Raw genomic sequence first — 57,671 nt, 5'->3', positions numbered from 1 at the left:
TTTGTTCCATGATTTCTTCAATGGTGATACCTTTTGAACCGCTTTTGCTTACTGCTGTTAAAATGCCCATATCGCGCAGTGCCCGTGTAGCCTGGAATGCAATTGGAGCAAATGCGAGCCATAAAGCGGCTTCTTTAGCCTGTAATGCTGTTTTTGTTTCTTTATTAAACACGACAATGATAAATATGTGCTGAAGACCGGGATAATAGGCGGCAGCAATCAGCTGATTAAACTAAAAACCATGGCAGCGTTGCAGCCGCCGAATCCTGATACTGTTTTCAGGAGGTGGCGTGCCTGCGTAGGTGCGATGGCGTTACTTATTTTTACCGGCATGGTAACACCGGAATTTTCATAATTTTTTGTTGGCAGGATCACGCCTTCCTTCAGTGCTTTCATGCTGATGATGGCTTCTATCAGTCCTGCGGCACCAAGGGTATGACCGTAATATCCTTTCAGGCTGTTGACCGGTACATTGGCCAGCCCGGCGTGGTGCAGGGCTTTGGCTTCCATCTCGTCGTTGTAAAGGGTGGCAGTACCGTGTGCGGATACAAATCCTATGTCTTCCGGGGAGATGTCAGAGCCGCTGATGGCCAGTTTCATGGCCGTTGCCAGTTCTTCTCCTGTGCGGGAAGGGCCTGATATATGATTGGCATCGTTACTCACAGCACCATTTCCGAGTACAAAATCTTTTGCCAGGGCGGGGTTGCCGGAAAGTATGACTGTAGCGGCACCTTCTCCTAATGTAACGCCGTTACGATCGGCATCAAAAGGGCGGCAGGGTGCGGCGCTTACCGCCTGGAACGACTGGAACCCTGACAATACAAAGCGGGTAAGCACATCTGCACCGGTTACAATTACCTGGTCGTATATACCTGCGGTAATCAATCGCTTTGCGGTGAGGATGGCAACCAGTCCGGAGATGCAGGCACTGCTTACTACTACTGGTTCGGTGGTAATGCCAAAAAATCCGGCCACCTTACGGGCCGAATGTCCAAGCTGCATTTCCTCCAGTGGCAGTGTAGTACCGGCGGCATCATGCTGTTCCAGCAGTTCGATATTTCCTTTGGTGGTGGATACAACGAGGCCGGTACGGGCACTTTGCAGCGGAATTGTTGTTTGTTGTATGGCTGCCGAAACAGAGGTGATCAGCAGTTGTTCAAACTTCGTATAATCGTTGCCGTTATAATCATCAGCATAGGATGCGAGCTGGCCCGGGGCCATCATGGCAGCATAAAACGGAGCAGCGGCATAGGCTGCATTTTCCTGTAGGCTGATACCACTGTTGCCCTGCAACACCTGTTCAAAATTCTGAAGGGTAGTATTGCCCAGTGGGCTCACAATGTTATCAGCAACAACAAATACCTTTTGCATATTACCCTTTTAAAGCAGTCCCTGTGCCTTTTTCCAGTTGCTGAAAAACGGCGGCAGGGTAAGTTGCAGCAGAGAGGATTCTTTATCCAGGAACACCTGAACGGAGGATCCTTTTGCCACTACTTCCCCGGTAACTGCATGTGTAAGTACGTATTCAAATTTGAGCTTCGCGGCCAGGTCGTCGATGTAGGTGGTATGTACTACTACTTTGTCGCCATAGCGCAGCGGGCGCTTATAATCACACTGGATATTGACCAGCGGCACGGTAAACCCTTCCGCGGCAATATCCAGGTAGCGTAATCCGTATTTTTCACCGAAAGCTTCTCTTCCGTCCTCAAAATACTGCACATAGTTTCCATGCCATACGATCCCTAAAGGATCACAGTCATTGAATCTAATCGTTATGGTAGTGCTTTCGGTTAATTGCATGCTTAGCTTTTCTTTTTTGCTGGCTGAGCTTTTGTATTTGCCACGCCTGTTTTACCTGACTTTTTAGGTGCCGGAGCTGGTGCTGGTGCTGGTGCCGGTGCTGGCTCTACAGGGTCAGTGGCGTTGGCATATTTCTCTTTCAGCTTATTGTAATCATCGTGAAAATTATCCAGTATATATTTAACCGGCAGTGCCCAATAGTTACGATTACCGAAAGCCATGCCAGTTTTTCCTTCTATTCTTTCTGTCATCAGTACACGGCGGCTTCCCATATCCACCAGCGTTACAAATGCAGATGCTTTTTTATCGGTTTTGCTCATGCCGTCCATAACGAGGAGCGCACCGATACCTTTCTTACCACCGAAGTCGAAACCTTTCACCAGTTTGTTCACATCCTCTTCAGTGAGGCGGTGCAGGTCCGCACTGTTATCTGATTTGAAGTTATCAGGATTGATAGCGGCGTTACGTTTGTTTACCAGGCTGATATCATACGTCACGTTTTCGTGGCGCATATTTCCCGGCACATCGTATTTTTTAGGTTCGTTTACCACCACCTGGTTGATGCCGGCGAAGTGACTATCCACAAAATCGATTGGTTTAGCTCCTGCATCGCCAATCAGTCGTGCCTGTGTAAAATCAATACCCAGCCAGGTAAAAGAGGAATCTTTATTATCCAGGAAGTTTTTTAACTTTTGTGCTTTTGCAGTAAGTACAGTACCCAGCATAAGTGCTGCTACCAGAAATAAGGAACTGGTTCTCATGATGCTTAAGTTTTATGATTGGGGGTTGATGAATATTTTCAGTTCACACTGGGCCATCACCTTATCCTGATACATCACTTTAGCGTTTACCATGGTGGCGTTAAAAACTTCTGCACCAATAACGGTGGTAGTTTCAACGGTGGCTCCGGCGGGAGGTAATTCAAAAATTTCAAAATCTTTTACGGCGCCAATAAATCCCAGCGGTACAGGTACGTTTTGCTGGCGGGAGATATAACCAATCCTGGCGGCTGCGGTCTGCGCCATGTTTTCCATGAGGCCGGGGGCCGTGAAAAAGCCCTCCTCCACGAAAATATTATCCGCGGCTATGCTCAGGGCAGTACGGGTTACAGGGCCTTCTACTTCGAGAATGCCACTGATCATCACTATAGGTGCGCGCTGCGGTATATATGCAGTAATATCGTCTGTATGAATAAACATCTCCACAATTTATTGTAAAAAAAGAAATACGAAGTAAATAGAATTATATGAAATTATGAACAGTATAATCCCGGAAATTATTTCTACCTGGAACCAGGTAGTTATTAAGGATAGTTGTTATGACACGCTGTTTCCGGGGGCTGTTGTTGCTTCGTCTTCCCAGAAATCGTAGTAGTTAAACCATTGCGTGGGATATTTCCGGATCTTCACTTCCATCTCCCCTACAAAATCCTTTAATGCCTGCTCCTGCTGCCTGCGGCCATTATAGACCCGCGGTTCAGTGGCATAAAAATGATAGTGGGTAGCCGATTCCTTAAAGGCGAAAACCGCTGAAACGGGCACCCGGAAAGTGGATGCCAGCAGGAACGGGCCTAAAGGAAACTGCGCCGGCGATCCCAGCAGATCCGTGGTCATGGTTTTATTCCCGGGTAAAAAGCGGTCGGCGTGCATGCATACCAGTTCCTGGTTGCTCAACGCGTCGTTGATGGCATAGATGTGCGACAGATCGTCTTTCAGCACGATGATATTCACATTACGCCCCCCCGTAACAGAGGAGAGGTATTCCTTAATTCTTTCATGCTCACCGTCGAACATCACGATGTTGATACGTGCCTGCAGCCGTTTAAACAGGTGGCCAGCCACTTCCCAGTTGCCCAGGTGTGCACTGAGCAGGATGCCGCCTTTGCCGCCGCTCACTATATCGCGCAGGTGCTGCTCTCCATCGAAATCAAACGTGAATTTGTTGGCCATATCGGCCATCACCACTATCTTATCAATAATGGTTTGCCCAAAGACATAGTAATTCCTATACAGGTTAATCAACGATTTAAACCTGCTGAAACCAGCCTTAGTATGGAAATATTTGTAAATAGGTCTGGAAGAACTCCAGGAGAACAAAAAATAATACGCGGCTACAAACCTTAACAGGAAATAAGCAGGATACACACCCCCATAGCGCAGTATGGCAATAAAAATACTGTAGCCCAGCTTATTTCCTTTCGACTTTCCCTGCCAGGACGGCATTATACGAGTTCTTTTTGCTGAATACGAGCAGTTACGTAATTGTAAAAATCCTGGAAGGTGACGATGTTTTGAAAATCTTCCGGTTTTACTTTAAAACCAAAGTTATCTTCAATTACTACCACCATATCGATATAGTCCAGACTATCCAGGTCCAGCGTAGCTTTCAAATTAGCTTCCGGCGTGATGTCTGCCAGATTAGCTTCAAACTCCTCTACCAGAAATTTGTTTGTGACAGTTATTACTTCTTTAAGTTCCATATAACGTATAACAGATATAGGTTGATTATAAAATAATTACGGTTACCAACCAAGCCTGTAAAATCTTCAAATTAGTCCGAGCGCCAAAGTTAAGAATATATTGGGAGTTACACACACCGGGGATATATGAGTTTATTACTCATAGATGTAAGGCAACTAGCGTTCACTCTAAACTGGCAATAGTCCTACTTTCCGTCCCACGCTTTCACGATCAGGGAGGAGTTGGTGCCTCCGAATCCGAAAGAGTTGGACAAAAATATATTAAAATTTTTATTAATTGTACTACTAATTATATTCAGCTTGGCGGCGTCATCATCCGGATTTTCCAGGTTGATGTTTGGGGCGATAAATCCGTTTTGCTGCATCAGCATGGAATAAACGATTTCGCTGGCACCTGCCATCCAGCATTCGTGGCCGGTCATGGACTTGGTGGAGCTCACCGGTACGTTGCCACCGAATACTTCGTAGATCGCTTTTGCCTCGCTGGCATCACCTGCCGGTGTGGAGGTAGCGTGGGCGTTGATGTATTCCACATCTTTAGCCAGCAGGCCAGAGTCGCTGAGGGCAATTTGCAGGCTGCGCACGGGTCCATCTACGGTTGGATTGGAGATATGTGCACCGTTAGAGGAGAAGCCGTAGCCCAGGACTTCGCCCAGGATAGTGGCGCCTCTTTTTTGTGCGGACTCCAAACTTTCAAGTATAACTGTGGCTGCGCCGCCGCTTGGCACGAGGCCGTCCCTGTCACGGTCAAACGGGCGGGAAGCCCGTTCCGGCTCACTTTCCCTGGTAGAAAATGCGGCGATGGCATCGAAGTTACCCATGGCGTAAATATTTACTTCCTGGGCGCCGCCGCAGATCACTGCATCCTGCATGCCGTTTTTGATAAACATATAGCCGAGGCCGATAGCATGGGAGCCGCTGGCACAAGCCGCGCTCACTGTGAAATTGACACCCTTCAGTTTAAAGATGGTGGCCAGGTTCATGTTTACGGTGGAGTTCATGGTCTGAAATACAGAGCCGGAGCCCACCAGCATGGTATCTTTCTTTTCCCGCATGATGTCGTTGGCTTCTACAGTCGGTTTTGCACAGCTGTCGTTGCCATAGAGTATGCCTACGGGAGTTTTTTCGATGTAATCAGGGTCCATTTTAGCCATGGCTAAGGCCTCCCTGGTAGCCATAAAAGCGAATTCGGCCTGTTCAGGCATCATCAGGCGGGCGCGGCGGTCCAGCAAGCCTTTCAGCTCAGGACGTTCGATTTTGCCGGTGAGGCCGGAGCGGTATCCGAATGCTTTTCTTTCGGGGTCCAGTACAATGCCTGATTTTCCCTTGTATAATGAATCTCGCACCTCCTCCAGGTTTTTACCTATGCAGGAGTAGATTCCCAATCCTGTGATCACAACTCTGTTCATAATAGGAGCGGTTAACGTTTTGGACTATTATCAGGTATACAGGCCGCCGTTGATGCTCAGTACTTCGCCGGTGATGTACCCTGCACCTTTGGAGGCAAAAAATGCCACGGCTTCAGCTACTTCTTCTGCGGTACCGAAGCGGTTCATCGGCACTTGTGCGGCCAGTTCTTTTTCGTTCAGTTCAGCCGTCATATCGGTTTTGATGAAGCCTGGAGCCACTGCGTTCACGGTTACACCACGTTTGGCGATTTCCTGTGCCAGTGCTTTCGTAGCGCCGATTACGCCTGCTTTGGCGGCGGAATAGTTGGTTTGTCCTGCCAGGCCTTTAATGCCGGATAAGGATACCATGTTGATGATGCGGCCATAGCGTTTCATCAGCATACTGCTGAGTACCTGCTTGGTAACGTAATAGAAACCATTCAGGCTGATATTGAGGACATTATTCCATTGTGCCTCACTCATCATAAACATCAGCCCATCCTCGCGTACGCCGGCATTATTGACCAGCACTTCAATCTGGTCTTCTTTATGCGCTTCCATCCAGGCGCCGAGCACACTGGATACTTCTTCGGCGCTTCCTACGTTGAACTGCAGCAGTTCGCCCGTGCTGCCGGCTGCCTTTACGGCTTCCAGTGTTTCGAGTGCTGCTGCCTCATTGCCTTTATAGTTGATCAGAACATGGTAGCCTAGTTCTGCCATTTTAATACATACTGCCCGTCCTATGCCTCTTGAGCCGCCGGTGATTAGCGCACATTTCATTGTTGAAGTTTTTTGCTGTTACAACTGTACCGGCTGATTTGCCATCAGGTATTCCCTGATTTTCTGAAGATCCTTGTATTTAGGACTGTCCTCAATAAATTTAGGGAAAATAGCTCTCACCTCTTCGTAAATTTTGTGTGAGAACCCAGCCAGCCTGTCCTGACAACCGAGGTAATCCACCGCCTGCAGCATGGTCATCACCTGGATGGCCAGTACCTCGAAAGTGTTGCCGATTACCCTGCCTGCCATCAGCGCAGCGTTGCAGCCCATACTCACAATATCCTGGTTATCATTGTTATTAGGAATACTGTGCACGTACATCGGGAAGGAAAGCGTCTGGTTTTCTGCTACAGTGGAAGTAGCGGTAAACTGTACGCCCTGCATACCGAAGTTGAAGCCCAGTTTGCCCAGGTTCATGAACGGCGGGAACTTATGGTTCAGCTTTTCATTCATGAGGTAGTTCAGCTGGCGCTCAGAGAGCATCGACAGCTTGGTGATGGCGATTTTGATCTTGTCCATTTCCAGGGAAACATAGTCGCCATGGAAGTTACCGCCATGGAACACATTTTCCTTATGGTGATCCACCACCGGGTTATCACTTACGGAGTTCAGCTCCTGCACCACCAGTTGTTCTGCCTGTTTCAGGGTATCGAACACTGGTCCCAGGATTTGTGGTACGCAACGGAGGGAATAGTATTCCTGTACTTTATCTTTAAAAATCTCTTCTTCCAGTTCTTTATAGAGGTGATCCGGGCGGTGGCGCACCATTTTGCTGCCCACGAGGATCTCCCGCATGATGCCGGCCACTTTGTTCTGGCCTTCATGCATTTTAACCGCATTGAGCTCTGCCGACAAATGGTCATCAAAAGCTTCCACGATTTCGTTGATCATGGCGGAAATGGTGACAGACCAGGCCAGCAGGCGTTTTGCCTCTATGAGGTTTACCAGGCCCACGCCGGTCATCGCAGATGTTCCGTTGATGATGGCCAGTCCCTCGCGCACATGGATGCCGATAGGCTTAAGACCCAGCCTGGCAAATACTTCAGCCGTTGGCTGTACCTTCTCTTCATATACTACTTCTCCTTCACCAATCAGCACCAGGGCCAGGTGAGCGAGCTGTACGAGGTCGCCGCTGGCGCCCACGCCTCCATGCTCAAACACACACGGATATACGTTTTTATTGATCAGGTCTTTGAGCAGGTGTACTACTTCAGGATGAATGCCGGAATGCGCCTGCATAAAGCTGCTGAGGCGGGCGATCATGAGTCCTTTGGTGTGTATCGGGGATAACAGTTTGCCGGAGCCGGAGCTGTGGCTGCGGATCAGGTTGTATTGCAGCTGGAAGGTATCCTCATCGCTGATGCGGTACTGTGCCATCGGCCCAAAGCCGGTGTTTATGCCGTAGATCAGTTTTTTTGCGGAAAACTTCTTCAGAAACTCAAAACTGGCTTCCACCTGTTGTAAAGCCGCTGCGTCCAATACCAGCTCTTCACCGCTGTAAAGAACCCTGTAAGCTTCTTCCAGGGACAGCACCTTACTTCCTATTGCAACCATGGTTACTATTAAATTAAATTTATTGTTTATGTAAAAAAGTGCTCAAATTTAGTATAAACCTGGGTTTATCCAAATAATTAAGGCACTCCGATCATCAAAATACGGATAACTACGTTGGCGGTTTCTACGTGTGCAGGGAAGAAAATCAGTCCTCTTCGTCTGTTGATTGCATAGGCGGAACTACCATGACTTTATCGATACGGTGTGCATCCATGTCCACTATCTCAAATGTAAACCCTTTCCAGCTGAACTTTTCACCGGTGCTGGGGATATGCTCCAGGTGGTGAAGGATAAAGCCTGCGAGGGTATCGAAATCCTGCTCAAATTCGTTCATCCAGTCTTCCTTATCGAATTCGGCCAGGAAGTCGTAAAACGGTATTTGTGCATCCACCAGATAGCTGCCATCATCGCGGAGGTGCATCTCGTAACTGTCATATTCTTCGGTTTCCGGCATATCCCCTACGATCGCCTCCAAAATATCATTGAGGGTGATCATACCAAGAAACGTACCGTACTCATCAACGATGAATGCGGCATGTATATGTGTTTCCTTAAACTTTTCCAGTACCTGGTAGGCGGTATTGTTTTCAGGAACGAATAGTGGTTTTTTCATCACCTGTGCCAGCGGCAGGGCTTTTCCGGCTACTGCGTACAGGTCTTTTATAGACACAACACCTTTCAGCGCGTCCACTTCTCCATCGCATACGGGGTATACGGAGTGGAGACTTTCGCGGATTTTGGACTGATAGGTATCGATCGTTTCATTGATATCAAGCCAGGTAATATCGGTACGGTGGGTCATGAGCGAGGTGATGTTCCTGTCGCCCAGGTGAAATACCCTTTCGATAATTTCCTGTTCAGTTTCTTCAATGGCGCCGGAGGACGTGCCTTCGTTGATCATGGCCTTAATTTCTTCTTCCGTAACATGGGTATCATTAGGGCGAAGGTTAAAGAGTTTGACGAGAACGTTGGTAGAGGCGCTCAGCAACCAGATAAAGGGAAAGGTAAGCCAGGAGATGAATGTCATTGGCCTGGCCACATTTTTGGCAATGGCCTCTGGTTTGGCCATGGCCAGCCGTTTAGGCACGAGTTCTCCCAGTACAAGGGAAAAATAGGTGATGGTAACTACGATGATGGTAGTTGCCAGGGGGCCACTGTATGGTTGTACGGATGGATAAGTATTGAGCCAGGCTACGATATCAGTTTTGATATTTTCACCAGAGTAAATACCGGTCAGGATACCGATAAGGGTGATGCCGATCTGGACGGTGGAAAGAAACCTGTCCGGGTTGTTGGCCAGCTTCAGCGCGGCCTTTGCTTTTTCATCCCCTTTATTGGCGAGGTGTTCCAGCCTGATTTTCCGGGCGGACACCAATGCTATCTCCGACATCGAGAATAGGCCATTGAGTAAAATGAGGATGAGGATAATGACGACTTCCATGATATAAAGTCTAAAAATAATAATTATTCAAATATCAGTGTAATAAATGCCAGTACCAGTCCCAGTGCGATCGCCATCACTTTTTTACGGCTTAATTCATGGTGTTTGGTACCACTTTCATAGAAAATAGTAGTAGAAATGTGCAGAAACGCTCCAATTACAAGAGCTACCAGGTATACCAGGTAGTGGGAAACAACTTCGAAGCGGTTGCCCAGCCATCCTGCCAGTATAGCCGCCACCGGTGTAACCAGTGCAAAGATGATCAGAATCTGCCATAGCTGCTGTTTAGACTTATGTGCATGGATCATCACCGTGATCAGCGTAAGGGCTTCCGGAATTTTGTGCGCCGCCACACCCAGCATTAAGGAAGGCAGGGCCGACTGATCTTCATACTGAAAACCTAAAGGAATACCTTCCATGAAGGCATGGATAGACAAGCCCAGTAACAACGGGGTTACGGCGATATGGTGATGATGATTTTCGTTTGGCAGGTGTGAATGGCCATGTTCCATGCCATGCGACAGCTGCTGCAGGAATACCTGCAGGAAAAAGCCCAGTACGATATAGGCACCTGCGGCGTGGCCCAGCTCATGGTATACTTCAGGCAGCAGGTGCATGATAGTAACGCCAAACAAAAAAGCCCCTGTAAATGCCAGCAGGTAGATAGTGAAGTTAGCACTGATATGCCTTACCGTCATAGGGATGATTCCCCCGGCAATAGTTGCAACCAGTACAAGTATCAGATAATTCCAGTTCATGTTTTCAATTCAGGTTCCAGTCTTAAACGCCGGCTGAAAAAGCTGCCGCTCAGCAACCCGATTAAGGAGCCCAACACAGCGCCACCGGTTACATCCAGCGGATAGTGTACACCCACGTATATCTGCGCGTAGGCAATTGCTGCTGCCCACAGGTAAAATAAGAGGGTAAATCGGCCAAAGAATGATTTTAAAGTTAAGAAACAAAATGTAGCCAGCGCAAAATGGTTGGCTGCGTGGTTGGAGGTAAAGCTGCCGCTCATAGGGCAATACACTACCAATACCCTTGTATAATGTGATACGATGGGGTCCCTGCAGGGCCTGATCCTTCCGAAGTAGTCCTTCAGAAAAAGGCTGGCCTGATCCGAGATCCCAAATGTTACCAGGAAAAAAACGATCCAGAAAAATCCTCTCCAGCCAAAGTTAATGGTCACGAACAACGCCAGAAACAGATACAGCGGGGCCCAGATAAAAGGTTCCCGGAGTATCGGCATCAGCACATCCAGCAGTGCGTTGTGCCACTGCCCGTTGATATGGAAAAACAACCTGAGATCGCCACGAAGTAAACTTTCTAGCATGGCTTTGATTTTGTGGCTATGATAATCAGTCGGGGCGACTGCTGTGCATCATAGTTATTAAAATGATAGTCTCCGAATATTTCCGTGATTTCCACCCCCTGCCGGGCAAACATTTCCTCGAAGTCCTCTTTCGTAAACGCATTCACGCTCTCAGTATACTTTAATCTCCTCATTTTCTCCTTATCCAGTATACTGATTTCCTTGAAGAACTTATTGTCCTGCAGCTCCCGGTGGATATCAAATACGACATTGTCTTTCTCTTTCACTTCAGCTTTAACAAGATGTGCGGCCACATAGTTGCTGTTAAGATAGTCCAGCACCAGTTTACCACCCGGTTTGAGGGCGTTGGTAAGGGTACGCAGGGCATTATCGTTGTCCCGCTGGGTATCGAAATAGCCAAAGCTGGTGAAGAAGTTAAATACCACGTCGAAGTAATTAACGCGGAAGGGTAAACGCATATCATGCTGAAAAAAGCTCAGGTGATCGTTTTCCAGCTTTTTGGCGACGTTGATGCTTTCGGTGGAAAGGTCGATGCCGGTGACATAGTATCCTTTATCCGCGAGGTATTTAGCGTGGCGGCCTTTGCCACAGGCTACATCCAGCATTTCGGCGTCTGGAGCCGGGCGGAGGTAGGCCAGCAGTTTGTCAATAAAAGCAGCGGCTTCCTTGTCATCCCTGTTGCTGTATAACAGGTGATAATAAGGAGAATTGAACCAATCTTTGAACCATGATTTTTCTGCTTCCACTGCGTATTATTATTTTTTATTATTAAAGAGTAAATATCGTGTGCTTTCGTAATAGCCACGTGTTAAATTATCCAGATATTTTGCGGTATCCGGCTGCTGTGCGATGATATTCTTCTGCGGGTCCGCCTGAAGGTCATACATTGCCGGCACACCGGTTTTACTATTTATTTCATAGAGATATTGATCTCCGATCATAGCGTAGTAGCCTTCCTGATTACGAACGTACTGAATGAACGCGTATTTACCACTGGCGCGGGTACTGTCAAACAGGTTCATGCCCATGGTATAGTTATTATACGGCATACCTACCATATCTGCCACGGTAGGATAAATATCCAGCAGGCTACCCGGCGTGGTGATCACCTGGCCAGGGGTGATATGTTTAGGACTGTACATGAATGCGGTTACGTGTACGCTGCCTGTGGCCATTTCATATTCCGGCAGCGGCATAAAGCTGTATGGGTTGAGGATACAGTTATGATCGCCAAAGAAAACGAAGATAGTATTATCGAGGTAGCCACCTTTGGCTGCGAGGTCAATGAGGTGGCCTACGTTATAGTCTTCGTACCGGAGGGCGTTAAACTGATCTATGCTCACAAAACCTGACTTTTTGAATTGCTCCATGTTCAGGTCTTTTTCCTTCAGGTCTTTAAAATCGCCATTTCCTTTAGTGGTGGTATAAGGCGGGTGGTTATCGGCCAGCTGCAGGAAGGCGACAAAAGGTTTCTTTTTATCGTTGTTTTCCTTGAAGATGGCACTGGCTTCGGTGATGAGGTCGAAGTCGGAAACACCCCATACGTCGGCCTTTGGTGATTTCCAGTCGCCTTCTTCGAAGATTTTGAGCCCTTCCACATTGTTGGTGAATACTGCGCGGATATTGGCCCAGTTGGTATTACCACCGAGCATATAGTATTTATCGTAGCCGGTAAACTGGTCCATAACTACCCGCTGGTCCAGCATCTGGGGATGGCGGCTGGCGGTGCGTACCCGGGTGATATCCGGCAGGCCGGTGGTAACGGCAAATACCGTTCTGGCGGTGCTTACGGCAGGTACATAAAAGTTTTTGAACAGGATACCTTCATTAGCCAGGCGCTGCATGTTAGGCGTTGGCTGCATGGGGTTACCGTACATGCTGGTAGGTGCTGCACCGGTGGATTCCAGCATCACCAGCACGATGTTCAATTTGGGCCTGGTGCTGTCGCCCGGGAAATGACGTTTATAGTTCAGCGTTGCTGCATCCGGCTTATCTACACGGAGATAGGTGGCCGCTGGCAGGTAATATTTGCGGGTGAGTTCCGGGTCAAAGGAGTCGCCTTTTACGTTCAGGTTGGAAACGAAATACAGGATGGGGTTGAGTCCCAGGCTGGTTACCCCGTTATCGCGCGTAAACATGGCCTGGCTCCAGCGCAGCGGGAAATAGGCTACATTGGCGTAGATACCGGCGGCGGTGAGGAGGATGAGGGCGCTGGTCCATCCGACGAACACGCCTTTGCGGAGGTATATTTCCGGTTGGGCGGCAAAATGCTTCCAGGTACGCTTTTGAATTACCAGCAGGAAGAACATAAATAACGCTAAAGCCAGTACGCCGCGTACCACGGGATAGCTCTGCCATACCATGTGGGCGTTATCGGCACGTTCGCCTTTGGCCAGGAAGCGAAGCACGGATGGATCGAGGCGGATACCGAGATAATCGTAGTGCCCGAGGTCCAGTATATATAATAAGGTAAGCCCCAGGTATAATATAAAAAGGTAAGCAAAGTTAAATTTACGTATAGGCTTACGCGTGAAATAGCTGTTTCTGAAAATTAATGTGACAATCAACAACGGCACGATGAGGATCAATGTAAGACGCATGTCAAATTTAAGCCCCAGGTACCATGCTTTAGCGATGACGGCGGCATCAGTGATGGTGGTCTTGAAGAAGAACAGGTAAAATATCAGCCTGAACATGACCATCAGCAGGAATAGGTAAAGCGTTTGAACAAACACATATCGAATATACCGGGGTATATTCTTCCAGAAGTTTTGCATGTAACGTATAGCCGTTTTTTTAAAAGCGTAGCTGCAAATATAGTTATTAGTTATTAGATAAGGCGCGTTTGAGGGCTTATAATGCCCCTGTTGAACCCCGGTTCATCACAATTTACTAATTAGGAAATCTGGCACGGATTTTTTTATATTTGCCTTCCTTTAAAAAACGAAACTTGTGGCACTGATCAAATCGATATCCGGCATACGCGGAACCATAGGCGGCAGGCCCGGCGAGGGACTTTCTCCATTAGACGTAGTAAAGTTCACAGCGGCTTACGGCACCTGGCTTAGCAGGAACACTGAAAATCGTAAGGTAGTAATTGGCCGTGACGGCCGAATTTCAGGAGAAATGGTGAAAAACCTGGTAGTATCTACGCTCAATGGCTTAGGCATTGACGTGGTAGACCTTGGTTTATCCACCACTCCTACGGTTGAAGTAGCCGTTAAGATGGAAAACGCTGCAGGTGGTATTATTCTCACTGCCAGCCACAATCCCAAAGAGTGGAACGCCCTGAAATTATTGAATAGCGAAGGGGAGTTTATTTCCGGCGAAGATGGCGCACAGCTGTTGGAAATCGCTGCCAGCGAAGACTTCAACTTCGCAGATGTGAACAAACTGGGTACTTATACACAGGATGATTCCTATCTGCAAAAGCACATCGACCTGATATTAAATTATCCACTGGTAGATGTGGAAGCTATCAGAAAGCGCAACTTCAAAGTGGTAGTGGATGCGGTGAATTCCACCGGTGCCATATTTGTTCCTGCCCTCCTCAAAGCGCTGGGTGTAGAGCAGGTAGAGGTATTGTTTGGAGAAGTTACCGGTAAGTTCAGCCACAATCCGGAGCCCCTGCCAGAAAACCTGGTGGCACTTTCCAACGAAGTCAATAAATCCAAAGCTGACCTGGGCATCGCAGTAGATCCGGACGTAGACCGCCTCTGCTTCGTATGTGAAGATGGCAGCATGTTTGGTGAAGAATATACACTCGTAGCCGTATCTGACTACGTGCTCAGCAAACGGAAAGGCAACACTGTTTCCAACCTCTCTTCCACCCGTGCATTGAAAGATGTTACTTTGAAACATGGCGGTACGTACACACCATCTGCCGTAGGCGAAGTAAATGTGGTAAGGAAAATGAAGGAAACTAACGCAGTGATTGGCGGTGAAGGAAACGGTGGTATCATTGTTCCGGATCTGCACTACGGTCGTGATGCGCTCATTGGCATCGGCCTGTTCCTCAGCCATCTGGCGCACAGTGGCAAAGGCATCAAGGCGCTGCGCAACAGCTATCCTGATTATTTCATCTCTAAAAATAAAATTGAGCTGGATAAAGGGGTAGATGTGAAAACTATCTTCGAAAAGATCAAGAATAAATACAAAAACCAGCCTATCAATACGGAAGATGGACTGAAAATAGAGTTCGAAACTGACTGGGTGCATCTGCGTACGTCCAACACCGAGCCTATTATCCGTATTTATGCGGAGTCGCAGAATGAAACGACTGCCGACAATATTGCAAAAAGAATTATGCAGGACATTAAAGAGTTCATGCACTAATTATATACGCTATTTTTCCAAAAGCGGCAAAGCTGGAAAGGCCGTCTCAGGGTGCTGAGACGGCTTTTTCTATATAAAAGGTATAAAAAAGAGCAGCCGAAGCTGCTCTTTAATAACGCAAAGGAAGAAGTTATCAGGTGTAATCTGTAATGCATACAGAATAACCATAGTATTTTTTGGAATCATAATATCGCCGAAGGCGATACTATGATTCCTCTGGTAAACGGGACCGAAGGTCCCGTTTACCAGAGGAAAGAGTTAAATCAGTTCTTTCAATTTCGCAATCACGGTATCCACTTCTGCTTTCGTATTATACTTAGAGAAGGAGAAGCGTACAGCGATCTGGTTAGGATTGCTGGTGATAGCGCGGATTACGTGGGAGCCTGCGTTGGCACCGGATGTGCAGGCACTGCCACCGGAGGCGCAGATACCATTGATATCCAGGTTAAACAGGATCATTTCGCTTTTCTCTGTTTTAGGGAAAGACGCATTGAGTACGGTGTACAGGCTGCGGCCGTAGAGGTCACCATTGAAGGTAACGCCAGGGATATGCTGTTGCAGCTGCTCTGCCATGTACATACGCAGGTCGTTAATATGTTTGCTGTGCTCCTCGTGGTGGGCAGTGGCCAGCTCGAGGGCTTTTGCAAAACCGATGATGCCGTACAGGTTTTCGGTACCGGCGCGCATGTTGCGCTCCTGGCTGCCCCCCTGGATGAACGGCGTAATCTTCACGTTTTCGTTGATGTAGAGAATACCTACTCCTTTTGGACCATGGAACTTGTGGCCGGCACCGGTGATGAAGTGCACAGGCGTGTTTCTCAGGTCAAAAGGATAGTGCCCTACCGTTTGAACGGTGTCAGAATGGAAAATAGCATCGAACTCCTTACACAGGGTGCCAACCGCCTGGATATCGAGCAGGTTGCCGATTTCGTTGTTGGCGTGCATGAGGGTTACAAGACTCCTTTCTTTAGAACCAGCCAGCAGTTCGCGCAGGTTTTCCAGGTCCACGTGGCCATCAGGCAGCAGCTTCACAAAAGAAAGCGTTACACCCTGGTGGTGCAGGTGCTCCACGGAGTGCAGGGTAGCATGGTGTTCGATCGGAGAAGAGATGATGTGCTTACATCCCAGATCTCTGATAGCCGCGTTGATGGCGGTGTTACTAGCCTCTGTACCGCCGGAGGTAAAGAAAATTTCTCCCGGGTGAGCGTTCAGAATTTTTGCTACTGACTTACGTGCGTTTTCAATTCCTAAACGGGATTCTCTTCCGTAGGAATAGATAGATGACGGGTTTCCGAATTTTTCGGTCATGTATGGCAGCATTGCCTCCAATACTACCGGGTCCAGCGACGTGGTGGCTGCGTTGTCAAAATATATTCTTTCCAATGCGTTGGTTTTTGAAAAAAAGAATAATAATGGTTGTCAAAAAAACGTAGCAAAGGTCCGAAAAAAATACGAATTACGAATTTTTGTTGATGACGTCGTAAAAGCGGTCGCGGTAGCCATCGCTGATTGGTATTGACTGATTGGCGATCATGACCGTATTTTTCTCTACAGAATTTATTTTATTGAGCGAAACCAGGTATGAACGGTGAACGCGGATGAATTTATCTGCCGGCAATCTCGTTTCGAAAGACTTCAGGCTGCGCAGGGTAAGCACCGGCTGTACCTGCGTGTATATTTTGGTATAATCCTTCAACGCCTCTATAAAGAGGATATCTTCCAGATTGATTTTTATTATTTTATATTCTGTTTTTATAAATATATAATCATTTAACCATGCGGCTTCTGCCACGGGGTTTACCTTATTCTGGTTGGCAGCCATCAGCTCCCGCGCTTTAGTGGCAGCTTTCAGGAAACGTTCGAAGGGCACAGGTTTCAGGAGATAGTCCACCACATCAAGATCAAACCCATCAAGGGCATATTCCCCGTAAGCGGTGGTAAACACTACCATTGGCGGGTGTTTGAGCGATTTCAGAAACTGGATTCCCGTGATATCAGGCATTTTGATATCCAGGAAAACCAGGTCCACCGGCTCGTCCTGCAGGTAGTGCAAAGCAGTTGCTGCATTTTCAAATTTACCTTCCAGCGATAAAAACGGCACCTTGCGGATGTAATCTTCTATAATTTCCAGTGCCAGTGGCTCATCATCAACAGCGATACATTTGATCATTTTTTCAGCAACAGTTTAAGATCAACAATAAATTCGTTTCCAGCATCCCTGATATCCAGGTGATGATCTTCAGGGTAAAGCAATTCCAGGCGTTTCATTACATTATGCAGGCCTATTCCTCCTCTCTCAGCCACCCGTTCCTTGAAATGGCTGTTTTTAACAATAAGTCGGATCATATTTTCGTCTATCGATATATCTATGTTAATAAAAGAAGGTTCGGCATAGCTGATCCCATGTTTAAAGGCATTCTCCACAAAAGGCACCAGCAGCATCGGTTCTATCACCAGGTCGGTGCTGTTCCCATGCACATTGTAGGACACATCAATATCCTTTGGCAGACGCAGGCGTTGAATGTCGATATAGTCCGACAGGTACTTCAACTCCTGTTCCAGCCTCACCCTGGACACGTTGGCATCGTAAATCATATACCGCATGATTGTGGAAAGCTTCAGTATAGCGTGTTCCGTTTGATCCGAGCGTTTATGTGCCAGGGAGTAGATGGTGTTTAGACAGTTAAAAAGGAAGTGAGGATTAATCTGTGACTTTAAAAATTTTAATTCAGCATTTAACTTCTCTACTTTTAGCTCCTCGCGCTGCTTTTCAGAGCGGAACCATTCCTGGGCAATTTTGATAAAGCCGCTCATAAACAACATCAGCATGGCAAAAAAACCGGATCGCCGCAGGGTTTCCGGGAAAAGCAGGAAGTCCCAGAAAGACGCCTTTTCTCCCATCTGCAGCATACGCAGGCGCCGGTGCATAGGCGGTGGCATGAACTCCGCTGAAGAATCGCCGTCAATGGTGATATGAAAACCCCGCGCAGGAAGCGCCGGACCGGAATACTCCACATCTGTCACCGGCTGTTTTTTTATCTCTCCCAACAACTTAAACGAACTATCCTTAGCAGAAGTTACCTGCATGTCGTGTAATTTACTAAAGCGTATAGCCATACCCGGGCGCATCCTGCTGCCCAGCATATAATAATCCAACGCCACCTGCTGCAGGGTGATAAATACAATCAGGAGCACAATACTACTGAGGTAGATGCCGATTTTTTTCTGGTTGAAAAACTTCGGAATCAGGACATATATATTCAGATAAAAAAGCCCTATTAAAAAAAGATTATCGATCAGTTCCTTGACAAAAAAACCAGTGTGCAGAATCTGTATCCTGTACAGGAAAAACGGCATAAACAGAAAACAAACCCACGCTAAAACATGTAGGCTGATGACGAACGGACGATACTTAAAAAGTTGCTTGAAATTTGGCATCTGTAAAACGATGCAACGAACTTAGTATAGTTGAGGTTATCCTTATGTTAAAATGTGTTAATCAAGTATAGACAATATGTTAAAATAAAATATCCAATTAAAATATTCTTAAAGAAACCTTAAAATCCTTGTTAATACAGTGATGTAGGGACACGACAAGAACTGGTGCATGCGCACCAGTTCCTGATAAATTAGTTTTTGATTTGGACGCAAAACCTTCGGTTTTGCGGTTGTTAGTTCCGCGCTTCGCGCGGGTCAGCAGCTGTAATACTGTCACGCATCCATAAAGTTTGCGCTTGATTTTTTACGCTTCGCGAGATAGCAACTGCCACCTATTCATAACTGATATGTAGCTGCTGAATTTCAGCGGCTGTAACAGCTGGTATCTGATGACTGGTAAGTTTCGCTACCATCAGCTGCCCTACCCGCAGTGCATCTTCCTTTGACCTGAAAACATGGTTTCCTGCAATTCCCGGAACAACGTTTTGGTAGATAAATGTTTTTCCGTCCACATTTACTTTATAGCCCCATCCTTGCCGGATTTGAAAAGGCTCTACCACAACGGCCAGCATATCGGCAGGCTGTTGCTGGTTGCGGCCGGCAAAATGCCAGGCAACAGCAGCCAGCAACACCAATATGCTTCCTATAAATAAATAATTACGTTTAGTCATTCTTGTTATATTCAGCAGCAGGATTAAATTCCCACATATCATCAAACGGTTGGCTGGAGCTGGTTCCCAGCACTACAAAGCCGCGGTCCTTAGCAGCAAAACCAGTAGAATAGCTACGGCCAGCCCCTTCAAAATCAGTTTTCTGCGTCCAGAGGTCTGAAGCCGGATCGTACTCCCATACTGCGGTGGACAAACCACTTTTCAGTCCGGATGCGATATATCCTTTTCCTTTGATGGCAAATGCAGCAGCAGCATAACCTGCAAAGTTGTAGGCATCATCATAGCTGTCGTCAGAGATGTTGGAGATAGAACGAAGGGTGGTCCAGTTGTCCGCATCCGCATCATAGGAAGCAAAGTCAGTTACATTCGCACTGTTGGCCGTACCCATACAAACATATGCCTTGTTGTTAATTACAAACACCGAAGCATCTGTTCTCTTTCCGAGGTTCATACTTTGTACCTGCGTCCAGCTGTCGGCAACCGGATCGTAGCGCCAGTTGTCTTTCAGCCAGTTACCATCATAACCGGTGGCAAAAAATCCGTATTCGCTACCGCTTTTGGTAAGACTGAATCCAACCGCACCATACCTGGCAGTTCCTGCGAAATTGGCTTTCTTAGTCCAGCTGTTGGCAGCAGGATCGTATTGATAGAAATCATTGAGCTTGTTGAGGCCATCGTAACCAATACCTACATAACCTTTACCACCGGCAGCAAAGCCGCTGGCGTTGTTACGTGCTGTGCCAGGGAAAGCCGCTTTCTGCGTCCACTGGTTCATATCAACATCGTATACCCAAAAGTCCTGTAACCTGTTGGTACCATCGTATCCGGTTCCAACATAGGCTTTATTATCAATCACAAAGGATGCAGCGGCACTCCTTGCCACCCCTTCAAATTCAGAACGTCTGATCCAGTTACCTACCTTATCCGTGGTGGTACTGTCTTTGGAGCAGGAAGCCACCAGTGAGGCGATCAATAATAAACTATAACTTCTGATATTTCGCATTTGCATGTTCTTTTTAACTGCGCCAAAATTATCCGCAGTTGCATTCCGTCAAACAGGAAATAGACATTTGCCCCTTTTTAAGGGATAAATACCGTGTTTTTATCTGCCAGTAGTATTCTTTCGCCCTGTAATGCCCACTGGGCGTGTATTGGCGTCACATAGAACAGAAGGTCCGATTCGTCGATAAATTTCCCCTGTTGGCATATTACGCGGCAAGTAAGTATTGATCCTGTCTAAAATTGCGCACTATGAATAATAAGTTTATGATACGCCTGCGCACCGGCATCTGGGTTTCTCTGACGTTGCTGTTATTGTCAGCAGTACTCCCCTCCTGCCAGAAAACAGGCTTCACCTATGATAATATCATAGATAATAATGAAACGACTGACTACATTATCACCGATACTTTGTCGGTAGAGATGAAGAACATCCAGTACGATTCCGTGCCCACCTCCGGCTCCGGGGCCGCGCTCATCGGGAGAAACAATGACCCGCTGTTCGGTAAAATCACTGCCGGCACCTATTTTCAGATAGCCGCACCAGCCTCACTCAACATTCCCGAATTCGGTGCATCGTACGATTCCATGTCGCTCATCATGACACCCAATGCATATTATGAAGGCGACACTACTGCACAGCAGGACTTACGCGTGTACCGCGTGCAGCAAACCATAAAGCCGGCTACCAACTTTAACTATATATACAATAACAACACCTTTCAAACGGAAACCACGCCTATTGGCAGCTTCACCGGACTTATCCGCCCTCATACGGATAAAACCATCAGCGTGCCCATGTCCAACACGCTGGGTGCACAGTTATTTGAAATGATCCGCAGCAAAAGCCCGGACATCAGCACCGCCAATACCTGGCAGGAATTTTTCAAAGGCCTGAACATAGAAGCCGGTCCGCTCAGCAAAGGAGTTACCGGCTTCCAGGCACAAGACAGCAGCCTGTACATGCGGTTGTACTACCACATTAATGAAATGATCACTACCGTGAAATATGTGGATTTTAAACTGACTAATAATACCGTACAGTTTAACCATGTATCGTACGACCGTAGCGAAACGGCCATCAGTGCACTGGGACCTGCGCATAAAACGCTACCCACCGGCAGCACCAACAATACTGCCTACATGCAGCCTATAACGGGAGTGATTACACGCCTGGATATCCCATATGTTAAAAATCTACTGCAGCTGGGGAAATATTTTCAGCTGATGAAGGTGATACTCACACTCAAACCTATAGCGGGCAGTTATACGGATCACCGCCTGCCACCGCGACTGGCACTCTGCCGTATCGACAACTCCAACAACATCACCGATACCCTGACCTACGGTACACTGGTAAAAGATGATATGTTTAATGAGAATACATATTACGCATATGACATCACTTCCTACTGTAAATCGGAGCTGACTGCCGATGGCCTTACCACACGCGGCCTGGCGCTTACGCCCAGCAGCACCGATGCCAAAACCACACTGGACAGGCTCGTGTTAGGCGATCAGAAAAATACCGGCAGCAAACTAAAAATTCAGGTTTACTATTTACTGTACAAATAGGCTCCATCAGCAATGAAGAAACATAATATATTTTGGCTGCTCCTGCTAGGTGCAAATGTTGCCAATGCACAACACGGACTCAACTCCATTTACTCGGCCTTTGGCATCGGCGACCTTGAAACACGGGATTACAGCCGCAATTTTGGCCTGAGCAGCACGGGCATTGCCGCAAGGCCGGTCGGGTACCTGAACGATCTTAATCCGGCCTCCTATAGTGCTATACCTACCCAGAACTTTATGCTCGACTTATCCCTACGGGCGCAAAGCATCAGTTACGACGGGAAAAATTTAAATCAGACAGCCGGCGATCTGAACTTCAAACGCCTGGCCATCGGTTTTAAAGCTGCCAAATGGTGGGGCATGAGTGCCGGTATTACACCATTCAGCAGTGTGGATTATAAAATCCTGAGCAAGCAATATATCACGGGTAGCGGCGCCGCTGTTACCGGCACCATGACGGGTACCGGCGGACTTAACAGGGCCTATATTTCCAACGGCTTTCGTATCTCCAAAAACTTTTCGGCAGGTGTGACTACCAACTTCCTCTTTGGCCCGATGGATGTATCGCAGTCCGTAGGTTCCGACTCCATCGTTACCCAGCGACACTCCTATACTTTCAAACCAAACTTCACGGTAGGCGGGCAGTACCAGGGGAAAATTTCCGACAAATGGGTACTGGGGCTGGGTGCTACGTATCGCTTCCAAACAAAGATGAAGCTGCAGCAGAAACTGAATATCATCAACCAGGATGAAACCGTGCTGTTTACTGAAGACAGGGACCCTTCCTGGTTTACACTGCCAACAGAAATCGGCGCCGGCATCTCGCTATCCAATGGGGCGCTTACCTGGGTGGCTGATTACCGTAAGCAGCAATGGAACGGGCTGAATAACAAAGGGACCGGCTACTATTACCAGGATGGTGAACGCTATTCCACTGGTTTTGAATATGCCCTGCAAAAGCAGTACTATAACCGCTCCTACGAAGGCATGACTTTCCAGGTGGGCTTTAGCTATAACAAATCGCCCCTGGTGATTAACAACACCCCGGTGACGGATAAATCCGGCACCCTCGGATTTTCTGTGCCAAGCAAAAACGGTGCATTGCGCTATTACATAGGCCTGGAGGCCGGGCAGCGCGGCACCAGTAACAACGGCCTGATTAAGGAGAATTACATCAATGCGGTGTTTAACTTCAGCCTACGTGATATCTGGTTTATTAAGCGGCATTACGATTGATCTGTTTTGTATCTGATGTATAACAAGGGCGCCTCTGGAATCAGGGGCGTTCCTATTTTATATCCTTATTCAGTCTGCATTCGATTGAATTAGTAAATAGGGCGATATTATCTGATTTTGTCTATCTTCGGTCACCACAAAGCCGAGATTCCGTATAAATCGCTATCGAGCATGGTAGAAAGTGTAACGTATTTGCTAAATAGAATTGCCTACTTACGAGATGAGAAGGCCTACCAATCTATCTTTCTTCATTTTCACCCCAGGTTATTCAGATTTTGTTTCAGCGTATTAAAGGATGCGGAGGCATCGGAGGAAATCGTGTCCGACATCCTGCTGAAGGTATGGACAATGGACCACCGGCTTAACTTTATTGAAGATATTGAGCTGTATCTTTTCAGGGCGGCCAAGAACGCCTGTTTTACCTGGATATCCCAACAGAAGCGGAAAGCCACTACCGCATTGGAAGACTTCGATACGGCAGACACCAACAGTTCAGCAGAAAATGTATATATCCGCAATGAAACCAAGCGGGAAATTGAATATGCCATCTCTACCCTCCCGCAGCAATGCCAGCTGGTTTTCCGGTTGGCGAAAGAAGAAGGCTTTTCGTACAAACGTATAGGAGCGGTGCTGGACATCTCCCAAAATACCATAGAATCCCATATGCGCACCGCCCTGAAACGCATCCGGTTACAGCTCCAGAAGTACCTGGAAGGCAGGAAATAACCTGGTTCAAAAAAAATTTCAATACGCTCTCACGGTAAATACCTTTTTGATAGTCTTATACTCTGGACAAATGGATGAAAACACAGAAAAACGGATTTATGACCTGTTATCAAAGAAAATGACAGGAGATGCCTCCACGGAAGAACTGCAGGCACTGGAAAACCTGCTATTCAGGTATCCTGAATTCCGTTTTTTGCACGACGAGCTGGGCAAACCTGATTATGACCAGGACGCAGCAGCCGAGCGGGCTTTACAGGCATTTGCCGTGCATTATTATGGTAAGTTCAGCCAGGATATGGCTGCAGCCGGCCACGATGATAAGGCGAGTACCAGGCTGTTAGTACCTATTGTAAAGCAACGTTCGGGAAAAGTATGGCTGAAAGCTGCGGCAGTAATTGCCGTACCATTTTTGCTGGGGCTGGGATTTTATCTCTCCCTGCATGATACAGAAGCAGATGACATCAGTGCAGGCAAAGACGTAAGCGAGATGGTTACCCAGAAAGCATCAAAATCAAAAATCCGCCTGCCTGACGGTACCACCGTAATGCTGAATGCAGATAGTAAGATTTCGTACAGCAAGAACTTTGGTGCGCATTCAAGATCGGTTATACTGGAAGGGGAAGCATATTTTGATGTAGTGTCGAACGCGGAATCTCCCTTTGTGATACATACCGAGAATGCGGATATCAGGGTATTGGGAACAACATTGAATGTCCGGTCTTACCCGGGAGAAGCAAAATTCGAAACCTCCCTGATTAATGGGAAGGTAGAAGTCTCCCTGAAAAACAGTAAAAAGGCATTTATTCTGAAGCCTTCAGAAAAACTGGTGCTGCCGAAAAATAACGTTAGCGCATTAAACCTGACCCAGGTCAGGATGCTGGATTCCGCCGTGGTGGAAACTGCCTGGATCAAAGGCCAGCTTAGCTTTGTAGACGAACCATTTTCAGCCATAGCAGCTGAATTAGAGAGACAATATAATGTGACTTTTGAATTTAATAATACCGATGCTATGCAACACAGATATACCGGTATTTTCGACAAGACCAAAATTGAAGATGTGTTAAATATATTAAAACTGATAAAACCATTTAACTACACCATTACCAACAATACAGTGATCATTTTTTAAATACTAATAAATAAAAAATAACTACCAGGTGAACAACTAAACAGTGAATAAACTGATAGGGCTTTTCGTGCCTGTAGGAAGCGTTATGTCAATTAAAACCAAAATCTAATTTATGAAAGGGAAATTACGTTGTATTTTCAAGGGACATTCCTTGCCCGTTCGTACGCCTGTGCTGGCGCTAAAACTGATCATGTTGCTATTGATCGCATTGCAGGTATCGGCCGTGAACAATGCACAGGGGCTGATCAGCCTGAAATCAAAACACATTGCCATTGATGAAGCATTTAAGCAAATAGAGCGTAGAACCACTTATCGTTTTTACTATAGCAAGGAAGATTTCAGCAGCTATAAACCGCTGGATATTGCTATTGAAAATGCCAGCATTGATCAGGCACTGAAAGTTATTCTGGGTGAAACTGACATCTCCTGGAAAATCATGAATGATACTAAAGTTGTGCTCTTCAAAGCCGGCAATAAAGCGGTAAGCCCGGCTGCAATTATTCATGGCACCATCACTGATTCCAAAGGAGATCCTATCCCGGGTGTATCCGTAGTGATCAAAGGAACCACCAAAGGCACTACCACCGGCGGTAACGGTACATTCACCCTGGAGGCTGCCGATGGCGCCACGCTGGTAGTTTCCGCCATTGGCTTTACCACACAGGAAATAAAACTGACTGGTGAAAAAGAATTACATATTAAGCTGGAAGTATCGTCGATCAACATCAACGAAGTAGTAGCCATCGCTTATGGTGTACAAAAACGCGTGAACCTCTCCGGTTCCGTTAACACTTTAAACAAAGCGCAGATTGTAAACAGGCCGGTGACTTCCCTTACCAACTCCCTGCAGGGATTAATTCCCGGTATGGTGGTAATGGCGCGCCCCGGCGATGTAGGCAGCGATATCGGTACTATCAACGTGCGCGGACGCGGTAACCTGGGCACTTCCAGCCCGTTGTATATCGTGGACGGCGTACCGGTGACTGCCGGCGACTTCGCCCGGATCAACGGTTCTGACGTAGAAAGCATGTCAGTATTAAAAGATGCGGCGGCATCTTCGCTGTATGGTTCCAGGGCTTCTTTCGGTGTGATCCTCGTAACCACCAAAAAAGGTAAATCCGGTAAGCCTACCGTACAATATAACGGCTACTACGGTTTCCAGAAAGCACTTGTGTTACCTAAATGGCTGGGCTCCTATGACTACGCCACCCTGAGCAACGAAGCGGCGACTAACGCCGGCGGTACACCCGTATATAACGCAACGCAGCTGGACAAAATCAAGAATGGCACCAGCCCTGACAGCTTCCCAAATACCGACTGGTATTCACTGGCACTGCGTAACTCAGCGCCTATCACCGAGCACCAGGTAAGTGTGTCAGGTGGCGGTACCACACGTTACTATTTTAGCGGCGCATTCCTGAAACAAGGTTCTTTAATTCCCGATAAGGATTTAAAGAGATATTCATTCCGTTCAAATGTAGAATCACAGGTATCTGAGAAATTAAAAGTTGGAACAAACCTTTCCTTCATCCGGGACGAAATCAACAGCGAAAGCGGCGCACTGAGTTTTGTGAGCTTAAACCGTGTTACACCGCTGCTGGTAAACAAGCAATCCAACGGCGAATGGGGAAGCATCAACGGTGGCGTGATAGACGCTACCCTTGCAAAGGATAACCCGGTTAGAATGCTGCAGGAAGGCGGCAGAAGCTCTTCCGGCACCAACCGCTTTATTGGAAACCTCACCGGTACCTATACACCGGTTAAGGATTTAGAAATCATCGGTCTGTTCTCCTACAACAATTTCAATTACGATAGTTCTCAGTTTGTTAACAGGATGGATCCTATTAACAACTTCAATACCGGCGTGCCTATTGCATCTACCGCAGTTACAGTAAACGCATTAGGTGAATCCTGGCAAAACACCACCAACCTGCTGGCACAATTAACTGCCGGCTACAGCAAAAAAATAGGCAAGCATTCCGGCCAAATCCTGGCTGGTACATCCTTTGAGAACAATAAAGCCCGCTACATTAGAGTAATAAGGAAAAACTTCGTTACCAACGGGCTGGATGCGATCAATGCCGGCTCTACGGATCCGTTGAATACTACCGCAGCCGGTGGTATACAGCAATATGCGCTGTTCTCCGTTTTCGGCAGACTGAATTACACTTATAACGATAAATATATCCTGGAGGCTAACCTGAGAGGTGATGAGTCATCCAGGTTTGCGCCAGGCCACAGATGGGGTTACTACCCTTCTTTCTCCGGTGCATGGCGAATTGGGCAGGAAGATTTCATGAAAAACAACCGTGTCATCTACGACCTGAAATTAAGAGGTTCCTGGGGTAAATTAGGAAACATCAACAACGTGGGTAACTATGATTTCTATGATGGTCTGGTTTCTTCTACGGTGGGTATCCTGGATGAAAAACAACAGGATGGCGTTTCTCCGGGCAAGCTGGCAAACCCAAATCTTTCATGGGAAAAAACAACCATGGCTAACATCGGTGTCGATGCGGGCTTCCTCCAAAATAAGCTTTCCCTCCAGTTAGACGTATTCCATAAAGTAACCAATGACATTCTGCTGCAGGATGCCTCTGTGCCTTACGAAGCAGGACTTACAGATAACCAGCTCCCATCCAAAAATATGGGTAGCGTACAAAACAGAGGTATTGAGTTAACACTGGCTTACAGCGATCGCATTGGCGATTTCAACTATAGCGTAGGCGGTAACTTCTCCAAAGTGCAAAACAAAATCCTGTCGCTCAATAACCAGGGTACTGATAATATCAATAGCTACTACATTCAGCGTGTAGGCGGCGCCGTTGGTGATTTTTATATGTATCAGGCGGATGGTTTGTTTGTAACTGATGCAGAAGTGGCAAAGCATGCGAAGCAGTTTTCCGGCACTAAAGCGGGCGACATCAAGTATGTTGACCAGGATGGTGATAACGCCATCACCGCAGAAGACAGGGTGGTGACTGGTAATGATGTACCATACCTGACCTATGGCCTCAATGCTTCCGCCAGTTATAAAAACTTTGATTTCTCCATCATTGGCCAGGGTGTTTCAGGGGTAAAAGTTTACCTGGAATCTGAAGCTTCACAGGCGTTCTTTAACGGTGCCGGTGTAAAACAGTATGTGCTTGGCCGTTGGACGGCTGCTAACCCTGATCCCAACGCTGCGTATCCACGTGTGTTAAGGTCGGCTGCTAACTCTCAGAACCTGCAAATGTCCAGCTTCTGGCTGTTTAATGCAGATTATTTCAGGATCAAGTCACTGTCCATAGGTTACACCATTCCTGACCGCGTAATGCAGCGTGCACATATGCAGAAGCTGAGAATTTATATGTCCAGCAACAATCCATTTACCATCAGAGGGGATAAGCGGATGAAGGATTTTGATCCGGAGTCAGCTTCTACGAGAGCGGGCTATCCACAGCTGAAATCCTGGTCGTTTGGCATTAACCTCACCCTCTAAAATGTGTTTTATGAAAAGATCAAATTTATATATATCAATATTGTCAGTGGGCTTGTTCATGAGTTGTTCAAAAAAGCTCGAGCTCACTCCCAACGATACCATTTCAACAGGTTCCTTCTGGAAGTCGTCCAACGATGCGCGACTGGCGCTGAATGCCTGTTACGGCTACCTGCAATACGGGTTTAACTACGCCTACGACGATGGCAAAACCGATAACACCTATGCGCAATATCCATGGGAAAGCACTGCCACCTATGTAAGTGCGGGTAACGTTGATCCTTCTATTGATGCGGGTTATGCCAGCAGGTATCAGTCCATCAGAACCCTGAATTACTTCCTGGCCAACATCGACAAAGCACCCGTTGATGATCAGACCAAAAAGCAATACATTGCTGAGGCACGCGCCATCAGGGCGTTTGCATACTATGAGCTAACGGCTACCTTCGGCCCTGTGCCCTTGATCAAAGCGCAGTATAACGATCCTTCCGAAACTGCCGTAGAGCCTACGCCACAGGCGGACGTTATCAATTTCGCCATCACGGAGCTGCAGGCTGCCGTGCCGGATTTACCCGCTTCCTACTCAGGTGGCACCGGCAATGAAACAGGACGCATCACATCAGGTGCAGCCTGGGCCATGCTCACCCGCATTCAGCTGCATTATGCAAAATATGCGGATGCTGTAGCCAGCGCCCAGAAAGTGATGGGCATGGGATATGAACTGTTCCGCGTAGCGGCGGTTTCCGCTGCTGATATGAGCGACGACTTTTCCACATTCGTAGATTTCGCAGATGCTGCTGATAAGGATAAGTTCTACAAAGGCTTGTCCAGCTATGAACAACAGTTCTGGGCTGCCAACGAGCAAAGCAATCCGGAGATCATCCTCGCTTCCCAGGCGATCACTAATTCTTCCTATAGCTGGGGCAACGGGCTTAACACCCTGTTACCTACTTCTGCGTTGGGCGGCTGGAGTTCCATTACGCCTACACAAAGCCTGGTAAACGCCTACTGGAACAGGAATGGCAGCAGTTTTGTACCGCAAACACCTGCTACCCGCGCCATTAATTTCAATGATGGCAACGCCAATGCAGCGTTTTATGCAGAATTTAAAAACAGGGATACCCGACTGTATGCCAGCATTCAGTTCCCTTCTGCCACCTGGAACAGGTATTCACCAGGATTTACCTTTACCTGGAAATCAGGCGCCAATAACAACAACAGTAAAACCGGCTATAACTTCCGCAAACTGGTGGACCCGGTGTACAACACCACCGAATGGGATGGTGCGCAGGATTTCCCCATTATCCGCTATGCTGAAATACTGTTAGCGTATGCAGAAGCTAAAAATGAAGTAAGTGGTCCTGATGCCTCCATCTTTGATGCCCTCGACGACATCCGTGACAGAGCGGGCATGCCGGCAGTTAACCGTGCGGCCAATAATACAAAGGAAGCACTGCGTGAGTTGATCAGGAACGAAAGAAGGATTGAGCTCGCCGGTGAAGGCCAGCGCTATTACGACATACGTCGTTGGAATATTGCTGCTGCTGTGATGACAGGTATTACCGATCTGAATAATTCTTCCGTACAGGCAAGGGTTTGGAATAACAATTTTGTGTTGATGCCTTATCCGCAGTCGGCTGTAGATAGAAATGCGAAGTTGAAGACGGCGCAGGCGGCGAAGGGGTATTAAGGAATATATTTTCAGTTGAAAAAAGGGTTTGGTGGACGCGAGTTCACGAAACCCTTTTTTTTATTTTTGTAGCATTGTTATTTTCTTAAAATTCTCCTCCTCCCCCAAATCCCAATACCACCATTTATCCGGATTATCCTTTTCCTTTTCAAACCTGCGGTGGTAGGCTATTTTAAATATAGAGAGATATAAAATCCATACCCGGTCAAGTTCACGTAAAGGCAGCTTTGCTATCTCCTGCAATACATGCATTTTTAAACCGAATCTTTTAAGCAGTACACAGCAAGTGTAGGCGGGCTTTATCCTTATCTTGTAATCACTATCCCTCCCGGGTTAACATCTCCTTAAACCAATACCCCGAATCCTTTATAATCCTCTGCTGCGTTTCGAAGTTCACATACACCAAACCAAAGCGCGCCCGGTATCCTTCGGCCCATTCGAAATTATCCGTTAGTGTCCAGGCGAAGTAGCCATCTACCGGAATACCTTCCTGGCGGGCTTTTAGCACCGCGCCTATATACTCCTGGAAATAGCTGATACGTTCCGTATCATGCACGCAGCCATCGTTTTGCAATACATCCGGGAACGATGCACCGCCTTCCGTTACAATTAGCTTTTTCACACCTTTATACGCACCAAATTGTTTGAGGATTTCATACAGGCCGTTCCCGTTAATCTCCCATCCGAGGCCGGTTACAGGCACTTTTCTATCTTTTGCTTTCACTTCGGAAACGCCGAGGTAAGGCATAAAAGCATTATATCTCACCACTAAAGGAAAATAATTCTGGATGCCTATAAAATCGAAATCAAAAGCGAGCTTTTCCCAGTCGCGCCAGAGCGCATAACGTTTACCAATTTTTTTTAGCAGGGGGAAATCATCTACCGGGTAACCCAGGCCCAGCGAGGGTTCTATAAACAATCTGTTAAAAAGCGCATCCGCCCTGCGCGCTGCATACAGGTCTTTTTCGTTATTGGTATAAGGGATAATCTGTGAGCAGGAAAAAGTGGTACCAATGTTCGCATCAGGCATTTCTTCCCGGATAATACGGGCAGCGCCGGACTGCGCCAGCACTGTATGATGCACCGCCGGCAAAAAATAAGACAATCCGAATTTACCAGGTGCATGCACGCCCAGCATATAACCCAGCGCAGTATAGCCAAACGGCTCATTCAGGATAATCCAGTTGCGCACTTTTGCACCATACTCCCGGATGCAGATGCGTGCATATTCTTCAAATGCAAACACCACACCCCGGTGGCACCAGCCGCCTTTTTGTTCCAGTGCCTGTGGCAGGTCCCAGTGGTAAAGGGTTATATAAGGCTCCAGCCCTACTTCCAGGCAGGCGTCAATTACCCGATGGTAAAATGCGATGCCATGCGGATTAATTTCGCCGGTACCTTTTGGTAAGATGCGGGACCAGGCGATGGAGAAACGGAAAACAGAAAAGCCCAGGATTTTCGCCAGTAGTATATCCTGCAAAAAACGGTTGTAGAAATCAGTTGCTACCTGTGCATGGCTACGATCCTTGATCTTACCTTTGCGGGCAGAGAAAGTATCCCATATAGAAGGTCCCTTACCATCATCGCTGAAGGCTCCTTCATTTTGAAAAGCGGATATCGTAACACCCCATAAAAAATCATCCCCAAAATCCTTACGGCTAAAGGGCATGCCGGTATTTTGCATAAGCAAAGTGATGATCTGACCGCAGATTACGACTATTTACTTGAAAAAATAATTATGAAATTGTTAACCTGTTATTTGGGAACGGATAAAAAAAAGAAAATACCTGTTATTTTTGATGATCACCGTAAACAGCGAGCATAGACAATGACCAGAAAATTTATCAATATTTGTATCCTCTCCAGCTTGACGGGCTTATTTTCCTGTGGCCAGTCCACTACCAGGGTAACTTTCAGCTTTACCACCCCGGATACGCTGAATAATATGGTACTCATCCCTGCCGGCACCTATGGTATGGGGGCAGATGATAATACCGGTGTGGCGGATGAATATCCTAAACATAACGTAAAGGTAGACAGCTTTTATATCGATGAACACGAAGTAACCAATGCGGAATTTGCCCTGTTCGTATCTCAAACGGGCTATGTGACCACCGCAGAAAAGCCGATTTCCAAAGAGGAACTGATGCGCGGGCTGCCTCCCGGCTCCCCTGAGCCCGACAGTAGCATGCTGGCCGCAGGAGCTCTGGTGTTTACCCCACCAAATCATGCAGTGCCCTTCAACGATGTTTCCCAATGGTGGAGCTTTGTACCTGGTGCCAGCTGGCGCCATCCCGAAGGGCCCGACAGCGATATCAAAGGCAGGGAAAACCACCCGGTTACACAGGTATCTTATGAAGATGCCGTAGCCTTCGCCAAATGGGCCAATAAGCGACTCCCTACCGAAGCAGAATGGGAATATGCCTCCCGTGGCGGACTAAAAAACCAACTATATCCATGGGGCACCGAGGCACTCACCGCCGGCAAGCCTAAAGCCAATACCTGGAACGGAAATTTCCCCTATAAAAATACTGCCACCGATGGCTTTACCGGCACAGCGCCTGTAAAATCGTATGCGCCTAACGGTTATGGGCTATACGATATGTCTGGCAACGTTTGGGAATGGGTGCACGACTTATATAATTCAAATTATTATGGGAAAGACGGTGAGCTGTCAGTGAATCCTACCGGCCCGGCGGAAGCGTTTGACCCGGAAGATCCGGGGCAGATCAAACATGTGATCCGTGGAGGCTCTTATATGTGTAGCGATGAATACTGCCGCGGCTACAGGGTCTCCGCCAGGATGAAAACCACGCCGGAATCGGGATTGGCTAACCTGGGTTTCAGGTGTGCGAGATCTTTAAAATAGTCGAGTATAGAAAAGGTCGCCTCAACAGGCGACCTTTATCATTAAGTAAATTTAAGCTGTAGAATGGCGCCAATATTTTATTTCGATTTCTTCAGATTGATCAGGATCACCCCATCTGCACCTTTCTCTCCGTAAAGCTTTTTAGCACTTTCTCCTTTCAGCACATTAATGGACTGGATCATATCCGGCTCAATATTTTTCATTTCTCCTTCTGTGATCTCTTTCCCATCCACTAAATACAGGGGGTTATGACCTGCTTTAGTACCCACAATTCTGATTACCTTTTTACTGGTATCTGTGCTTACTCCCATGGCACGGCCCTGAATTGTTACCGCTTCTACCACACCTGAAGTCTGCTTTGATTTTTCAACAGTTTTCCCCCCATAACCGGTTACTACTCTTTCCGGTTTTGTAGTGTCAGCGTTGTAAGTCACCACAATACGCGGGCGCTTGCCGGAACTGTCAATAGTAGTGCGTACATCATCCGCCCTTACAAACACCACCTCTTTGGCTTCCATGGTATATGTGTCTTTATCACCTTTTGGTCTTTCAATCACCTGTACCTGGATGGAATCGGACTGTTTGTCGCCTTTCTCCAGCCTGATGATCCGCACTTCTTTTGGCTTGCCGGTATCCGCCAGGGGTGCGGCTGAAGGCTTAACGCTGGCAATTGCAACGGGCTGCGGCCTGGCGGCTGGTGCCGGGTTAGGCTCCGCTTTCACGAACGGGATAATTTCGGATACTACATTGGTAGCGGCGCGACTATAATTGAGTGATAAAACGATCCCTCCTACTAAAGCCCCGAGCACTACATAGCGTATCATGTGATAGGTTGATGATTTCTTTTTGTTCATCATCATAATTCTTGTTTTTAAGTGTGAGAAATTGAAATTGTTTGCGATGGCCGTCGCATATGGGATCCCACTTATTTTCAACAAACTGTACTGATAGTTTTTACGGTCTACTCCCTGGCGTAGCAGGTAACGGTCGGTGATAAACTCTAAGTTTTCACGTATGGCCGATTTCATGAGCCATGCACCGGGATTGAACCAGTAAAAAATGTTATTGATTTCTCCCATTACCACATCCACGCTGTGCCACTGGCGTACATGCACCTGCTCATGCAGGAGTATGTCATCAATTTCTTCAGGCTGGTGTAGTATGGGGTTTATGTAGATGTTACGGAAAAAGGAGAACGGATTTACCGGCGACTGCAATACCTTCACGGGCGTACCATTGATGGCATCATCGGTGGCACTTCTATGGATTTTGTACATCGAGAAAAGCTGAATCATAAAGCGCCCCATCATGATCAGGACCCCTGCCCAAAAAGCATATACCAGCAGATTCCAATAGTTAAAATGTGGTGTTTCCTGCCACTGGCGTAAATCCGGCACATAGGTAAGCACCTGCCCTATCTCTTCGTGCCTGTCTACAAAACTGTTAATATCTATGAGCGGGAATATGGCCGCCACCAGGATACCGAACAACAGGAATACCCTGTTGAGCGTATAAAACGTCAGCTTGCGGAGCCCGAGGCGATAAGCGAGGAAGCATAAAGTGAGCGCCACATTTGCTTTCAGCAGATAGATCAGGATTTCAGGTACCATGGTTGCGATTTTATTTGCCTTTCTCAATCATGTTAATAATCTCTTTCAGTTCATCCGGAGATATCTTTTTCTCCTTGGCGAAGAAGGATACCAGTTCTTTATAAGAGTCAGCGAAGTAGTCTTTCACGAAATTATTCATGAACTTCTGCTTATACAGCTGCTCTTCAATCAGCGGCGAGTATTCGTATACGTTACCTACCTTTCTGCTTTCTACAAATCCTTTTTTCTCCAGGTTCTTGATGGTAGATGCCAGGGTGGTGTATGGAGGAGCGGGCGCGGCATGCGCTTCCAGAAAGTCTTTCACGAAGCCTTTCCCTGCTTTCCAGATGGCTATCATTGCAGCTTCTTCCTGCTGACTAAGCTTTTCCATGGAGGTTCATTTTTTATAATTACGAATGTTTCGTAAAGCTACGAAAGTTTCGTAATTGACCAAATTTATTTTTTAAAGTATCCTCAGCTGTTTTTAATCGTCTGCTTCGCGGACGATTAAAAACAGCTGAGGAGGCCCGGCGGGCCTCCTCAGCTGGGAGAAAATCAAAAGCAGCCATTCAGGCTGCTTTCATCATTTATATTGAATGCGTTACTTAGTTCATGAACTCTGCTAATTTCTTCTCCAGTTCTTCACCACGGAGGTTTTTAGCAATGATCTTACCCTTAGGGTCGATCAGGAAGTTCTGCGGGATGGCGCGTACACCATAAAGGCCTGCGGCGGCGTTGTTCCAGCCTTTCAGGTCAGAAACATGCTGCCAGGTCAGTTTATCCGCATGGATAGCAGCTAACCATTTTTCCTTTTTGTCGTCCAGGGATACACCGAGGATTTCGAAGCCTTTAGGATTGAATTTTTCGTAAGCTTTTACCACGTTCGGGTTTTCAGCGCGGCAAGGTCCGCACCAGCTGGCCCAGAAGTCCACCAGTACATATTTACCACGGAACGATGCCAGGGAAATAGCTTTACCGGTGCTGTCGGCCTGGCTGAATTCCAGCGCAGTGCTACCTACTGCTGTTTTCTTTGCAGCGTCCAGTCTTTTCGCGAACTCTTTACCGGAAGGCAGGTTTTTAGCTTCCTTGCTCAGCTTTTTGTACAGCGGCTCGATGGTTTTTACATCCAGATCGTAACCAGCTACCTGGTTGAGTACAAACAGGGCAATCGGAGAGGAAGTATTAGCATTGAAGAAGCTGGTTTCTATCGCTTTTTCTGCGGCATCCAGGCTGTCGTAACGCGCTTCCAGCGCTTTCATGCCTTCTTTATCCTTAGCCTGAGCGAGGGCGCGGTATTGCTGCTGCAATGCCATATTCACCTCATTCACGCCTTTCAGCTGTTCGCCGAGTTTATTATAGTCGTCATTAGCTTTAGAACCTGTAACAGTTGCTTTGCTGATGGAATCAGTAGTAGTGATGGTTACGGTACTGCTTTCCAGGAAGATGGCAAGCATATCTCTGCGCATGGATACAGATTTGCCGGCGTCTTCCGGTGACAGCATCAGGCTGGCCATAGTTGGCTCTTCCAGCGTGCCGGTGAAAGTGAATTTCCCATCTTTGGTGAGGGTACTATCAATGAAAGTTTCCCCTGATTTACGCATTCTCAGGAAAACTTTGGCAGGTGTTTTCTGGTCAGATACGGTGCCCTGAATGGTGAAAGGTTTTGCAGTAACAGTTTTTTTATCCTGGGCAAACAACAATGCTGGCATTAACAATGCAGCACTTATGAATAATTTTTTCATTGGTTTTTATTTTTACGAATAACAAATTTCCTCAAAAGGCAGCATCTAATCAACCTTTATATGATAAGCGGCTATTGTAACAGCTCTGCAAGCTTTGCCTCCAACGCCTCGCCGCGGAGGTTGCGTGCAATGATATTTCCAGCCGGGTCTACCAGGAAATTGGACGGAATAGATTGAATACCATACTGTACCGCCACTTCATTACCCCAGCCTTTCAGGTCAGAAACCTGCGTCCAACCCAGGCCATCCTGGGTAATGGCACGCAGCCAGCGGGCCTTATCCTGGTCCAGGGAAACTCCCAGAATAGTGAAATTCTTATCTTTATACTTATTATATGCTTTTACTACGTTTGGATTTTCCTGACGGCAGGGACCGCACCAGCTCGCCCAAAAATCGACCAGTACGTACTTACCCTTAAACGATGAAAGCTTTACCAGCTGGCCCTTCGCATCTTCCTGGGCAAAATCTTCCGCCGCTACGCCCAGTGCATTTTTGTAAGCACTTTTTATATAGGCGGTGGCCATTTCACCGTACTTTGAATTTTGTACCGACTTATCCAGTCCCGCAAACATTTGCTTAAATGCTTCCGGTTGCAGCCTGTTGCGTAGCTCATTTAACATCAGCCAGATGCTGGCCACACTCTTCGGATGCGCCGTTACAAAGGCAGTACCCACGGTTACCACCTCGTCCCCAAACGCGGCGGCCTTTTTACGGAAAGCATTCTGCCCCGCCTCGTCAGCACCGGAAATGCTGCGGGCCTCCACATTCAGGTCATTGGCCTTTTTAATCAAAGGCTCAAATGCCTTCTGGTACGCCTGCAGGTCGCGGGTATTTGTGCCACCCTTTACCTCACTGGCAATAGGAAACGTTGTTGCTGTTGTTACCACATGTACGGCCCCTTCCCCGGTTACAAACAGCATCGGATATTCCGTATGCTGCAATATCAGCGCATGGATAGCCGGCTGCTTGCCTGCCTTCACTTTAAAACTGAACTGATCATTTTTTATCAGTACAGAGTCATCCGGGTTATTGTCCTCATCGTCAAACAAATACAGGTACTTGCCCGTACCACCTTTCACCACACCAGATACTACTTCCTGGGCAAATGCAGCGCCAGAGAGCAATACTGTTCCCATAATCAGCAAAAAACGCTTCATAAATTATTTTTTATAAATATAACTATTTATGCCTTTGTTTCAGCACTGCTATTACATCACTGAGTGTGAAGCCTTTAGCCTGTAAAAGGATCAGGTAATGAAACAACAAGTCGGCAGATTCATTCAAAAATAAGTCATTGTTGTTATCTTTTGCCTCAATCACTACTTCAACGGCTTCCTCGCCCACCTTTTGCGCCACTTTATTGATTCCACGGGCAAACAGCTTACTGGTATAGGAATTTTCAGAAGGGTTGTTTAAACGATCGGTAATGATGCCTTCGAGCTCAAACAGGAAATCGTTGCTCACATTACTCTCCTCCCAGCAGGTATCCGCACCGGTATGGCATACCGGGCCTACCGGGTTCACCTTGATCAGCAGGGTATCCGCATCGCAGTCCACCTTCACATCCTGCACCAGCAGGAAATTACCGCTTTCCTCTCCTTTGGTCCACAGCCGCTGTTTGGAACGACTATAAAACGTCACTTTCTTTTCCTGTAAGGTTTTATCGAGCGACTCCTGGTTCATGTATCCCAGCATCAGCACTTTCTGAGTTGCTGCGTCCTGGATTACAGCAGGAACGAGGCCATCGGGGGATTTTTTAAAATCTATCTGCATAAATGATTATTAGAAACGCATGTTAATGTTCTTTTGATAGAGGAAATTCTTCAGCGCCGGAATTTCTATCTCTTTATAGTGGAATATACTTGCTGCCAGCGCTGCATCAGCCTGGGCAGTCTGGAACACATCCACAAAATGCTCCATCGTACCTGCGCCTCCGGAGGCTATCACCGGCACATTCAGGTTTTGCGCCAACTTACCGGTAATATCCAGTGCAAAGCCCTGCCTGGTACCGTCGTTGTTCATGGAGGTTAACAGGATCTCACCTGCGCCACGCTCCACCGCTTCCTTCGCCCAATCGTATGCTTTCACTTCGGTTTTTACACGGCCGCCGTTCAGGTACACATACCAGTCATCGCCCTCAAAACGGGTATCAATGGCCAGTACAATACACTGACTCCCAAATTGCCGCGATAACTCATCCACCAGTCCCGGATTTTTGAATGCAGAAGTATTTACTGAAATTTTATCTGCGCCGGACTGCAGCAGCACGCTCACATCATCCACACTGGAAATACCACCACCTACAGTAAACGGAATGTTTACGTGGCGGGCTATCTCAGTCACCAGTGCCGATAAGGTTTTACGGCGTTCGTTCGTTGCCGTTATATCCAGAAACACCAGCTCATCGGCGCCCTGCTCAGCATACAGCGCTCCTAACTCAATAGGATCACCTGCATCGCGGATGTTCTCAAAGTTAATCCCCTTCACCGTCCTGCCGTCTTTAATATCCAGACAGGGTATGATTCTTTTGGTCAGCATAAAATGATCTTTTAGAGGAATGTTTTTAATTCTGCCATGGAAATTTTTCCTTCGTAGATAGCCTTACCAATGATAACGCCGCTACAGCCAATTTCCTTCAGCACCGCCACATCGTCGATGTTACTCACGCCGCCGCTGGCCACAAAGTTAATGCCCCTGAACTGCGCCAGGATCTTTTTGTACAGGTCCACGCTTGGACCCTGCAACAGGCCATCTTTAGCAATATCTGTACAGAAAATATGATGTACCCCCTGGGCAATATTGCTCGCCAGGAAATCATATACGGATAAACCCGTAGTTTCCAGCCATCCGCCTACAGCGATTTTCTCTTCCTTCACATCCGCCCCGAGGAAAATTTTTTCCGGGCCGTATTGCTTTACCCAGGTGAAAAACAACTCAGGTTCTTTGGCTGCCACACTACCGATGGTAGCCAGGGCTGCACCGCTTTCAAATACAATCTGCAGGTCTTTCTCCGTTTTGATGCCGCCACCAAAGTCGGTCACCAGCGAAGTTTTACCGGCAATATTTTCCAGCACCTTCCAGTTTACCACCGCGCCTTTTTTAGCGCCGTCCAGATCTACCAGGTGCAGGCGTTTTACGCCCAGTGCTTCAAACTCTTTTGCTACTTCCAGCGGATGCTCATTATATACTTTTTGCTGGTTGTAATCGCCCTGCGTTAATCGCACGCATTTGCCATCGATAATGTCAATGGCTGGAATTATTTCGAATGATGGCATGATCTTGCTTTCGATAGGAATCTGCATTTTCACAAATACGATCCCCTGCTTTGTAAAGTAATCACCTACGGTGCGATAGCCCAGTTTCTCATAAAAAGAAACGGCAGTATTGCGGGCATTACACCAGAGTGTTTTAACGCCCTGTGCGCGACAAAAATCAGTCAGGTGCGCGAGGATAGCTTTTCCGTAACCACGGCCCTGACAACCGGGATGGGTGGCCAGCTTGCGGAACTGCGCTTCAGGCCCCTGTAAAAACAACGAAACAACTGTTACCAGTTGTGTCCCTTCATAAACCCCAAAATGCAGCCCGTCGTCGTCGCCATCTACCTTCACCGCCTGTAGCGATTCGTTCGGGTAAAGTACGTCTCTGCGTAGCTGCAATGTATCTGCTGCACTGATACGTTGAATATTCATCACTATATGTTCAGGAAATTTTCAATGATACGGGAACCTGCGGCAGCCGATTTCTCCGGGTGAAACTGCACACCATAGAAATTATCTTTCTGCAGGGCGGAAGTGTAATTAATCACATAGTTGGTTATAGCAACGGTATCCGCTCCCAGCGCCGCATAATAGCTGTGCACAAAATACATGTAGCTGTTCTCCGGTACATGTTCAAACAGCACGCTGTGCAGGTTGGTGATGTTGTTCCAGCCTATCTGCGGTATTTTCAGCAGATTGGCAACCGGCGACTCAAACTTTTTCACATTGCTGTCGAAAATGCCGAGGCATTCAGTATCATTTTCCTCGGAGTGCTTACACATCAGCTGCATGCCAAGGCAAATACCCAGCACTGGCTGCTTCAGGTCTTTGATCACCTGGTCCAGCCTGCGCTCCTTCAGGTAGGCCATGGCCGTGCTGGCTTCGCCCACTCCCGGGAATATCACCTTATCGGCTGCACGAATCTCTTCCACATTATCCGTAACAATACCGTTTACGCCTATACGCTCCAGTGCAAATTGCACGGAGCGTATATTACCAGCGTTATATTTTACAATAACTGTTTTCATAATATAATTGGTTCTTCTGCCGCTTTACCGTTGCGGATATTACCTACAAAGTTTTTCACAGTTGCAACAATATCTGTACTGTTATCCAGCGCCCTGATAAACGCGGTACCAATGATAGCGCCGTTTGCATGGGCTGCCGCCGCATCAAAGGTAGGCTTGTCCTTAATACCAAAACCAATCAGCACAGGATTGCTGAGCTGCAGGCTTTTGAGTCTTTCAAAGTACGCCTCCTGGTTACCCATATCCTTGTCCTTACCGGTGGTGGAGCTGGAAGAAACCGCATAAATGAATCCTCTGCTGAGGGTATCTATTTTACGGATTCTGGCATCGCTGGTTTCCGGTGTCACGAGGAAAATCAGGTCCAGGTTGTATTGCTCAAACAGGTGCTTGTAATCCTGCTCATATTCTGCCATCGGCAGGTCCGGCAAAATTAATCCGTCTATGCCTGTTTCCGCACATTTTTTCAGAAAAGCTTCCACGCCGTATTGCAGCACTGGGTTGAGGTAGCCCATAAGGATCACGGGTACGTGGATATCTTTCCGGAAGCCATCCAGCTGTTCAAACAGCTTGTGGAGGCTCATCCCGTTTTTCAGTGCGCGGGTGCTGCTGTCCTGGATCACCGGACCATCGGCCAGCGGATCGGAGAAAGGCATGCCCAGTTCAATGATGTCCACACCGCTGTCCTGCAGCGCTTTCATAATGGTGAGGGTGCTGTCCGGCTCCGGATAACCTGCGGTGCAATATATATTCAGTATGTCCTTCTTTTTAGAAGCAAACAGTTGATCTATACGGTTCTGCATACTTTTACTTTTTCATGTTGGTGATATATGTATTCAAATCCTTATCACCGCGGCCTGAAAGGCACAATACCACTACATCTTCAGGCTTGAGGTCCAGGTCTTTCAGTTTAGCCAGGGCATGAGCGGACTCCATGGCGGGGATAATTCCTTCCAGCAGACTCAGTTCATAACCGGCTGCCAGGGCTTCGTCGTCAGTAGCATCAAGGAAGGTACCACGCCCCGTTTCGTACAGGTGTGCGTGCATCGGCCCGATGCCGGGATAGTCCAGCCCAGCGGAAATACTGTGTGGCTCTACGATCTGACCGTCATCGGTTTGCATGAGCAGCGTTTTGCTGGCATGTATGATCCCGATTTTACCCAGTTTGGTGCTGGCAGCGGAAAAGCCGCTGTTAATACCTTTACCGCCGGCTTCTACAGCGATAATTTTCACTTCCGGAACGTCCAGGTAGTGGAAATAGGTGCCGGCAGCATTACTGCCTCCGCCAATACAGGCAACGAGATAATCCGGATTTTCACGCCCTTCCTGTTCCAGCAGCTGCTTTTTTATCTCTTCACTAATAACCGACTGAAAACGAGCCACCATATCAGGATAGGGATGCGGGCCGGCCGCTGTACCGAGGATATAATGCGTATCCACCGGGTTGTTGATCCAGTCGCGGATAGCCTCGTTGGTAGCATCCTTCAGGGTTTTGCTTCCACTGGTAGCCGGTACCACGGTAGCTCCCAGCATTTTCATGCGGGCCACGTTAGGCGCCTGGCGTTCGATGTCGATTTCACCCATGTATACCACACATTCCATGCCCATGAGGGCACAAACGGTGGCAGTGGCCACGCCATGCTGCCCCGCCCCGGTTTCAGCGATGATGCGGCTTTTGCCGAGTCGCTTCGCCAGCAGGATCTGCCCGATGGTGTTATTCACCTTATGGGCACCCGTATGGTTCAGGTCTTCTCTTTTCAGGTAGATTTTAGCGCCGTATTTAGCGGATAAACGTTTGGCATAATACAGCGGTGAAGGGCGTCCCACGTAGTTCTTCAGCAGATCCGTAAACTCTTCCTGGAAGCCGGGATCGCTCAGCACTTTCATGTATTGCTCCTGTAATTCTTCCACATTCGGATAGAGCATTTCGGGAATATAGGCACCGCCAAATCTTCCGTAATAGCCGTTCTTATCCACATGATACCTGGATTTGCTCGTATCTATCGCAATGTCCATGATACAATATTTTTTATGTTGACAAATATTTGTTTGCTTAAAGTACCTGCTGCAGGGCTTTGCGAAGGCCGGCAACAAATACGCTTACTTTTTCCGGATTTTTCACACCCGGACTGTCTTCAAACTTGCTGTTGATATCTACCGCCAGCAGCTGGGGCAGATGCAGGCTGCTGATTTCCGCTTCCTGGCCGGGGGCAATGCCACCGCTGAGCAGGAAAGGATGCTGATAGGGATACTGCTGCAGCAGCTCCCAGTTAAAGCGGTCGCCTGTACCGCCGTAGCCCTTTTCGGAGGCAGTATCAAACAGGAAATATTTTGTAACCGGGAGATAGGGACTGACATCCTTATCCCAGTTTACGTTAGCGCCTATACGAAATGCCTTTATCACCGGCACCTTTGTTTGCACCGCCGCGCAAAACTCCGGTGTTTCATCCCCGTGGAGCTGCACCAGGTCCAGTGCATAGTCAGCCACGGTGGTTAGCACCTGTTCCATGGAAGCGTTTACGAACACGCCTACTTTAAGGATACCGGTGGTTTCACGTACGGAGCGGGCATCGATGCGGTTGCCGGCAAAGCGGGGCGAGCGCTCGTAGAAGATGAAGCCGGCGAAGTCGACCTTGTTTTCTACCAGCATTTGCAGGTCGCTGAGTTTTGTTATGCCACAAACTTTTATTTGCATCTGTTTTGTTTTTCGTTGGATACCTTTGGCATCAGGTGCGATCTTTTTTCTCGCAAAGCAGCAAAGCAGGTAAGCAGCTAAGGCCTGCCTTTTGTTGTTTGCAGATATTATTAGCGATTTATCCGCCGCCTTCGGCGGCGGAATGGAGAAGGGCCGGAGGCCCTTCTCCATTCCTTTAAACAACAAAACATAAATCTTTGCTGCTTACCTGCTTTGCTGCTTTGCGTGATAAAAAAAGAACTATGTAATTAGCCGCAAGCGCGCGAAGCGCGCCTTCGCTTACCTGTTTTGCAATGATCTCATTGTTGAAACGAATTGCTCAAACGCCCTAGCAGGATCTTCCTGACGCATGAAGTGCTCCCCGATGAGAAAGCCTTCAAAGCCGGCCTGTTGGAGTGTTACGATGGCCGCCGGATCATTAATCCCGCTTTCTGCCACCTTTAGCTTACCAGCAGGTATCTTTGGAGCCAGCTCACAGGAGCGGTTAAAATCTACCTGAAAGGTAATCAGGTCCCTGTTGTTAACTCCTACGAGGTTTACATGCTCGCTTACCTTTTCCAGCTGCGATTCGCTGTGTACTTCCAGCAGCACTTCCAGCCCCAGGTTGTGTGCAAAGGTGGAAAGGTGCTTTACTTCAGCTGCTTCGAGGCATTCAGCAATTAGCAGGATCACATCCGCACCGATGGCTTTTGCTTCTACAATCTGGTATTCATCCACAATAAAATCCTTACGGAGGATAGGCACCTGGTTGTAACTGCGTGCCTGTTGCAGATCGTCGGAAGTACCGCCAAAAAACTTTTCATCGGTAAGCACGGAAAGTCCGGAGGCACCGTAACGGGTATACGCAGTTGTTACCTGCTGCACCGTTACGTTTCCGTTGATCAGTCCTTTAGAAGGCGAGCGGCGCTTGAACTCCGCGATGATGCCGGTTTTATCCGGCATCCGCAGGAACTGGCAGAGGGAAAGACCTTCTCTTCCAAACATGGGTGCCTGTTCCAGTTCTGTTGTGCTGCGTACCTTTTTGCGGGCCGCTACTTCCGTATGCTTATGGGCAACTATTTCTGCCAGGATATTTTTCATTATTGTAATGCTATCAGGTTCTGGAAAGATTTGTATGCATTGCCGGACTCCAGTGATTCCACAGCGGCGGCAAAGCAATCCTCGTAGGTGTTGTAGGTACCCAGACTATACAATCCCATCGCTGCGTTGGCAAACACTACGGAGTTTTGCGCCCAGGTGCCTTCCCCTTTGAGTATTTTCATAAAGATCTTAGCTGCTTCTTCCGGTGTATTGCCGCCATAGATGTCCTCCGGATGCACTTTACGCTTGCCCAGGTGTTCCGGTGTCCAGTCCTGCTCCCCTTTGTTGGTAATAACCTTGGTATCGGCAGTGAGGGATATTTCATCGTATCCATCCAGGCTATGCACGATTACAAACTGTTTATCAGTTTGCTGGAACAGGTAGTTGTATACGCGGGCCATTTCCAGGCTGTATACCCCTATCAGCTGGTGCTGTGCAAATGCCGGGTTCACGAGTGGCCCCAGCATATTGAAGAAGGTACGAATACCAAGCTGGCGGCGGATTCCAGCTACATTTTTCAATGCAGGATGGAACAGTGGTGCATGGAGGAAGCAGATGCCTGCAGCTTCCAGCTCAGCTTTCAGCTTGCTGTCGTCATTCTTGAATTTGTATCCTACCAACTCCATGAGATTGGAGGCACCACTAACGGAGGATACACCGTAGTTACCGTGCTTGGCTACTTTTGCACCTGCGCCGGCCACTACAAAGCACGACAAGGTAGAAATATTAAATGTATTTTTTGCATCTCCGCCGGTACCTACGATGTCCAGTACGTTGTAGCCGTTCAGGTTTACCGGGATACAGAGCTCCAGCAGTGCATCGCGGAAACCCAGCAGCTCATCGATAGTGATGGAACGCATGAGGAAAACCGTCATGAATGCAGCTAGTTCGCTGTCGTTATACATGCCTTTGGAGATACTGGTTAATATTTCCTTAGCGGCTTCGCGACTGAATGTTTTATGTTCGAAGAGGTAGTTTAAAATCTTTTTCATGGTGATAATAGTGATAGACTGAAGAAATAGATAAGCATGAAACGTGGAGGCAGATTACATTTCCAGCCAGTTTCTCAGTATCTGCTCTCCCTGCGGGGTGAGTACACTTTCCGGGTGGAACTGTACACCGCTTACGTCGTAGCTTTCATGTTGCAGCGCCATGATGTAACCTTCTTCATCTCTGGCGGTGATGATCAGCTCCGAAGGGAGTGTTTTTTCGTCTACCACCCATGAGTGATAGCGGCCTACTTCCAGTTCTTTAGGCATGTTGTTGAAGAGGCGGCCGTTGTCGGCAATGATTTTAACATTGGTAGCTACTCCATGATACACCTCTTTGAGGTTGATGAGGGAGGCGCCAAAGGCCTGTCCTATCGCCTGCTGGCCAAGGCATACACCGAAGATGGATTTGGTAGGTGCATATTCTTTGATCAGTGGCAGCAGCAGCCCTGCTTCTTCCGGAATACCGGGGCCGGGGGAAAGAATGATTTTATCGTAATCTTTCACTTTCTCCAGGGGAATTTCGTCGTTACGTACAACGGTAACTTTTCCGTCGATGATTTTTTCAACCAGGTGTACCAGGTTATAGGTGAATGAGTCGTAGTTATCAAATACAAGGATATTCATGACTAAATTTTTTGCGCCAGCAGGATGGCCTGTTTTAAAGCATTGAGTTTATTGTTCACTTCTTCCAGTTCGGAGGAAGCTACTGATTTGGCCACCACGCCGGCTCCCGCCTGGTAATACAGCGTATTCATTTTGCTGAGTATGGAGCGGATCATGATAGCATGATTGAAGTTGCCGTTGAAACCTACTGCGCCTATACAGCCGCCATAGAAGCCGCGTGCGGTGGGTTCGTACTGGTCTATTATTTCCATGGCCCTGTATTTAGGTGCACCGGAGAGTGTACCTGCCGGGAAGGTAGAAGCCAGGAGGGCAAAAGGATTGAGGCCTGGTTCCAGTTTACCCGTTACTTCACTAACGAGGTGAATAACGTGGGAGTAATATTGAACTTCTTTGTAAGATTGTACTGTTACATCTTTGGCATTTCTGCTGAGGTCATTGCGGGCGAGGTCCACCAGCATTACGTGTTCAGCGTTTTCTTTCGGGTCCTGGAGGAGTTTATCCGCCAGGGCTTTATCCTGTGCATCATCGCCGGTACGGCGGAAGGTGCCTGCAATCGGGTGGATGGTAGCTTTACCATCACGGATTACCAGCTGGGCTTCCGGTGAAGAACCCATTAATTTATAATCGCCGTAGTCGAAGAAGAAAAGATAAGGTGAGGGGTTGATGGAGCGGAGGGCGCGGTATACGTTGAATTCATCGCCGATGTAGGATTGCTGGAAGGCTCTGGAGAGTACTACCTGGAAAACGTCGCCCCGGAAGCAGTGTTGTTTTCCCTGTTCCACCATCTGCATGTATTCCGCGTCTGTCATGTTGGACGACTCTTCGCCTACAGCGGTGAATGGATAACCTGGTGAGTCTTTGTGGCGTATGAGTGATTCAATCAGTTCAAATTCGCTTTCTATGCCATCCACCTGATTTTCGATGAGGTATAGTTCATCTTTAAAGTGGTTAATCGCTATCACGTACTGGTAAAAACGGTATCGCATGAGCGGGATCACATTGGCGGACTGCTTTTCCTTATTGAATTCGATGGTTTCGAAGAACTGTACCGCATCAAAGGTGGTGTATCCGAAAAGGCTCTGTGCGAGCGGGATTGGATTGCTGCCTGTGAAGGTGAAGTTTTTCAGGAACTTCTCAATTTCTCCCGTTACGGCCTCTTTATTTTTGAGTTGTTTTTTTTCTACCGGGAGGTTGGGGTACTTGAATTCAAAATTGGAGGTGGAAGTAACTTCAATCCCTGCTATAGGCTTGATACCGATAAAAGAGAAGCTGTTTTCACTGGCTCTGTAATCGGTACTTTCGAGGAGGATGGAGCCCGGGAATTTGTCACGGAGTCGCAGATAGATACCCACCGGCGTGAACACGTCCGCCAGCATCTGTTTGGATCTCGTTTTTACTTGAATGGTACGCATGACTGATATGATAACCTAAAAAGTGAAAGTGAATTTTTTTGTAATAGGAACCGGATAAAAAGCCGAAGGGCCCGCTGTGTAACAGCGAGCCCTTCAAATATATTTCAAGACGAAACATGGCACTGTAACACAGATCAAGGATTGATTCCGTGCCACCACCAATATTTATTTGTCATGATATTCTGCATAGTGAGAGCAAAAATGAAACATTTTTACATTAAATGCAAATAATTTTTTTCCATCCGGAAAGAAAAATTACAGCACTCCTTTGGTACTAGGCAGTTGCATTTTTGATGGGTTGCGCTTTACGGCCACTTTCACGGCTTTGGCAAAGGCCTTAAATATTGCTTCTATTTTATGGTGCTCGTTCTGCCCTTCTGCTTTTATGTTCAGATTAGCTTTGGCTCCATCGGAAAACGACTTAAAGAAGTGATAGAACATTTCGGTAGGCATCTCTCCTATCTTCTCCCGGTTAAACTCCGCTTCCCACACCAGCCAGTTGCGTCCACCGAAGTCGATGCCCACCTGTGCCAGGCAGTCGTCCATAGGCAGGGTAAAGCCATAGCGTTCTATACCTCTTTTGTCGCCCAGGGCTTTAGCCATGGCCTCTCCCAGTGCGATGCCGGTATCCTCTATGGTATGGTGTTCATCGATGTGTAAATCCCCTTTGGCGGTGATTTCCAGGTCGATGCTGCCATGACGGGCAATCTGGTCCAGCATGTGATCAAAAAAGCCCAGTCCGGTCTCAATTTTCGCTTTGCCGGTACCATCCAGGTTCATTTTTATGGAGATGTCAGTCTCGTTTGTTTTACGTACATGCGTCACCGTTCGAAGTCCTACTTTGAGAAATTCGTATATACGGTCCCAGTCGGTGCTTTCCAGCGCAATCACTTCACGCAGGGCGGCGGCGCTGTCCTGTACTTCGGCGCTGCCGAGGCCATTGCCTTCGTTCATCCAGATGGCTTTGGCGCCGAGGTTTTTGGCCAGCTGCACGTCCGTGATACGGTCGCCGATCACGAAAGAGTTTTCCAGGTCATATTCCCCGGTAAGATATTTAGTGAGCATGCCGGTACCAGGCTTGCGGGTAGGGGCGTTATCCGCCGGGAAAGAGCGGTCAATAAATACCTCATCGAACTGCACCCCTTCATTTTCGAAGGCGCGGATAATAAAGTTTTGGGAAGGCCAGAAGGTATCTTCCGGGAAGGAGGTGGTACCCAGGCCGTCCTGGTTGGTAACCATTGCCAGCTCATAACCCAGCTCAGATGCGATGCGGGCCATGTTCACAAATACTTTGGGATAGAATTCGATTTTATCCAGGCTATCGATCTGATAGGTGGGCGGCACTTCTTTGATCAAAGTACCGTCGCGATCTATAAAGAGCACGCGTTTCATGCAGAAACAGTTTTTTCAGTTTGTGGTTGATAAGATTTAAGGGCATCCATGAGCTCCAGGTTTTCGGCAGGTGTACCGATGGTGATACGTAAACAGCCGGCGCAGAGCTCTACTTTGGAGCGATCCCGCACGATAATTCCCTTCTCTGTAAGATAATTATAGATACCTCTTGCATCAATGGTTTTAACGAGGATGAAGTTGGCATCGCTCGGGTATACCTGCTGCACCAGTGGCAAAGCCTCCATGGCGGCGGACAACAGATCACGCTCAATCACGATTTCGCGGATCCATTCGTTTACCTGTGATACATTATCCAGTGCCTGTAACGCCAGTTCCTGTGCGGCCTGACTGATATTATACGGTGCTTTCACCTTGTTGAATATGTTGATAATATCCTCGCTGGCGAAGGCCATACCTACGCGGAGTGCGGCCAGTCCCCATGCTTTGGACAGGGTTTGCATCACCACCAGGTTAGGATATTCCGTCAGTTCCTGGATAAAGGATTTCTGGCGGGAGAAGTTGATATAAGCTTCGTCTATCACCACGATACCGTCGAAGTTATTGAGCAGGAGTTCAATATCGGCGCGGTTGATGGAGTTGCCGGTAGGGTTGTTAGGACTACAGATGAATACCAGCTTGGTATTTTCATCGATCGCTTCCTGGAGGCCGGCGATATCCAGCTGGAATTCCGGGGTGAGGCTCACCTTGCGGATGATAACGTCGTTGATGTTGGCGCTTACCTCGTACATGCCGTAGGTGGGTGGGCATAGGACTACGTTATCCACACCCGGCCTACAAAAAGCGCGGTAGAGGATATCGATTGGCTCATCGCTGCCGTTGCCGAGGAAGATATTTTGTGGAGGCACGCCTTTGATATCGGCGAGTTTGTATTTCAGTTTCCACTGCAGGGGATCGGGGTAACGGTTGTAATTCACCGGTAGTGGCGATCCGAAGCCGTTTTCGTTGGCATCAATGAATACCCTTGCTTCGCCTTTGAATTCGTCGCGGGCGGAGGAATAGGGTACCAGTCTTTTTATATTGTCCCTCAGGAGGGAGTTGAGATCGAACATTTCAAAAGCTTTATTACGGGTTATTAATTTGTTTGAGTCGCACCGATACGGCCTGTTTATGGGCATCTAAACCTTCTGCTGCCGCCATAGCCTCTATGGTGGCGCCTATATGGCGGAGGCCATCCGGGGTTATTTGCTGGAAGGTAATCTTTTTCACGAAGCTATCCAGCGATACACCGCTATAGGCTTTAGCGTAGCCGTTGGTGGGCAGCGTATGGTTGGTACCGGAGGCGTAGTCGCCGGCGCTTTCCGGGGTATAATTCCCGATAAACACGGAGCCTGCGTTGGTGACCATTGCTGCTACCTCGCTGGCTGCGTTGCAGGCCAGGATAAGGTGTTCCGGTGCGTAGGCGTTGAGCATGGCCATGGCGGTGTCCAGGTTATCTACGAGGATCATGCGGCTGTTGGCGAGGGCGCCGGTGGCGATGTCTTTACGGGGCAGGAGGGCGAGCTGTGTGTCCAGGGCTGCCTGTACGTTGTTGATGACTTTTTCGCTGGTGGTAACGAGTACTACCTGGCTATCGGGTCCGTGTTCAGCCTGGGAGAGCAGGTCGGCGGCTACGAAGTCGGGTACGCAGGTATCATCTGCGAGGACGGCCACTTCAGAAGGGCCGGCGGGCATATCGATGGCGAGGCCGTCTTTATTCACCAGTTGTTTGGCGCAGGTAACGTATTGGTTTCCGGGGCCGAATATTTTATATACCTGTGGTACGGATTCCGTACCGTAGGCCATGGCGCCGATGGCTTGTACCCCGCCGATGGTAAACACGCGGGAGATGCCTACGAGTTTGGCCGTATATAAGATGGCGGGATGCAGGGAGGGTGTGCAGAGGATGATTTCCTTACAGCCGGCGATCTTTGCGGGGATGCCGAGCATGAGGATGGTAGAAAACAGGGGGGCGGAGCCACCAGGGATGTAGAGGCCAACTTTTTCGATGGCCACTGATTTACGCCAGCACTGCACACCAGGCATGGTTTCGATTACTTCCGGGGTGGACTGCTGGGCGTTGTGGAAGGTGGTGATATTTTTTGCTGCCTGCTGGATAGCCGCTTTGAGGGCGGGTTCCAGGGCTGCTTCTGCCTCTTCGAAGGCGGCCGGCGCTACTTCGAAGGTAGCGGCGGTGAGCTTATCGAATTGTTCCGCATACTTTCTTACGGCAGCGTCACCATTGTTTTTAACATCCCGGAGGATGGCATCTACTTTTTGCTCCAGTGCGGAGGTGTCCATCACCGGGCGTTGTAGGATGTTGTTCCAGGTATTGGCGGCCGGGTATTTATAAATCTGCATGATTAGCTTTCAGTTTAGATCACCATTTTTTCGATGGGTACTACGAGGATGCCTTGTGCGCCGGCGGCTTTGAGGCTTTCGATGATATCCCAGAAATCATTTTCGTTCAGCACAGAGTGTACGGAGCTCCAGCCGGCTTCGGCGAGGGGCAGTACGGTAGGGCTTTTCATGCCCGGGAGCAGACTGATAATCTCCTGTAGTTTATCGTTAGGCGCGTTGAGCAGTACGTATTTATTGTTTTTTGCTTTTTTAACGGCCTGGATGCGGAACAGCAGTTTATCGAGCAGCTTGGATTGTTCTGGCTGCAGGTGGTGGTAAGCGGCCAGTACGGCTTCTGATTTCAGCACGGTTTCCACTTCTTTGAGTCCGTTCATGAAGAGGGTGGAGCCGCTGCTTACGAGGTCGCAGATGGCATCGGCGAGGCCTATGCCTGGTGCGATTTCCACGGAGCCGCTGATTTCGTGGATTTCGGCGGTTACGTTATGTCTTTTCAGGAACTCGTCAACGATTACCGGGTAGCTGGTAGCGATGCGGGTGTTTTGGAGGTCCTGCACACCGTTGTACTCGAAGGATTTGGGTACTGCCATGGAGAGGCGGCATTTACCAAAGCCCAGTTTTTCTACGATGTTCACCTGTTTTTTCTTTTCCAGCACAACGTTTTCGCCCACGATACCGATATCGGCTACGCCGTCTTCGATATATTGAGGAATATCATCATCACGAAGGAAGAATACTTCCAGCGGGAAGTTACTGGCTTCGGTTTTTAATTTGTTGACACCGTTGTTGATGTCGATCCCGCATTCCTTCAGCAGTTTGATGGAATCGTCGTGCAGGCGGCCTGATTTCTGGATGGCGATTTTAAGTTTCATCTTTTGGACAAATAAAAAGGGCTTACCGATCTGGTAAGCCCTTGATGATGATAAATATGTTTGTATACACAAAATCATCCCAGCCTACCGGTGCGGTAAGTATGATGGTGATGATGTGTATGGATATTCTGTTTCATAATTCGGGTACAAAATTAGAAAGAAATCCAATAAAACAAACATTTTTTTTCAGGGAGATGAGATGGTAACAAATCCTTAACAGTGGCGGGTTTGCGCGGGCGGCGTTATTATGTAAGCACTGTTATAATTGATATATAAGTGCTGTTACATTTTCCAACCTTCTTCGTTTGCCTTCGGCAAACGGAGAAGGTTGGGATGGAGGACCTGGCGGTCCTCCACCCCAACCTTTTCAGGCGATGGTATGATTGCATCCAATCCGTTATCGCCCCGGGACGCCGGAGGCGTCCCCCTCCCAACCGATGCCGAAGGCATCGGTTAAATAACCTCAGAAAAAAAATCATACCACTTGTGTAACGTAAAGGGATATACGCATACTAACGATATAAATACTGAAACAATAGCATTCACATCTCCCCGAAAAAAAATTTTACAGTAACTGTAACGAAAAAGGGAAAGCGAATACTAACGATATAAATACTGAAACAACAGCATTCACATCTCCCGAAAAAAAAATTTTACAGCAGCTGTAACGAAAAAGGGAAAGCGAATACTAACGAAGTAAGTACTGCCGGCAGCAATTTAAATCTCAAAACAAACAATTCATCTGTTCAACATAATTAAATCATGAAAAAGATTATCCTCGTTTGCCTCACATTAATGTGCCTGTTGGGCCTTCAAACAAATGCACAATCCGTACTCTGGAAAGTAAGTGGCAAAGGCCTTGAAAAGCCATCCTATTTGTTTGGGACGATACACATGCTATGTGCCGGTGATTTTGAAATAAAACCAAAGGTAAAAGCCGCACTGGAAGCCGCCGACACATATGTGGCAGAAACAGATATTCAAAGCACGGAAGCCCGGAAAATAATGCAGATAGCCACTCTCAGTAACGAACCGCAAAGTAAGAGACTACCTGCTGCCACCTATAAAGAAGTGGATTCCATACTCATGAAACACCTGAAAATACCACTGGAAAAACTGGATAATTTTACCCTCAGTACTATTTACAGTATACTGATCATGAGCACCTATAAGTGCACCGAGCTGAAACAATACGAAACTGAACTGCTGAAAATAGCCATTGGCAAGCAAATAAAGATGGATACGCTGGAGTCGGTAGCAGCACAAGTGCAATTCCTCAACAAATCCTACAATGATGAGTATGCCATTGCACAGATACGGGCAGTTGATGACTACAGCCATATACTCAGCACCCTGGTTTCCAGTTATAAATCAGAAGATTTTAAACGGCTGTATGCTGATATCACGGCAGAAAAATTCATGGATAAGAATTCAAAGCACTGGCTACTGCATGTAAGAAATGAGAACTGGGCGAAGAAAATGCCTGCGATGATGCAAAAAGGCAGTAACTTCTTCGCTGTTGGAACGGCACACCTGGGTGGGGAAGATGGTTTGATTAAGTTGTTGCAAAACCAGGGTTATACGGTAGAACCTATTTTGAACTAAAGCATCCCCCCGTTGAAAACTAAAGAAAAGGTATTTCTTGAACTGATTGAACAACATAAGGGCATCATCCATAAAATATCCAGGATGTACATGGATACGAAGGATGACCAGGACGACCTGGCACAGGAGATCATACTACAGTTATGGAAATCGTACGACAACTTCCGGCAGCAAAGTAATTTTTCCACCTGGATGTACCGTGTAGCACTCAACACCGCACTGGTGTTTTTCAAGAAAGACCAGCGCAAACCCATTACCACCGATGCTGTGCCCGATATACCCGCTGATGAGGCTTCAAACACCAAAGAATTGCAGCTGGCGCACTTCTACCAGGCGGTACAAAAACTGGAGCGATTGGAAAAGGCGCTGATCTTTTACCACCTGGAAAATTACTCCCACCGCGAAATCGGAGAAAACTTAGGGATCACGGAAGGAAATGCCCGTACCAAATTAAACAGAGCAAAAACGAAATTAAAGGAACTTATAAAACAACAAGGCTATGGCTTTTGATGACTTACAATCCTTATGGAACAGCGATAAATCCGGCGACAGCATTGCTATTCCTGCGAACCTGGAAAAATTGAAATCCGCCCAGCTACCGGTAGATAAGTTTCGCAGGCGACTGAAAAAAGAATTTTTTGCACAACTGGCAGCCGTGATTTTTTTAGGCTTTGTACCTGCTATCATGACATTCAATGCCTACCTGCTTTTCGCATTCTACCTCATGTATTTCAATTTTGTGCTGATTTGCGGATACTTCTTTATTAAATTCTATCTGTTCTATAAGAATATGAGCAATACGGCACTAACGTCCAAAGACAATCTGTATGCAGTATACTATGATATTAAACTTAGTAATGAGTTTTATAAGGTTTTTAGTTATTGTCTGCTCCCCTTTGTGATAGTGTTTGTGGGCATAATTCTCATAAATGACAAAAATATTTCACCTACTGCCATACTGAATAAAAGTGCTGCTATTAGCCAGTCGAAAGTCTTTACCATAGTGGGCCTGCTATTACTCGTCATTGTACTGATGGTCGCGAAGACCGAGATTTATGTACACGTTGTTTATGGCAAATACGCTCAGCAAATCAAAAAGCTGCTGGATGAGTTCAGGGAGGTATAATTTTTTTAGGGAGATGGAAATTCAACTTATCAACAACATTCCGTTGTACGCCTGATGGCTCCTGATAAAAATGACACCCCGCGGTGTCATTTTTTCTTGTTTTACTGCGGTATATCTATCAGTGAAAATACACATATTACTGAGCCCCAATGTATTCAAATAACCCGCACCCACTAACGTTTTCAAAGATTTTAAAAATGATCCCCGGAATATTTTTTTAACTAAAATATTTAGTTTTATTTTGCCAATAATATTAGCATTTTAAAACACAGATTATGGAAGCGATGAAGTTGAGTGGAGAAATTGTTACCCTACCCTTGCATAATGCCAACATGGAAGACACGATAGACCTTTCAAGGGTAATCCACTCCCAGCCCCACAGCACTTTTATCTTTCAGATCAAGGGGGATGGTATGGCGGATGCCAACATGCCCGATGGCGCTATGGCCGTGGTTGACAGGTCGTTGCGCCCCGGCACCGGCGATATTATACTGGCCATGGTAAATGGTGAATACACGGTAAAGCGACTGGTGAAAGCGGGCCGTAACTGGGTGCTTCATTCAGAAAATGCTTTTTATAAACCGGTATTAATCACAGAAGATACTGATTTCCAGGTATGGGGAGTAGTAACGGCGGTGATAGTAGACATGCGTAAATAATACGGCCATGTTTAATCCGCTTGCATTATTTACCCCGCCGGTATTAACGGCCTTCCTGAACCAGGGCTACACGTTGTTTGTAAGGCAGAGTTATCTTCCCGGTATTGAGCCTGGTGACCAGGTGACCAGGGAGGCCTTTTTAATCACACCTTATAAAGATATTGGTGAGGCCAATCAGCACTTTCAGCATATCCGCTTCGATAAGCGAAAATATATATACCAGGCGCATCGCCCTGAAGAAATGGACAAATTATTTATTGCTGCAGGCCAGCCCCCAGGCTACAAGGTATTTACCGCGATGCTAAAAGGTAAAACCTGGGAGCCAGGTGGCGAGGTCGCAGAAAAGCTGCGCCGCTATATGCAGATTCATACCAACTGGCGGCCTAACAGCACGGTTGATGCCGAGCTGTACACACATTATGGCGAACTAATTATTGCCCTCCGCTACGGACAAGAGGAAATACAAGTACCTTTATATCAACTAATCTCCGGATAGCGTATGTGTTATGATATCGCCTTTACTACCAAAATTGAAAGCATATTCAAAATCATGCCCCTGCTGCAAACCGCGCCGGGAGCTAACCTTCAGTTTGACGCTACGTACCATAAAATCGGGATGTCGTACCCGCAATGGCCGATTGTAGTAAACCATGAAGGCCCGCAATTAGCCCTGTTTAACTGGGGGCCCATTCCTAAAATGTTGAATACACCGGAAAAAGTAAAGCGGCAACGGCAAATGTTTCTCAACGCACGCAGCGAGAAAGTACTGGAACCTAAAACACTGTGGAACGCCATCCGCACACAACGCTGCCTCATTCCCGTTACCGGATTTTTTGAATACCGGGAAGTGCCGGGATTGAAAAACAAAGTGCCCTATTATATTAAATCGCAGGAACAGGAAGTGTTTTTCATAGCTGGGTTATGGGCATTATCCAATTCCTGGGATGTGGATAAACCCGAACGTATCCCCACATTTTCCCTGCTCACCCGTAGCGCCAACAACGTAATGCGTCAAATCCACAACGGGGGCGATAATGCGGGCCGCATGCCCATGATGCTCACCAATGAACTGGCCGAAGAATGGATCAAACCAGACCTAACTGACACGGATATACGCGATGTACTGCAATACGAACAACCTTCGGATACGCTGCAGTTCTGGACCGTCAATTCCGTTCGTAAAGCCAAACCAGACGATGCCTCCGTGATCGCTGAAATCAATTACGAAGGTCTACCGCCGGTAACCGTATAGTTTATTTCAATTCCCTCCTATAACAGCGAACAGCCCGCAGTGATGCGGGCTGTTCGCGTTTTGGGCGTTAACAGTAAATAACATTTCTATACGCAGTCTGGCATAGTTTTCCTACCCCAAGTCTTGAAGGTGAATCACTTCCATTACTGATTTACTCAGAGATTTGCTTTATGGCCATATAAAAGGAAACCGGCAATCCGGATGGCGGCCGACAACCTATTTTTTTTGATCAATCCTCTTTCTCCTCCTCTCTTCCAGCTGTGCTGCCACTCTCTTAATTTTCTCATTGTATTCCTGCATTTCAGGACTGTTTTCAATCTCCTTACGTCTGGCGGCCTCCCGGCTCAATCCAATGATAAGAAGCAAACCCAGCAGCCCGAAGATGCACAGGATCAGGAGTATTTTCACATCACCATCCCTGGTAGTCCCAGCAAATAAGGCAATGACAGCACACACAATCACCGTTATTACCGCCAGTTTTTTTGACCCCGATTCCCTGGCAAACGCTGGGCGCGATGGAATCTCCAAATCATCATCTTCCACCGGTTTCTCCGGCAAATTTTCTGATGAGGAGGGAATCATAAAAAGAGTGCCGCAGTGATTACAATGCACCAGATCATTTCTTTCAGGCATGAGGCTTACATCGGAGCTACCGCATTGGGCGCAAATGAGGGCTGACGGATTCATGTGGCTTTAATAACATTTTTGATAAATAGTACGGTGTTTTCCTAATAGGGCTATTTATTTGTTTGCCCTTTTAATTTTTCTCTTTCCTCCCTCCTTTCCCGGATTTGTCTTCTGACGCGATTGTATTCCTGCATCTCCGGACTGCTTTCATACTTCCTTTTCTTCTCTAATCCTAAGTTTAAAAGTATAAAGCTACATATCCCCAATCCGCCTATACAAGCTATAAGTTGGTATAACCAGGTATCATCTCCGGTTACATTCAAAATCAGATATGCGCCGATAAATCCAATAACCACCAATATGAATGTTACAAACTTTTCGGTATTGGTAGTTCCTGGGCGAGGGGGTACAGGTGGAATAATTAACTCTTCTTCTTCTTTTTCCTC

Annotated in this window: 57 protein-coding genes (2 of these 57 only partly in view); 14 read left to right on the top strand and 43 right to left on the bottom strand. The window is 47.4% G+C overall.

Annotated elements, in window-relative coordinates; translation table 11 throughout:
• The 15 genes from BUB18_RS17535 to BUB18_RS17465 form a co-directional block, all read right to left on the bottom strand.
• Positions 1 to 172 carry the beginning of an SAM-dependent methyltransferase gene (locus tag BUB18_RS17535; RefSeq protein ID WP_245805690.1) on the bottom strand. It extends 890 nt beyond the left edge of the window, so 172 of the gene's 1,062 nt are visible here — the first part of the coding sequence; its start codon is at positions 170 to 172; the stop codon falls past the left edge of the window.
• Positions 173 to 219: 47 nt separating this feature from the next.
• Positions 220 to 1,371, bottom strand: coding sequence for a beta-ketoacyl-[acyl-carrier-protein] synthase family protein (locus tag BUB18_RS17530; protein WP_073083596.1), 1,152 nt, complete (start codon positions 1,369 to 1,371; stop codon positions 220 to 222).
• A gap of 9 nt (positions 1,372 to 1,380) precedes the next feature.
• Complete coding sequence (locus BUB18_RS17525) at positions 1,381 to 1,800, bottom strand: acyl-CoA thioesterase (protein ID WP_073083593.1); 420 nt, start codon at positions 1,798 to 1,800, stop codon at positions 1,381 to 1,383.
• Positions 1,801 to 1,802: 2 nt separating this feature from the next.
• The gene (locus tag BUB18_RS17520) at positions 1,803 to 2,561 is read right to left on the bottom strand and encodes a hypothetical protein (RefSeq protein ID WP_073083591.1); all 759 of its coding nucleotides are present in this window, start codon (positions 2,559 to 2,561) and stop codon (positions 1,803 to 1,805) included.
• Between the two features lie 12 nt (positions 2,562 to 2,573).
• Positions 2,574 to 2,999 carry a hotdog family protein gene (locus tag BUB18_RS17515; RefSeq protein WP_073083590.1) on the bottom strand — a complete coding sequence of 142 codons (426 nt, stop codon included), beginning with the start codon at positions 2,997 to 2,999 and terminating at the stop codon, positions 2,574 to 2,576.
• Between the two features lie 117 nt (positions 3,000 to 3,116).
• Positions 3,117 to 4,022, bottom strand: a complete 906-nt coding sequence (locus BUB18_RS17510) for an LpxL/LpxP family acyltransferase (protein WP_073083588.1) — start codon at positions 4,020 to 4,022, stop codon at positions 3,117 to 3,119.
• Complete coding sequence (locus BUB18_RS17505; protein ID WP_073083587.1) at positions 4,022 to 4,279, bottom strand: phosphopantetheine-binding protein; 258 nt, start codon at positions 4,277 to 4,279, stop codon at positions 4,022 to 4,024. The genes BUB18_RS17510 and BUB18_RS17505 overlap by 1 nt, the downstream gene beginning before the upstream one ends.
• Positions 4,280 to 4,464: 185 nt before the next feature.
• Positions 4,465 to 5,688 carry a beta-ketoacyl-[acyl-carrier-protein] synthase family protein gene (locus BUB18_RS17500; protein ID WP_073083585.1) on the bottom strand — a complete coding sequence of 408 codons (1,224 nt, stop codon included), beginning with the start codon at positions 5,686 to 5,688 and terminating at the stop codon, positions 4,465 to 4,467.
• A 30-nt stretch (positions 5,689 to 5,718) separates the two neighbouring features.
• On the bottom strand, positions 5,719 to 6,447 hold the full coding sequence (gene fabG / locus BUB18_RS17495; RefSeq protein ID WP_073083583.1) for a flexirubin biosynthesis SDR family reductase FlxB: 729 nt from the start codon (positions 6,445 to 6,447) through the stop codon (positions 5,719 to 5,721).
• An 18-nt stretch (positions 6,448 to 6,465) separates the two neighbouring features.
• Positions 6,466 to 8,001 (bottom strand): flexirubin biosynthesis tyrosine ammonia-lyase FlxA, encoded by a 1,536-nt coding sequence (locus tag BUB18_RS17490; RefSeq protein WP_073083581.1) that lies wholly within the window; start codon positions 7,999 to 8,001, stop codon positions 6,466 to 6,468.
• A 145-nt stretch (positions 8,002 to 8,146) separates the two neighbouring features.
• Positions 8,147 to 9,442 (bottom strand): hemolysin family protein, encoded by a 1,296-nt coding sequence (locus BUB18_RS17485; RefSeq protein WP_073083580.1) that lies wholly within the window; start codon positions 9,440 to 9,442, stop codon positions 8,147 to 8,149.
• A gap of 23 nt (positions 9,443 to 9,465) precedes the next feature.
• Entirely contained in the window at positions 9,466 to 10,200 is a 735-nt protein-coding gene (locus BUB18_RS17480) for a ZIP family metal transporter (RefSeq protein WP_073083579.1), read from the bottom strand.
• Positions 10,197 to 10,775 (bottom strand): phosphatase PAP2 family protein, encoded by a 579-nt coding sequence (locus BUB18_RS17475; protein ID WP_073083573.1) that lies wholly within the window; start codon positions 10,773 to 10,775, stop codon positions 10,197 to 10,199. Before BUB18_RS17475 ends, BUB18_RS17480 begins: the two co-directional genes overlap by 4 nt.
• Positions 10,769 to 11,521 (bottom strand): class I SAM-dependent methyltransferase, encoded by a 753-nt coding sequence (locus BUB18_RS17470; protein ID WP_073083571.1) that lies wholly within the window; start codon positions 11,519 to 11,521, stop codon positions 10,769 to 10,771. Before BUB18_RS17470 ends, BUB18_RS17475 begins: the two co-directional genes overlap by 7 nt.
• A 9-nt stretch (positions 11,522 to 11,530) precedes the next feature.
• Positions 11,531 to 13,552, bottom strand: a complete 2,022-nt coding sequence (locus BUB18_RS17465) for an LTA synthase family protein (protein WP_073083569.1) — start codon at positions 13,550 to 13,552, stop codon at positions 11,531 to 11,533.
• Positions 13,553 to 13,727: 175 nt separating this feature from the next.
• On the opposite strand from BUB18_RS17465, the gene glmM reads away from it, so the two are divergent.
• Positions 13,728 to 15,110 carry a phosphoglucosamine mutase gene (glmM, locus tag BUB18_RS17460; RefSeq protein WP_073083565.1) on the top strand — a complete coding sequence of 461 codons (1,383 nt, stop codon included), beginning with the start codon at positions 13,728 to 13,730 and terminating at the stop codon, positions 15,108 to 15,110.
• A gap of 258 nt (positions 15,111 to 15,368) precedes the next feature.
• On the opposite strand, the gene BUB18_RS17455 is transcribed toward glmM, so the two are convergent.
• The 5 genes from BUB18_RS17455 to BUB18_RS17435 all read right to left on the bottom strand — a co-directional run bounded on the left by BUB18_RS17455 (position 15,369) and on the right by BUB18_RS17435 (position 20,222).
• Positions 15,369 to 16,493, bottom strand: coding sequence for a cysteine desulfurase family protein (locus BUB18_RS17455; RefSeq protein WP_073083559.1), 1,125 nt, complete (start codon positions 16,491 to 16,493; stop codon positions 15,369 to 15,371).
• A 73-nt stretch (positions 16,494 to 16,566) separates the two neighbouring features.
• A complete protein-coding gene (locus BUB18_RS17450) occupies positions 16,567 to 17,280 on the bottom strand; it encodes a LytR/AlgR family response regulator transcription factor (RefSeq protein ID WP_073083557.1) in 714 nt (237 codons plus the stop codon).
• Positions 17,277 to 18,467 (bottom strand): sensor histidine kinase, encoded by a 1,191-nt coding sequence (locus BUB18_RS17445; protein ID WP_073083556.1) that lies wholly within the window; start codon positions 18,465 to 18,467, stop codon positions 17,277 to 17,279. Before BUB18_RS17445 ends, BUB18_RS17450 begins: the two co-directional genes overlap by 4 nt.
• Positions 18,468 to 18,880: 413 nt before the next feature.
• Positions 18,881 to 19,219: a DUF4907 domain-containing protein gene (locus BUB18_RS17440; RefSeq protein WP_073083555.1), complete on the bottom strand. Its 339-nt coding sequence runs from the start codon at positions 19,217 to 19,219 to the stop codon at positions 18,881 to 18,883.
• Positions 19,212 to 20,222, bottom strand: a complete 1,011-nt coding sequence (locus tag BUB18_RS17435; protein ID WP_218588054.1) for a Kelch repeat-containing protein — start codon at positions 20,220 to 20,222, stop codon at positions 19,212 to 19,214. Before BUB18_RS17435 ends, BUB18_RS17440 begins: the two co-directional genes overlap by 8 nt.
• A 248-nt stretch (positions 20,223 to 20,470) precedes the next feature.
• Here BUB18_RS17435 and BUB18_RS17430 point away from each other — a divergent pair, with 248 nt between their 5' ends.
• From BUB18_RS17430 to BUB18_RS17405, 6 genes are all read left to right on the top strand, one after another.
• Complete coding sequence (locus BUB18_RS17430) at positions 20,471 to 21,793, top strand: DUF4270 family protein (protein ID WP_073083551.1); 1,323 nt, start codon at positions 20,471 to 20,473, stop codon at positions 21,791 to 21,793.
• Between the two features lie 12 nt (positions 21,794 to 21,805).
• Positions 21,806 to 23,029, top strand: coding sequence for a BamG family beta-barrel-assembly machinery protein (locus BUB18_RS17425; protein WP_073083549.1), 1,224 nt, complete (start codon positions 21,806 to 21,808; stop codon positions 23,027 to 23,029).
• A gap of 171 nt (positions 23,030 to 23,200) precedes the next feature.
• Positions 23,201 to 23,755: an RNA polymerase sigma factor gene (locus BUB18_RS17420; RefSeq protein WP_073083548.1), complete on the top strand. Its 555-nt coding sequence runs from the start codon at positions 23,201 to 23,203 to the stop codon at positions 23,753 to 23,755.
• 70 nt (positions 23,756 to 23,825) lie between these two features.
• Complete coding sequence (locus tag BUB18_RS17415; RefSeq protein WP_073083547.1) at positions 23,826 to 24,884, top strand: FecR family protein; 1,059 nt, start codon at positions 23,826 to 23,828, stop codon at positions 24,882 to 24,884.
• 112 nt (positions 24,885 to 24,996) lie between these two features.
• Positions 24,997 to 28,365, top strand: coding sequence for a SusC/RagA family TonB-linked outer membrane protein (locus tag BUB18_RS17410; RefSeq protein WP_083550174.1), 3,369 nt, complete (start codon positions 24,997 to 24,999; stop codon positions 28,363 to 28,365).
• Positions 28,366 to 28,375: 10 nt separating this feature from the next.
• A complete protein-coding gene (locus BUB18_RS17405; protein WP_073083546.1) occupies positions 28,376 to 30,052 on the top strand; it encodes a RagB/SusD family nutrient uptake outer membrane protein in 1,677 nt (558 codons plus the stop codon).
• 60 nt (positions 30,053 to 30,112) lie between these two features.
• Here BUB18_RS17405 and BUB18_RS30195 read toward each other — a convergent pair whose 3' ends face one another.
• Both BUB18_RS30195 and BUB18_RS17395 read right to left on the bottom strand, forming a co-directional pair.
• Positions 30,113 to 30,355, bottom strand: a complete 243-nt coding sequence (locus BUB18_RS30195) for a DUF5958 family protein (protein WP_394333106.1) — start codon at positions 30,353 to 30,355, stop codon at positions 30,113 to 30,115.
• Positions 30,356 to 30,371: 16 nt separating this feature from the next.
• Entirely contained in the window at positions 30,372 to 31,736 is a 1,365-nt protein-coding gene (locus tag BUB18_RS17395; protein WP_073083544.1) for a GH1 family beta-glucosidase, read from the bottom strand.
• 144 nt (positions 31,737 to 31,880) lie between these two features.
• On the opposite strand from BUB18_RS17395, the gene BUB18_RS17390 reads away from it, so the two are divergent.
• Positions 31,881 to 32,921 (top strand): formylglycine-generating enzyme family protein, encoded by a 1,041-nt coding sequence (locus BUB18_RS17390; protein ID WP_073083543.1) that lies wholly within the window; start codon positions 31,881 to 31,883, stop codon positions 32,919 to 32,921.
• 77 nt (positions 32,922 to 32,998) lie between these two features.
• Here BUB18_RS17390 and BUB18_RS29675 read toward each other — a convergent pair whose 3' ends face one another.
• The 19 genes from BUB18_RS29675 to hisG form a co-directional block, all read right to left on the bottom strand.
• Positions 32,999 to 34,531, bottom strand: a complete 1,533-nt coding sequence (locus tag BUB18_RS29675; RefSeq protein WP_073083541.1) for a M56 family metallopeptidase — start codon at positions 34,529 to 34,531, stop codon at positions 32,999 to 33,001.
• A gap of 10 nt (positions 34,532 to 34,541) precedes the next feature.
• Entirely contained in the window at positions 34,542 to 34,901 is a 360-nt protein-coding gene (locus tag BUB18_RS17380; protein WP_073083539.1) for a BlaI/MecI/CopY family transcriptional regulator, read from the bottom strand.
• A 214-nt stretch (positions 34,902 to 35,115) separates the two neighbouring features.
• Positions 35,116 to 36,252 (bottom strand): AhpC/TSA family protein, encoded by a 1,137-nt coding sequence (locus BUB18_RS17375; RefSeq protein WP_073083537.1) that lies wholly within the window; start codon positions 36,250 to 36,252, stop codon positions 35,116 to 35,118.
• Between the two features lie 71 nt (positions 36,253 to 36,323).
• Positions 36,324 to 37,409 (bottom strand): TlpA disulfide reductase family protein, encoded by a 1,086-nt coding sequence (locus BUB18_RS17370; protein ID WP_073083535.1) that lies wholly within the window; start codon positions 37,407 to 37,409, stop codon positions 36,324 to 36,326.
• Positions 37,410 to 37,431: 22 nt separating this feature from the next.
• On the bottom strand, positions 37,432 to 38,025 hold the full coding sequence (gene hisIE, locus BUB18_RS17365; RefSeq protein ID WP_073083533.1) for a bifunctional phosphoribosyl-AMP cyclohydrolase/phosphoribosyl-ATP diphosphatase HisIE: 594 nt from the start codon (positions 38,023 to 38,025) through the stop codon (positions 37,432 to 37,434).
• Positions 38,026 to 38,034: 9 nt separating this feature from the next.
• Positions 38,035 to 38,790 (bottom strand): imidazole glycerol phosphate synthase subunit HisF, encoded by a 756-nt coding sequence (hisF, locus tag BUB18_RS17360; protein ID WP_073083532.1) that lies wholly within the window; start codon positions 38,788 to 38,790, stop codon positions 38,035 to 38,037.
• Between the two features lie 11 nt (positions 38,791 to 38,801).
• Positions 38,802 to 39,941 carry a 1-(5-phosphoribosyl)-5-[(5-phosphoribosylamino)methylideneamino]imidazole-4-carboxamide isomerase gene (gene hisA, locus BUB18_RS17355; RefSeq protein WP_073083530.1) on the bottom strand — a complete coding sequence of 380 codons (1,140 nt, stop codon included), beginning with the start codon at positions 39,939 to 39,941 and terminating at the stop codon, positions 38,802 to 38,804.
• Between the two features lie 2 nt (positions 39,942 to 39,943).
• A complete protein-coding gene (gene hisH, locus BUB18_RS17350) occupies positions 39,944 to 40,537 on the bottom strand; it encodes an imidazole glycerol phosphate synthase subunit HisH (RefSeq protein WP_073083528.1) in 594 nt (197 codons plus the stop codon).
• Positions 40,534 to 41,337 (bottom strand): tryptophan synthase subunit alpha, encoded by an 804-nt coding sequence (gene trpA, locus BUB18_RS17345; protein WP_073083527.1) that lies wholly within the window; start codon positions 41,335 to 41,337, stop codon positions 40,534 to 40,536. The genes hisH and trpA overlap by 4 nt, the downstream gene beginning before the upstream one ends.
• Positions 41,338 to 41,341: 4 nt before the next feature.
• Positions 41,342 to 42,550 (bottom strand): tryptophan synthase subunit beta, encoded by a 1,209-nt coding sequence (gene trpB, locus BUB18_RS17340; RefSeq protein WP_073083525.1) that lies wholly within the window; start codon positions 42,548 to 42,550, stop codon positions 41,342 to 41,344.
• A 37-nt stretch (positions 42,551 to 42,587) separates the two neighbouring features.
• A complete protein-coding gene (locus BUB18_RS17335; protein WP_073083851.1) occupies positions 42,588 to 43,229 on the bottom strand; it encodes a phosphoribosylanthranilate isomerase in 642 nt (213 codons plus the stop codon).
• Positions 43,230 to 43,508: 279 nt separating this feature from the next.
• Complete coding sequence (gene trpC, locus BUB18_RS17330; RefSeq protein WP_073083523.1) at positions 43,509 to 44,309, bottom strand: indole-3-glycerol phosphate synthase TrpC; 801 nt, start codon at positions 44,307 to 44,309, stop codon at positions 43,509 to 43,511.
• Positions 44,309 to 45,301: an anthranilate phosphoribosyltransferase gene (gene trpD / locus BUB18_RS17325; protein ID WP_073083521.1), complete on the bottom strand. Its 993-nt coding sequence runs from the start codon at positions 45,299 to 45,301 to the stop codon at positions 44,309 to 44,311. The genes trpC and trpD overlap by 1 nt, the downstream gene beginning before the upstream one ends.
• 54 nt (positions 45,302 to 45,355) lie before the next feature.
• Entirely contained in the window at positions 45,356 to 45,925 is a 570-nt protein-coding gene (locus tag BUB18_RS17320) for an anthranilate synthase component II (protein ID WP_073083520.1), read from the bottom strand.
• A gap of 2 nt (positions 45,926 to 45,927) precedes the next feature.
• A complete protein-coding gene (locus BUB18_RS17315; protein WP_073083518.1) occupies positions 45,928 to 47,337 on the bottom strand; it encodes an anthranilate synthase component I family protein in 1,410 nt (469 codons plus the stop codon).
• A gap of 255 nt (positions 47,338 to 47,592) precedes the next feature.
• Entirely contained in the window at positions 47,593 to 48,729 is a 1,137-nt protein-coding gene (hisB, locus tag BUB18_RS17310; protein WP_073083516.1) for a bifunctional histidinol-phosphatase/imidazoleglycerol-phosphate dehydratase HisB, read from the bottom strand.
• Positions 48,726 to 49,799 (bottom strand): histidinol-phosphate transaminase, encoded by a 1,074-nt coding sequence (gene hisC / locus BUB18_RS17305; protein WP_073083514.1) that lies wholly within the window; start codon positions 49,797 to 49,799, stop codon positions 48,726 to 48,728. Before hisC ends, hisB begins: the two co-directional genes overlap by 4 nt.
• 13 nt (positions 49,800 to 49,812) lie before the next feature.
• A complete protein-coding gene (hisD, locus tag BUB18_RS17300; RefSeq protein ID WP_073083513.1) occupies positions 49,813 to 51,087 on the bottom strand; it encodes a histidinol dehydrogenase in 1,275 nt (424 codons plus the stop codon).
• Positions 51,088 to 51,101: 14 nt separating this feature from the next.
• Positions 51,102 to 51,956 (bottom strand): ATP phosphoribosyltransferase, encoded by an 855-nt coding sequence (gene hisG / locus BUB18_RS17295; protein WP_073083511.1) that lies wholly within the window; start codon positions 51,954 to 51,956, stop codon positions 51,102 to 51,104.
• 762 nt (positions 51,957 to 52,718) lie between these two features.
• On the opposite strand from hisG, the gene BUB18_RS17290 reads away from it, so the two are divergent.
• The 6 genes from BUB18_RS17290 (at position 52,719) to BUB18_RS17265 (ending at position 56,598) form a co-directional block, all read left to right on the top strand.
• Complete coding sequence (locus BUB18_RS17290) at positions 52,719 to 53,561, top strand: TraB/GumN family protein (protein ID WP_083550168.1); 843 nt, start codon at positions 52,719 to 52,721, stop codon at positions 53,559 to 53,561.
• Positions 53,562 to 53,573: 12 nt separating this feature from the next.
• The gene (locus BUB18_RS17285; protein ID WP_073083507.1) at positions 53,574 to 54,071 is read left to right on the top strand and encodes an RNA polymerase sigma factor; all 498 of its coding nucleotides are present in this window, start codon (positions 53,574 to 53,576) and stop codon (positions 54,069 to 54,071) included.
• On the top strand, positions 54,061 to 54,687 hold the full coding sequence (locus BUB18_RS17280; RefSeq protein ID WP_073083506.1) for a hypothetical protein: 627 nt from the start codon (positions 54,061 to 54,063) through the stop codon (positions 54,685 to 54,687). Before BUB18_RS17285 ends, BUB18_RS17280 begins: the two co-directional genes overlap by 11 nt.
• Positions 54,688 to 54,962: 275 nt before the next feature.
• Complete coding sequence (locus BUB18_RS17275; protein WP_245805689.1) at positions 54,963 to 55,346, top strand: LexA family protein; 384 nt, start codon at positions 54,963 to 54,965, stop codon at positions 55,344 to 55,346.
• A 7-nt stretch (positions 55,347 to 55,353) separates the two neighbouring features.
• Positions 55,354 to 55,842: a hypothetical protein gene (locus tag BUB18_RS17270; protein WP_073083504.1), complete on the top strand. Its 489-nt coding sequence runs from the start codon at positions 55,354 to 55,356 to the stop codon at positions 55,840 to 55,842.
• Positions 55,843 to 55,845: 3 nt separating this feature from the next.
• Entirely contained in the window at positions 55,846 to 56,598 is a 753-nt protein-coding gene (locus BUB18_RS17265; RefSeq protein ID WP_073083502.1) for an SOS response-associated peptidase, read from the top strand.
• Between the two features lie 216 nt (positions 56,599 to 56,814).
• Here the strand turns inward: BUB18_RS17265 and BUB18_RS17260 are convergent, their stop codons facing one another.
• Together BUB18_RS17260 and BUB18_RS17255 are read right to left on the bottom strand one after the other, a co-directional pair.
• On the bottom strand, positions 56,815 to 57,285 hold the full coding sequence (locus BUB18_RS17260) for a hypothetical protein (protein WP_073083500.1): 471 nt from the start codon (positions 57,283 to 57,285) through the stop codon (positions 56,815 to 56,817).
• Between the two features lie 50 nt (positions 57,286 to 57,335).
• On the bottom strand, positions 57,336 to 57,671 hold the 3' portion of the coding sequence (locus tag BUB18_RS17255; protein ID WP_073083499.1) for a hypothetical protein. The gene runs 174 nt beyond the window's last position; the window shows 336 of its 510 coding nt (coding positions 175-510); its start codon lies beyond the right edge, outside the window; it ends in the stop codon at positions 57,336 to 57,338.

Origin of the sequence: Chitinophaga jiangningensis (genome assembly GCF_900142605.1) — a bacterium.
GTDB classification, from domain to species: Bacteria; Bacteroidota; Bacteroidia; order Chitinophagales; family Chitinophagaceae; genus Chitinophaga; species Chitinophaga jiangningensis.
The sequence above is the reverse complement of the archived record's forward strand: the minus strand, read 5'-3'. Positions and strand labels throughout refer to the sequence as shown.

Excerpts from the sequence above, each read along its gene's own strand:
- BUB18_RS17465 (WP_073083569.1), bottom strand. The coding sequence starts at position 13,552 with ATGCAAAACTTCTGGAAGAATATACCCCGGTATATTCGATATGTGTTT.
- BUB18_RS17380 (WP_073083539.1), bottom strand. The coding sequence starts at position 34,901 with ATGGAAAAGCTTAGTCAGCAGGAAGAAGCTGCAATGATAGCCATCTGG.
- BUB18_RS17510 (WP_073083588.1), bottom strand. The coding sequence starts at position 4,022 with ATGCCGTCCTGGCAGGGAAAGTCGAAAGGAAATAAGCTGGGCTACAGT.
- BUB18_RS17505 (WP_073083587.1), bottom strand. The coding sequence starts at position 4,279 with ATGGAACTTAAAGAAGTAATAACTGTCACAAACAAATTTCTGGTAGAG.
- BUB18_RS17270 (WP_073083504.1), top strand. The coding sequence starts at position 55,354 with ATGTTTAATCCGCTTGCATTATTTACCCCGCCGGTATTAACGGCCTTC.
- BUB18_RS17315 (WP_073083518.1), bottom strand. The coding sequence starts at position 47,337 with ATGCGTACCATTCAAGTAAAAACGAGATCCAAACAGATGCTGGCGGAC.
- BUB18_RS17275 (WP_245805689.1), top strand. The coding sequence starts at position 54,963 with ATGGAAGCGATGAAGTTGAGTGGAGAAATTGTTACCCTACCCTTGCAT.
- BUB18_RS17425 (WP_073083549.1), top strand. The coding sequence starts at position 21,806 with ATGAAGAAACATAATATATTTTGGCTGCTCCTGCTAGGTGCAAATGTT.
- BUB18_RS17280 (WP_073083506.1), top strand. The coding sequence starts at position 54,061 with ATGGCTTTTGATGACTTACAATCCTTATGGAACAGCGATAAATCCGGC.
- hisC (WP_073083514.1), bottom strand. The coding sequence starts at position 49,799 with ATGTTCGATCTCAACTCCCTCCTGAGGGACAATATAAAAAGACTGGTA.
- trpD (WP_073083521.1), bottom strand. The coding sequence starts at position 45,301 with ATGAAAAAGATTTTAAACTACCTCTTCGAACATAAAACATTCAGTCGC.
- hisA (WP_073083530.1), bottom strand. The coding sequence starts at position 39,941 with ATGAATATTCAACGTATCAGTGCAGCAGATACATTGCAGCTACGCAGA.
- BUB18_RS17405 (WP_073083546.1), top strand. The coding sequence starts at position 28,376 with ATGAAAAGATCAAATTTATATATATCAATATTGTCAGTGGGCTTGTTC.
- trpC (WP_073083523.1), bottom strand. The coding sequence starts at position 44,309 with ATGAAAAATATCCTGGCAGAAATAGTTGCCCATAAGCATACGGAAGTA.
- BUB18_RS17450 (WP_073083557.1), bottom strand. The coding sequence starts at position 17,280 with ATGATCAAATGTATCGCTGTTGATGATGAGCCACTGGCACTGGAAATT.
- BUB18_RS17525 (WP_073083593.1), bottom strand. The coding sequence starts at position 1,800 with ATGCAATTAACCGAAAGCACTACCATAACGATTAGATTCAATGACTGT.
- BUB18_RS17500 (WP_073083585.1), bottom strand. The coding sequence starts at position 5,688 with ATGAACAGAGTTGTGATCACAGGATTGGGAATCTACTCCTGCATAGGT.
- BUB18_RS17260 (WP_073083500.1), bottom strand. The coding sequence starts at position 57,285 with ATGAATCCGTCAGCCCTCATTTGCGCCCAATGCGGTAGCTCCGATGTA.
- hisG (WP_073083511.1), bottom strand. The coding sequence starts at position 51,956 with ATGAAACTTAAAATCGCCATCCAGAAATCAGGCCGCCTGCACGACGAT.
- BUB18_RS17410 (WP_083550174.1), top strand. The coding sequence starts at position 24,997 with ATGAAAGGGAAATTACGTTGTATTTTCAAGGGACATTCCTTGCCCGTT.
- BUB18_RS17335 (WP_073083851.1), bottom strand. The coding sequence starts at position 43,229 with ATGCAAATAAAAGTTTGTGGCATAACAAAACTCAGCGACCTGCAAATG.
- hisD (WP_073083513.1), bottom strand. The coding sequence starts at position 51,087 with ATGCAGATTTATAAATACCCGGCCGCCAATACCTGGAACAACATCCTA.
- hisIE (WP_073083533.1), bottom strand. The coding sequence starts at position 38,025 with ATGCAGATAGATTTTAAAAAATCCCCCGATGGCCTCGTTCCTGCTGTA.
- hisB (WP_073083516.1), bottom strand. The coding sequence starts at position 48,729 with ATGAAACGCGTGCTCTTTATAGATCGCGACGGTACTTTGATCAAAGAA.
- BUB18_RS17480 (WP_073083579.1), bottom strand. The coding sequence starts at position 10,200 with ATGAACTGGAATTATCTGATACTTGTACTGGTTGCAACTATTGCCGGG.
- BUB18_RS29675 (WP_073083541.1), bottom strand. The coding sequence starts at position 34,531 with ATGGTACCTGAAATCCTGATCTATCTGCTGAAAGCAAATGTGGCGCTC.
- BUB18_RS17485 (WP_073083580.1), bottom strand. The coding sequence starts at position 9,442 with ATGGAAGTCGTCATTATCCTCATCCTCATTTTACTCAATGGCCTATTC.
- hisF (WP_073083532.1), bottom strand. The coding sequence starts at position 38,790 with ATGCTGACCAAAAGAATCATACCCTGTCTGGATATTAAAGACGGCAGG.
- BUB18_RS17475 (WP_073083573.1), bottom strand. The coding sequence starts at position 10,775 with ATGCTAGAAAGTTTACTTCGTGGCGATCTCAGGTTGTTTTTCCATATC.
- BUB18_RS17440 (WP_073083555.1), bottom strand. The coding sequence starts at position 19,219 with ATGACTAAACGTAATTATTTATTTATAGGAAGCATATTGGTGTTGCTG.
- BUB18_RS17430 (WP_073083551.1), top strand. The coding sequence starts at position 20,471 with ATGAATAATAAGTTTATGATACGCCTGCGCACCGGCATCTGGGTTTCT.
- fabG (WP_073083583.1), bottom strand. The coding sequence starts at position 6,447 with ATGAAATGTGCGCTAATCACCGGCGGCTCAAGAGGCATAGGACGGGCA.
- BUB18_RS17520 (WP_073083591.1), bottom strand. The coding sequence starts at position 2,561 with ATGAGAACCAGTTCCTTATTTCTGGTAGCAGCACTTATGCTGGGTACT.
- BUB18_RS17320 (WP_073083520.1), bottom strand. The coding sequence starts at position 45,925 with ATGAATATCCTTGTATTTGATAACTACGACTCATTCACCTATAACCTG.
- trpA (WP_073083527.1), bottom strand. The coding sequence starts at position 41,337 with ATGCAGAACCGTATAGATCAACTGTTTGCTTCTAAAAAGAAGGACATA.
- BUB18_RS17390 (WP_073083543.1), top strand. The coding sequence starts at position 31,881 with ATGACCAGAAAATTTATCAATATTTGTATCCTCTCCAGCTTGACGGGC.
- BUB18_RS17370 (WP_073083535.1), bottom strand. The coding sequence starts at position 37,409 with ATGAAGCGTTTTTTGCTGATTATGGGAACAGTATTGCTCTCTGGCGCT.
- hisH (WP_073083528.1), bottom strand. The coding sequence starts at position 40,537 with ATGAAAACAGTTATTGTAAAATATAACGCTGGTAATATACGCTCCGTG.
- BUB18_RS17265 (WP_073083502.1), top strand. The coding sequence starts at position 55,846 with ATGTGTTATGATATCGCCTTTACTACCAAAATTGAAAGCATATTCAAA.
- BUB18_RS17435 (WP_218588054.1), bottom strand. The coding sequence starts at position 20,222 with ATGCGAAATATCAGAAGTTATAGTTTATTATTGATCGCCTCACTGGTG.
- BUB18_RS17290 (WP_083550168.1), top strand. The coding sequence starts at position 52,719 with ATGAAAAAGATTATCCTCGTTTGCCTCACATTAATGTGCCTGTTGGGC.
- BUB18_RS17530 (WP_073083596.1), bottom strand. The coding sequence starts at position 1,371 with ATGCAAAAGGTATTTGTTGTTGCTGATAACATTGTGAGCCCACTGGGC.
- BUB18_RS17395 (WP_073083544.1), bottom strand. The coding sequence starts at position 31,736 with ATGCAAAATACCGGCATGCCCTTTAGCCGTAAGGATTTTGGGGATGAT.
- BUB18_RS17490 (WP_073083581.1), bottom strand. The coding sequence starts at position 8,001 with ATGGTTGCAATAGGAAGTAAGGTGCTGTCCCTGGAAGAAGCTTACAGG.
- BUB18_RS17515 (WP_073083590.1), bottom strand. The coding sequence starts at position 2,999 with ATGTTTATTCATACAGACGATATTACTGCATATATACCGCAGCGCGCA.
- BUB18_RS17445 (WP_073083556.1), bottom strand. The coding sequence starts at position 18,467 with ATGCCGTTTTTCCTGTACAGGATACAGATTCTGCACACTGGTTTTTTT.
- BUB18_RS17420 (WP_073083548.1), top strand. The coding sequence starts at position 23,201 with ATGGTAGAAAGTGTAACGTATTTGCTAAATAGAATTGCCTACTTACGA.
- BUB18_RS17415 (WP_073083547.1), top strand. The coding sequence starts at position 23,826 with ATGGATGAAAACACAGAAAAACGGATTTATGACCTGTTATCAAAGAAA.
- trpB (WP_073083525.1), bottom strand. The coding sequence starts at position 42,550 with ATGGACATTGCGATAGATACGAGCAAATCCAGGTATCATGTGGATAAG.
- BUB18_RS17375 (WP_073083537.1), bottom strand. The coding sequence starts at position 36,252 with ATGAAAAAATTATTCATAAGTGCTGCATTGTTAATGCCAGCATTGTTG.